Here is a 56,825-nt window from a genome sequence, read left to right as displayed (position 1 = left end):
TCTACCGCTTTGCGCCGCATCGGCGCGCGGCGCGCTGGCAGTGGCTGAGTGTGGGCACGCTGGTGGCCACGTCGCTCTGGCTGCTCGGCTCCGGTGGGCTTTCGCTCTACGTGCGCTACTTCTCCAACTTCAGCGAGCTTTACGGCTCGCTTGGCGCCGTGGTGGTGCTGATGCTGTGGTTCTGGCTCTCTGCCTTCGTCGTGCTGCTCGGCGCCGAGATCAATAGTGAAATGGAGCGCCAGACCCGGCGCGATTCCACCGTTGGGCGTGAGCGCCCGCTGGGCGAGCGCGACGCTTTCTCCGCCGATACCGTTGGCGACACTCACCCGCGCGGCAGCCCAACCGACTAGCTGCGAGCTTACCGACTAGCTGCGAGCTTCTTAAACGAGCTGCGCCCCAAAAGGGGCGCAGAGATGGTTGAGTGAAACCAATCGGTGTCGGGTACGCGGTCACAAAAGCTCTTCTTTACAAAAGCTCTTCGGCAGCCAGGGCCAAGCGCGAGCGTTCGACGCTTTTCAGCGTGATATGGCCCGCGTGGGGCCAGTCGCGAAACCGCTCGACCACTGCCGCCATGCCGCAGGTGTTGGCGGTGAGGTAGGGTGTATCGATCTGGCCGACGTTGCCCAGGCAGACGATCTTGGTGTTGCGCCCGGCGCGGGTCACTAGGGATTTCAGCTGTTTAGGAGTGAAGTTCTGGGCCTCGTCGATGATCAGAAAGGTATCGTTCAAGGTGCGCCCGCGCATGAAGCCCGGCGCGCGGATCTGCACCCGAGAGCCGATCAGCTGGCGCGTGGCGCCGTTGTCCCAACTCGATTCGCCATCTTCGTTGCGTAATAGGTTATCCATGTTGTCGTGGAAGGCGCCCATCCAAGGTGACATCTTCTCCTCTTCGGTGCCCGGCAGAAAGCCGATGTCTTCGCCCATGGGGATCGGCGCACGGGTGAAGACGATGCGCTCGAAGCGTTTGCTATCCAGGGTTTGCTGGAAGGCGGCAGCAAGGGTCATGTAGGTCTTGCCGGTACCGGCGTTGCCCGCGATGGTCACCAGATCGATCTCCGGGTCCATCAACAGGTTCAGGGTGAAGTTTTGACGGCTGTCGTGGGCGTGCACGCCCCAAACGCCTGCGTGGTGGCGGTAGTTGGTGAGCAGCTCCAAACGCGCCGAGGTAGCGCTCAGCTCGCGTACGATAGCTTCGAACTCGGCGCCGTTCTCACTATCTGAAACCAGCATGCCCAGGTGCCAGTGGCGCGGCATCTCACCGCTTAGCTGGTAGAAGGTGTGATGGCCTTGGCGTTCGACGTCTACCTCGACGTTGAGCGCCTCCCATAGCGAGGCACCGTCCTGCCCGGCACTGCGATACACGGTGGCGCCTTCGATCATGGCATCGCTGTCGTCGAAGGCCTGATCGCTTAAGTAGTCCTCCACCGGTACCTTGAGTGCGGCGGCCTTGACCCGCAGGTTGATGTCTTTGGTGACCAGGATGACCGAGGCATCCGGGCGGTCGTCGATCAAGCGGCAGGTCTCGGCGAGGATACGATTATCAGGGCTATCGCCCGGCGTTGATTCGAGCGGCTTGAGATCGCGGTAGCAGAGAAAGTGCAAGCGCCCCGAAGGGCCACTGACGCGGGGAATGGGAATGCCGCGTTGGATTTCGCTAAAGGTGACCTGGCTGGTCAAGTCGGAGAGGGTGCGGCTGATTTGACGCGCGGTACGGGCGATTTCGCGGATACCGTTTTTATGCTTGTCGAGCTCCTCGAGAACGGTCATGGGGATGACCACGTCGTGCTCATCGAAATGATAGAGCGCAGTAGGGTCGTGAATCAGGACGTTGGTGTCCAGAACATACAGCCTTATTGCTTTCTTATCGAGTCGAACCATCGCAGCGTCACTCCTGAATTGTCAGCAACATCGACACTGGCAGCGCTCTTTTACCGCAAGATGACAGCTGCCGTGGTGACCTATTGGCGTGTCCTTACCTGTGCGTGGTAGCGGGCCGGGCGACTCCTTTTGGTGAGATGACGACGGGTGGGGCGCAGCGCATGTCGGTTGGATGACCACTGCACTGTTAGCGTGGCCTGGGTTTTACAACTTTGCCAGTGCGCAGTGTTTAAACGCTCTCAACGACGCTCTCAACGAATAGCGCCTAGATAGCGCGTCACCTTGTTGATCAGCGCCGTGGCGACCACGCCGCGCGCGTTGCCTTCCAGGTAGCGGTAGTAGTGGCTCTCCAGCACCAAATCGTGATTGAGCGCGCTCAAACGCTTCTCGGCGATGGCATCTTCCACCAGCGGAGCAGGCAAGAGCGCCCAGCCGGTGCCACCAATGACCGCATCACGAATCACCTCGAACATGGTGAAGCCGAGATAGTTGGCCGAGAACAGGGCGTCGCTGACCAGCCGGTCGTCGCTGACGTGGGTCAAGCAGACCTGGGTGTACTGGGCGAGGTCGTCGCGGTTGACGTCGGGCAGGCGGCTTAGCGGATGGCTCGGCGCGGCGACCAGGCGCATGCCAATGGGGGAGAGGTGTTGGCCCTGGCCGCTCAGCGCTTCGGCGGTGTAGAGGCCAAAGGCAATGTCCACGGTTTGGCGCTGAACGAAATCACGATGCTCCTGAGGCGGAATCAAATAGACCGAGAGCGCCGTGGTGGGGTAGAGCTGTTTCAGCTCGTGCATCAAACGCTGCCAGAGCACTTCCGGCAGGGCGTCATCGCGGGCGATGCCCAACTGGCTTTCGACCCCTTGCAGGTGCTGGTGGCAGTGTTTTTCGATGCGACCGGCGCTAGTGAGCAAGCGATAGCAATCAGGTAGCACGCTCTCGCCAACGGCGGTGAGACGCACGCGGTTGCCGCTGCGCTCGAAAAGCACGACGCCCAGGCTCTCCTCCAGCGCGCTGACGGCGGCACTCAGGGTGCTGCGCTTGGTGAGCGTTTGGCGCGCCGCAGCGGCGAAGGAGCCGTGTTCGGTAACGTCGATAAAGGCCTGAATCTGCTCGGTACGCATGACGCATCCTTGGTTGAACGTATTTTTAGATTAGCGGATGCCCTAATGTCGAGCGACGAAAAAAGTGGCGCTGAGCGATTCGCCCACTCAAGGCACTTTGGGTAGGCTATGCGCTGCTTAATACACCTCATAACCTTTCATGTTGGAGCAGTTCCCGATGTCCCCCCTGATTGCTGAGCGGCGTGCGCTGAAATTTTCGGCCGTCTCCGCCAGCCTGTTCGCCCTGACCGGGCTCGCGCTGGGCCTTGCCAGCGGCTCGATCACCATCCTTTTCGATAGTGCCTATTCACTCTTGAGCCTTGTGTTGGCGTCGCTGTCTTTGCTTGCCCTCCAGCAGGCGCGTAAACCCGCCGACGAACACTTTCCCTTTGGGCGGCTCACCGTCGAGCCGCTGGCGGTGCTGCTCAAGGGCGTGGTGATTGCGCTGGTGTGCCTGTTCTCGCTGGTATCGGCGCTGTGGAGCCTGGTGCAGGGCGGGCGCGAGGTAACGCTTGGGTTGGCTCTCGGTTTCGGTATCGTCAACGTGCTCGGGTGTTTGCTCACCTGGGGCGTGCTCAAGCGCTATGCCCGTACCGCCAACTCCTCGCTTCTGCGCGCGGAGCTGCGCCAGTGGCAGATGGATACGTGGCTCAGCACCGCTGTCGTCGTGGGTTTCATGCTCACGGTAGGCCTGACACTGAGCCCCTGGGCCGCCTACGCCCGCTTTGCCGACCCGGTGATGGTGCTGCTGATTGCGGGCTATTTTCTGCCCATACCGGTGCGCATGGTGCGCGAGGCCCTGCGCGAGCTAATGTTCGGCGTGCCCACAGGGCCGATCCAGCGCGACGTGGTTCGCGAGATCGAAGCCTTCGACGTCGAACCCGAAGACGTGCGCATCGCCCAGGTGGGCAGCTTCTTGATGGTGGATATCCAGCTCGACAAGCAGCAGATCGAGACCGCCGAAGAGATCGTCGATAGCGTCGAGGCGCGCTGCGAACGTCTCAATCTGCGCCCGGTGACCAGTATTACCCTGGTCACCTGAAACCTGGTGAGCTGAGAGAAAACGGGGGCGCAGAGGAAAAAGATTGACCCGGTCATGAAGCGAATGATATTTAGCGCTACCGACAACGGGTGTCGGTCTTGCATCGTTTCTTGAGGGTTCGACAACATGCCTTTGCGCCGCTGTTTGTCCGTACTGATGGTGACCGCTGTGGTCGCCGGTTGTGCCAGTAACACCATTGCACCGCGTTATACCTCCGAACACCCCGATATCCTGCGTATCGGCGGCGAGCGCCCGGCCAACAAAGAGACCGTCGTCGAAAACGCCGGCTCCTTCTGCCTCGAAACCTCCGAGCGCTGGAACGAACACGGCCGCACCCCCGACGGCCAAACACTCTGGGCCAAGGACACCCTGCGGCGTGTGGTGCCGTGTAACTAAACCTCGTTTGTCTAAGCTCCGTGTGGTTAATGAGCTAAGGGCGGTATCAAGTCCTTAATAATCGCGCGGAGCTTAATTTTATATGCTATTCAATGGCTTAGATTTTTAATCGTCTTTCAGATAAGTTCAGCGTTATGGGCTGGGTGCCCCGTAAGCTATGGCGTGCTGTGGTGATAAAATATAACTGGAACCCCTTTCTGATTTTTCTCAAATAATATTGAGGTTCAAGTAACGATAATCGCACTTGCTTATACTTTAGGCTATTAGTCGAAAGATATTTTTATTAAAAATATTAAATATCAATAACTTGAATTTTTCTATCACCCATCCAAGCAATTGGATATTGCCCGTTTCTTTTTGCCCATGCTATTAATATTTCGTGATATATCACAGGCCGATGAGTGATTAGGACGGTATTTGTCGCTCTCTTGGCCACGTATCAACTCTGGTTAATTAGATAACCCAGTGATCGAAATCACTAGCGAATTCGTATGAATTCAGCATGACCTTGTGTGTTGGTAAAACTCATCAAGCGAATAACGATTCCAACGCCCGAATGCGCAGCAGGAGTGTATGAAAAAATGAAAATCACCTCGATAAAAACCTTCCGCCTCAAAGAGTTCGCCAACGTTCTCTGGGTACATGTCGAAACGGATAGCGGTATCGTAGGTCTTGGCGAAACATTTTATGGGGCAGGGGCCGTCGAGGCGCATATTCATGACACTCTTGCGGGGCGTCTGCTGGGTAAGAATCCGCTGCATATCGAGGCGCTACACAAGGAGATGGTATCGCTTCCCATGGCCCAGTCTTCAACGGGCGCAGAGTATCGTGCCGCGTCCGCTATCGACATCGCGCTATGGGACATCTTCGGCAAGGTATGTGACTTGCCCGTGCACCAGATGTTGGGCGGTCAGTGTTGGGACAAAATTCGTGTTTATAACACTTGCGCCGGATACAAATACGTCAGAACCAACGAGATCAAACCAGTTTCAAACTGGAATTTAGACACCCCCGAAGGGCCTTACGAGGATCTCGAAGGCTTCATGAAGCGCCCCGCCCAGCTGGCCGAAAACCTGCTCGAATCGGGGATCACTGCCATGAAAATTTGGCCATTCGATCCTATCGCGGTCGAAACTCGGGGCCAGTACATCACTGCAGCTCAGATGAAGCAGGCTGTTAAACCTTTCGAAGAAATCCGCAAGGCTGTCGGCGACCAAATGGAGATCATGGTCGAATTCCATTCGCAGTGGAACCTGCCGACCGCCAAGAATATTGCTCGTGAACTCGAGCAGTTTACGCCCACCTGGTACGAAGATCCCATTCGAATGAACTCACCGCAAGCGCTAGCCGAGTTTGCGGCGTCGACGAGTGTCTGGACATGTGCCAGTGAAACGCTCGGATCGCGCTGGCCTTATAAGGATATGCTGGATCGAGATGCTGCTCACGTAGTTATGGTTGATCTCTGCTGGACGGGGGGCTTAACGGAAGGACGTAAGATCGCTGCCTTGGCAGAAACCTGGCATCGTCCGTTCGCTCCCCACGACTGCATTGGCCCGGTCGGCTTTGCAGCGGCAATTCACATGTCGTTCAGTCAGCCCAATACGCTCATCCAGGAGAGTGTCCGAGCCTTTTATAAAGGCTGGTATAACGAGCTCGTTACTCAAGTACCTAAGATCGAAAACGGCTATGTCTATCCGATGGAAGGTCCTGGGCTTGGCGTTGAGCTTCTACCCAGTGTTTTCGAGAGATCGGATCTATCCGTTCGTACATCAACTGTTTGAACCAGTTAAAGCGAGGAGAGTGCTATGTCCATTAATCTATTCGATTTAACGGGAAAAACGGCGCTGATCACGGGCTCTTCACGGGGTCTGGGGCTGGCCATTGCCGAGGGGATGGCGGCTGCAGGGGCCAGTGTCGTGCTCAACGGTATGAACGGCGAACGCTTGGAAGCTAGTGCCTCGAAGCTTCGCGATGAAGGCTTCGACGTCAATGTGGCAGCCTTCGACGTCACCGATGAGGCGGCTGTATGCCAAGCGCTGGAACGTATGGATCATGAGGGTATCGAGATTGACATACTGGTCAACAATGCGGGCATTCAGTTCAGAAAACCGATGCTTGAACTTGAAACAAACGACTGGCAACGGGTCATCGATACCAACCTTACCTCGGCTTTCATCGTGAGCCGTGAAGTCGCCAAACGTATGGTGAAAAAGGGGGCGGGAAAGATCGTCAATATTGGCTCATTGACCAGCGACCTCGCTCGAGCCACCGTCGCGCCTTATACGGTAGCCAAGGGCGGTATCAAGATGCTGACCAAGTCGATGGCGGCGGAATGGGGGCAGTATGGCATTCAGGCCAACGCCATCGGTCCGGGTTACATGCTGACCGACATGAACGAAGCGCTGACCAGTAACCCGGAGTTCGATGGCTGGGTGAAAGGACGCACGCCGGCAGGCCGCTGGGGGCGTCCGGACGAATTGGCAGGCACAGCGATCTATCTTTCGTCCGCAGCCTCCGACTACGTCAATGGTCATATCGTGTATGTCGATGGCGGCATGATTTCGGTGCTTTGATACTGATCCAGAGGTGTAAGTAATGCTGACGATCAAGATACATGATGCTCACGATCTCAGAATCGAAGAGGAATGTGACTCCCTGCCTCCCGGATCGGGCGAAGCGAAGGTCAAGGTCAGCAAGGGTGGAATTTGTGGTTCCGACTTGCACTATTACCACCAGGGCGGTTTTGGCAAGGTCAGGCTGCGTGAACCTATGACGCTGGGACATGAAGCTTCCGGCGTTGTGGCCGAGGTTGGTAGCGGCGTCGAACATTTGCGCGTTGGCGACAAGGTCGCCATCAATCCCTCGATGCCCTGTGGTGAATGCATTTACTGCGAGGAAGGGCTCTTCAACCAATGCGAGAATATGCGTTTTTATGGCAGCGCCATGCGCTTTCCCCATCAGCAGGGACTGTTCCGTCAGGAAATTACCTTGGCAGCCAGACAGCTCGTAACGTTACCGGACGACATCGATTTAGCCCATGCCGCGTGTGCCGAACCCTTGGCGGTTTGTCTTCACGCTGTCAATCAGGCGGGAGCGCTCGAAGGCAAGCGAGTATTGATCTCGGGATGTGGTCCGATTGGCTGTCTGACGGCCATGCTGGCTGCCCAAGCGGGAGCTAAAGAAGTAATCGTGACCGATATGCACGAGTCTCCTTTGGCAATCGCTCGGCGGATGGGAGCGACGAGCACCATTAATATCAGTGAGTCGGCTGACGAACTCCATCCCCTTGCAATGGGCAAGGGGACAGTGGATGTCGTCTTCGAATGCTCGGGTAGCCCGCAAGCACTGAGCTCTGCACTCGATGTAGTGCGTCCTCGAGGTATTATTGTAACCGTAGGGCTAGGTGGCGCCGTTAATTTGGAACTGAACCAGGTAGTTGCTAAAGAAATAAGCCTCAGGGGGACTTTTCGTTTTGATAAGGAGTTCGAGCAAGCGGTTGAGCTCATTGGTAGTAAACGCGTCGATATTACCCCTTTGATCACTTCAGTGCTTCCTGCTGCGGATGCCGAGCATGCTTTTAATCTGGCCTCACGTCGCGATAGATCCATGAAGGTTCAAATCGATTTTGAAAGTGCATGAACCCGTCTTCAGCCGCTCCAATTGAAGTAAAACGCCTATTGAAGACGACTCAAGTGTGCCTGGCAGAAGCCATCACCAACAAGGAAAATAACCATGTCCAAGTACGCCAAACTCAAGAATACGCTTGCCGCCGCCATTCTAATAGCCACACCGGCCTTGGCTCAGGCCGATACCCTGCGCTTGGCCAATGTCGTGGCCGAATCTGCCAAGGAAGCCGGTATTGAGTTCAAGCGATTGGTCGAAGAGAAAACCAATAGCGAGCTGGAAATCAGCCTCTTTCCTGACAACCAGTTAGGGGATGACCGGGTCGTTTTGGAAAGCACGATCTTCGGCGATATCGATATCGGTATTGCCTCGACCAGCCCGCTCGCCAATCTCGTACCTGACTTTTACTTGTTCGATGCGCCCTTCCTGTTTCTCTCATCCGAGCAAGCCTATGCGACGTTGGATGGCGAGGTCGGTCAGCAGATACTCGACTCATTGGAAAGTAAGGGGTTGAAGGGGTTGGCGTTCTGGGAAAACGGTTTTCGTAACTATACCGGTAACGGTCATGAAGTAGCTGAGCCCTCAGATCTTGCGGGTATGAAAGTGCGCACCATGGAGAACCAGGTGCATTTGGCTGCTTGGCGTGCGTTGGGCGCGAACCCTACTCCTATGGCGTTCTCGGAACTCTTCACCGCTCTGCAGCAGGGCACGGTAGATTCTCAGGAGAACCCGCTCTCGGTCATCGATAGCAACCGTTTTCTTGAAGTTCAGGACTATGTCTCGTTAACTCAGCACGTCTATACCCCGTTCGTCGTGTTTATGAACCTGGAGCGCTACAACGCTTTGGATGAGTCTCAGCAACAGGCCATTCATGAAGCTGTCGAGGCTGCCACCGCCTTTCAACGTGAGCGTTCTCAAGCGTTGGAAGCCGAGGTCGTCGAGCGTTTTTCCGAGCAGTCTGGGGTAACCGTAACCGAGCTTACCCCAGAGCAGAAAGCGCTATGGCAACAGGCCATGCTGGATGCCGACATCTACTCGATGGTGGGTTCCATGATGGATCATCCTGAATATCTTGAGCAGCTGCTTAACAATTGAGTAAGAGGGCGCCATTGCGAAAGCAATGGCGCCCTGAGTTTCGGTGCGCTTCAGCGGTCGTGCGGGCCGTCTGAAGTCCATCACTTTTACATACTTTCGGTCTGTTTTAAGCCGGAGAGCACCCATGAAAGTCATGAAATGGTTTGATGAGTACGCAGAGATATCTGTCTGTGTCGTGTTGATGTCGGCCATGACCGTCCTGCTCGCGGTGCAGGTATTCATGCGCTATGTCGTCGGCGCATCATTATCCTGGTCCGAAGAAATCGCCCGTTACCTGTTCATCTGGCTTATCTATCTGGGCATCAGCTATGGTGCGCGCGAGATGCGTCATATCAAAATCGATGCCGCGCTGGATCTATTTCCTCGTCTGCTGCGTCCGGCGATCGTGATAGTAGGCGATCTTCTTTTTCTGGCCTTCGCGCTCTACGTGGTGTGGACCAGCTGGTCAGTGATTGAGCGTCAGATGCTGCTGGGCCAAACCTCTCCTGCAATTAATCTACCCATGTGGATCGTCTACGCCGCTCCCTTCGTGGGGTTCACTATTACGGCAATACGCCAGATCCAAACCATACTCTGGCGACTCAGGAATCCCGGTGTAGCGCAAAAAGGGGGAGATCTGATATGACCGCCGGCGTTCTCTTCTCGAGTCTTGTAGTATTCTTGATTCTCAATGTGCCGGTCGGAATCGCAATCGGCTTGGCCTGCGTGGTCACGATTCTATCCTTTGGCATGCTGTCGGACCTCTACGTTGCGCAGACGCTCGTGACTGCCACGGATAGCTTCCCCATCATGGCGATTCCGCTGTTCATTCTGGCGGGCGACCTCATGGGGGCCGGAGGGGTATCTCGAAGAATTTTAGCCGTTGCCAATGCGTTTTTCGGTCGTGTTACCGGTGGCTTGGCTATCGTCACTGTAGTGGTCTGCATGTTCTTTGCAGCTGTGTCGGGTTCCGGGCCGGCTACGGTAGCGGCGGTTGGATCAATGGTTATTCCCACCATGCTCCAGGCAGGTTACTCTAAATCGTTCATTCTGGGACTGGTGGCAGCGGCGGGCAGTATTGGGGTCATCATCCCACCGTCGATTCCGATGGTGCTTTATGGAGTCACCACCGGAACCTCAATAACCAATATGTTCCTGGGTGGGATTTTACCAGGGCTATTGATAGGCTTTTTGCTGATTATTTATGCTTATTTCTACTCGCGGAAAATGGGTTGGAAAGGCAGTGATGGCCGATTCAATGGCCCCCATACACTGGCCCTTATATGGGAGGCCAAGTGGGCGCTTCTCAATCCGGTCATTATCCTGGGAGGAATCTATGCCGGTGTTTTCACCCCGACTGAGGCGGCGGCCGTGGCAGCAGTCTATGCCTTTATCTGCGGTGTCGTTATTCATCGAGAGTTGAAACCGCGGGACATCTTCAAAACGATTGCGCGCTCCTGTGCGACGACAGGCACCGTGATGGTGATTCTTGGATGCGCGTCTACCTTCGCCCGTATCCTCACCATTGAACGTATTCCTTCGACGATCGCTGACCTGATGCTTCAACTGTCGCTGGAACCCTTTGCACTGCTTCTACTCATCCTCGTGCTGCTGTTGCTGATTGGCTGTGTCATGGATACGACCCCAGCCATTCTGGTATTGGCGCCAATTCTCTATCCTGTAGTGACGGCGGTTGGTATCGATCCGGTTCATTTCGGCGTTATCATGGTCGTCAGTCTCGCCATCGGTTTCATTACGCCACCGCTTGGTATCAACCTGTTTGTCGCCGCCCGGATCGGTAATACGTCGCTGGGAACCGTAATTCATGGAGTCGTGCCATTTGTTATCGTCATGATTTTGGCGCTGCTAATCATCACGTTCGTACCCTCTCTTTCGCTACTACCTATATCCTTTTTTAACTAGCATCACGCTTCGCCTCGCAAGAGGCGAGCGATTCGCATGCGGTCGAGAGGTGGTAGTCTGGTTGACATGACAAAGCGTATCGTGGCGGGAAATTTTATTAGCGTCGCACAGGAGAGATTAATCAATAAAGAGGATTGTCATGTCGAACGAAAAGAGTCCGATGCCTTCATCGCATGGTCGCAGCGGAAAGAACTTGCTCGAACTTGCATATCAAAGTATTGAAGAGTTGATAGTCACCTGTAAACTGAAGCCCGGCACTTTCTTGCGCATCCAGGACTTGCAGGAGCTGACAGGGTTCAACCGTATGCCCGTCTATCAGGCGGTAACGCGGCTTTCGACGGACACCCTTTTGATCATTCAGCCAAGACAGGGCATTCAGGTCTCACCTATAGATTTGCATCGTGCGCAGACGCTTCTCAAATTGCGTCGTGATATTGAGCGTTTCGTGGTGGCCTTGGCAAGTAGGCGCTCGAGCAATAATGATCGCCAGCACATGACGTACCTTATCAATGTATTGATGAGCAGGCGCTTGGCCGTATCGATTTCGGAATTCAATCTCATTGATCGTGAGATCGACGCCGCCATTTTACAGGCGTGTGGAGAACCCTTTCTTGAGGCAACGTTGCGACCGCTACACACCATCTTTCGGCGCATCGGATGGCTATATCATTCACTTATTCCCGAGGGTGCGCATCTCGATAGCACGATCAATGGCCATCTGGACGTATTGAGAGCTATTGTTGACGCTGATACTACCGCTGCAGAAAAAGCGTCCGATCACCTCATGGATTTTGTAGAAAAGATGTTCCCGATCCTCGAAACCTCACTGTCACCCGACTTATTCGATATTCAGAAAAAGGCATTGATGCCTTCGGATGTCCGAGCGGCGCGCAGCACATAACGACATATTGAAAGTTGCAGCCAATACCTCACTAGTTTTTGGCTGCTCGAGGCCGTGGCGACATTGGCTTTCGAGGTCGGCAGCAGCTGGCCCAGGGTCGAGTAGAGCGCGTGTTCGCTGGCGCTGATATCTGAGGTGCGCTCGGCGCCTGGCGGCGCCAGAGAGGGCGGCAGCGCTAATACATTCGATGAGTCGAGCGTACCCTTGCGCGCCTGCTCCTGATTGTCGGGTTGCTCACTGTCGCTTACGGGCTCCTCATCGGTCGCCGCTTCGGCGATGTTTGCGTCGCGTTGCGCGCTCGCATCGAGAGGCGCCGATATGCCGTGGTGTTGATCGCTTTGAGCCGCGTTGACCGTAGGCGTAACGGTAGGGCTGACGCTTGCGCCACCGCCTGCACCGCTGAGCTGGCGGGCCGCTGCACCCAGCTCCCGAGCGATGGAAGTGAATCCTGACTTAAGGCGCCTTCTTCAATCACCTTTCTTCTCAGGCTTACCCTTGCGTTTGGTGCTGGCGAAATCTTCGAGCTCTTGTTCGTTCATCGAGTCGTACATCTCTTTCGATGCGCCGACCAGTTCGCTGGGTTTGGTGTCGCCGCGTTTAGCGGAAAGGGCCGCGCCTGCGGCTTTTTGCTGGGCTTTTGATTTTGCTGGCATGGTGGATCCTCCGTTATCCTATTGCCTCTAAGTTAAATGCAATGCCTACCCTAAGAAGTCTAGCACTCGCTCGAGCGCCGACCAGCCGTTGAGGATCACCATGACGCCCGCTATCAATACCGCCAAAAAGGCGGGGATTACGTTCAAGATTCATGAGTACGTTCATGAGAGCGGCGCTCCCTCCTATGGCCTGGAGGCCGCCGAGAAGCTGGCGGTCGCGCCTGAGCGGGTGTTCAAGACGCTGGTGGTTGCGCTCGAGGGCAAGGCGCTGGCCGTGGCGATCGTGCCTGTGATCCATCAGTTGGGGTTGAAGCAGGTAGCCAAAGCGGCTGGGGCCAAGAAGGCAGCCATGGCCAGCGCCGATGTGGTTGAGCGCACGACCGGCTACGTGCTGGGCGGCGTGAGCCCGTTGGGGCAGAAAAAGCGCTTGCCGCTGTTCATCGATGAAAGCGCCGAAGCGCTGCCGACGATTTATGTCAGCGCTGGCCGCCGGGGGCTCGAGATCGAACTCGCGCCGGGTGATCTTGCGGCGTTGACCCAAGGGCGCTTCGTGGCACTTGCGGTATGACGCGCGGCGCCTTCTTCGGCCGTCACTTTCTGGTAAGGTGGCGGCTATTGTTTTCCCTTACTACTGCTACGAGACGCTGCCGTTGACCGCCACCGCCTTTGACTCGCTTCGCCTGCCAGTGGAGCTGCTCGATAACCTCCACACCCTGGGCTACCACCAGATGACGCCGGTGCAGGCCGAAAGCCTGCCGCCCATGCTCGAAGGGCGCGACGTGCTGGCCCTGGCCAAGACCGGCTCGGGCAAGACGGCGGCGTTTGGCCTGGCGCTGCTGGCCGGGCTCGATGCGAGCGCCTTTCGCGTCGAACGCCTGGTGCTGTGCCCTACGCGGGAGCTTGCCGAGCAGGTGGCCGATGAGCTGCGCCGCCTGGCGCGGGGGCTTGCCAACGTCAAAGTGCTCACCCTGTGCGGCGGCCAGCCCATGGGGCCGCAGCTGGCATCGCTTGCCCACGGCGCCAATATCGTGGTGGGAACGCCGGGGCGCATCGACGAGCACCTGCGTAAAGGCTCGCTTACTATCGATACGCTGCGCATGCTGGTGCTCGACGAAGCCGACCGCATGCTCGATATGGGCTTTCAAGCCGAGATCGACGCCATTGTCGCGGCCACGCCCGCCTCGCGCCAAACGCTGTTGTTCAGCGCTACCTTTGCCGGGCTTGACGAGGGAGACGATGCGCAACTTTCTCAGGGGCTCGATGTGGTGCGCAACCCGGTCGTCGTTCGCGTTGCCGAGCGCCACGCCGCCGATACCATCGACCAGCGCTTCTACGCCGTGGGCGATGACCGTGCGCGTTACGCAGCACTACGCCAACTGCTGCTTCATCACCGCCCGGAGCGTAGCCTGATTTTCTGTAACACCAAGCGCGAAACCCAGTCGCTGGCCGACGGGCTGGCCGCCAACGGCTTCGGTGCCCTGGCGATCCACGGTGATCTGGAGCAACCCGACCGCGAGCGGCGGCTGATACTCTTTTCCCAGCGCAGCGCCTCGATTCTGGTCGCAACCGACGTGGCCGCTCGCGGGCTCGATATCGCCGAGCTCGACTGCGTCTTCAACTATCGCCTAGCGAGTGACCCTGATGTGCACGTTCACCGCGTCGGGCGCACCGGCCGCGGCGGGGCCAGCGGCGTCGCCCATACGCTGGTGGGCGATGGCGAGCGCCACCGGCTGGAGCGCTTCGTCGCCGACGGCGAGCCGCTGCCCAGCATGAGCGCGCTGCCGAATGCCGGGGAGGCCACGCCCTTCGCTCCGCCCATGGCGACGCTGCAGATAGGCGGCGGCAAGAAGGACAAGCTGCGCCCGGGGGATATTCTGGGTGCGCTGACCAGCCCCGGGGGGCTTGCCGGCGATGAAGTAGGAGCGATCAAGATCCTGGCGCGTTCGAGCTACGTGGCCGTCAACCGCGAGGCGGTGCGCTGCGCCATCGGCAAGCTCGAACAGGACAAGCTCAAGGGGCGCCACTTCCGCGTGCGCCACGTACGTCACTGAGTCACGCTCATCACAGGAGCCAATCAAGCGGCATGAAGATACCCAAGCGACTGCAACCTCTGATCGACGACGGTTTGATCGACGAGGTGGTGATGCAACTGATGAGCGGCAAGGAGGCGCAGGTCTTCGTCGTACGCTGCGGTGAAGAGCTGCGCTGCGCCAAGGTGTTCAAGGAGGCCAAACAGCGCAGCTTCAAGCAGGCGGCGCAGTACCAGGAGGGGCGCAAGGAGCGCAACAGCCGCCGGGCCCGGGCGATGTCGAAGAAGACCAAGTACGGCCAGCGCGAGCAGGAGCAGGCGTGGTTGAGCGCCGAGGTGGACGCGCTCTACCGCTGCGACGGCGCTGGCGTGCGCGTGCCCAAGCCCTACGGCTTCGTCGATGGCGTGCTGCTGATGGAGATGATCTGCGACGAGGAGGGCGACGTTGCCCCACGCCTCGATGACGTCGAGCTAACCCCTGAGGTGGCGCTGCGCTACCACGCCAAGGTGATTCAGGACGTGGTGCGCATGCTCTGTGCTGGGCTCATCCATGGCGATCTTTCCGAGTTCAACGTGCTCGCCGCAAGCGACGGCCCGGTCATCATCGATCTGCCCCAGGCGGTGGATGCGGCGGGCAACAACAGCGCCCAGGCCATGCTCGCGCGCGACGTCAACAACATGCGCGCCTACTTCGGCCGCTTCGCGCCGGAGCTTCTTGTCACGCGCTACGCCGCCGAGATGTGGGCGCTCTACCAAGCCGGTCAGCTTCACCCGGATAGCCGCTTGAGCGGCGAGTGGGCCGAAGATACGCACCAGGCCGACGTCGATGACCTGATGGCTGTGATCGACGACGTCAAGGCGGAGGAGGCCGAGCGCCAGGCCCGGCTGCACGATGACGGCGAAGACGAGCGCTAGACCGAGACGCTAGCATTAGCCCTTAGCGCTCACTTATCCCATCTATTCAGGCCACGGCCTGCTTTCGCCAAGCCGGTTGGCTCGCTGTGGTATGCTAGCGGCCATCAACGGTGGGCAGGGAGCAGGTGTGAAAGGCGTCAACGTCAAACTATCGTTGTTCCAGGTCGGGCGTCTCAAACGCGTGGCCTTGACGCTTGGGCTGGGGGCGCTGGGGGGCGGGGTGTTTACGCTGCTCCACCTTCCCCTAGCGTGGATGCTGGGGCCGCTGGTGGCGAACTTGATCGCTTCCTCTCGTGGTGCACGCGTGGGCATCCCCGAGCCGCTACGCAACGTCTTTCTCGCCGTCATGGGCCTCGTGCTGGGTAGCCAGGTGACGCCGCAGTTGGCCGAGCGAGTGTTCGACTGGCCTGTCTCGGCGGCGCTGTTGCTGCTTGGCGTGGCGGCCTCCACCGCCGTGGCCTCGTACTGGTATCGGCGCTGCGGTTTCGATCCGGTTAGCGCTTGGTTCAGCGCAGCCCCCGGGGCGATGACCGCGATGATCCTGCTGGGCGAAAAGTGCGGGGGCGACCCCAGGCGCATCGCCGTTTCTCAGTCGCTGCGCGTGATTCTGGTCATTCTTCTGCTGCCGCCGCTGTTCTGGATTTATCGCGGCAGCGACGCCGATGCGGCGGGGGCGGTGCGCGAGGTCAGCCATCTGTGGATGCTGCTCACCGTAGTCTTCCTTCTGCCTTTGGGGCGCTGGCTGCGCTTACCCAGCGCGCCGCTGCTGGCGCCGCTGCTGTTCGCTGCGGTGCTCTCCGGATTCGATATCGCCAGCCTGCACCTGCCCGACTGGGGTATGAACGTGATGCTCTGGGTGCTGGGTAGCGCCATCGGCGCGCGCTTTCAGGGCATGACGCGGCGGCTGTTCGGGCGCTACCTCTGGCAGGCGGGCATCGCCACGCTGTTGGCTCTGGCAACACTTGCGCTCTTCGCCGAGCTGATTCATCAGGCGCTGGGGGTGGGGCGCGATGTGGCGCTTTTGGCGCTGGCGCCGGGCGGGGTGGGGGAAATGGCCATCGTCGCCATTGCCCTGGACATCGACCCCGTTTTCGTCGCCTTTCACCACCTGCTGCGCATGATCACCTTGATGATCGTGGCGCCTTTCTGGGCGCGCTGGCTGCTCAGGCGCTCATCCGTCTGACCTTATACCGACTACGCGTACCTCTCGTACACCCAAGGAGCTTTTATGCTGTCGCGCTGGCTTCGGCCGCTATTTCGCTACTTCGAATCGCGAGTCGATCCCTACCCTGAAGGCCAGGTGGCCACGCCCCCGCAGGGGCTCTTTGCCTTCATCTGGTACTTTTCGCGACCGCTGTGGCCGCTTTTACTGGTCATGTCGCTGTTTACGGCGCTGGTTTCCGCCGCCGAGGTGGTGTTTTTCAGCTACATGGGCGAGTTGGTCGACTGGCTGGCCGAGGTCGAGCGCGCCACCTTCTGGGCCGATCATGGCCTGATGCTGGTGGGCATTGGGCTGGCGGTCATCGTCGGCATGCCGCTACTGGTGCTGATGCACGCGCTGATCACCAATCAGAGCATCTTCGGTAACTATCCGATGATCGGCCGCTGGCTGTCGCACCGGCACATGCTCAGCCAGAGTCTCGCGTTCTATCAGGACGAGTTTGCCGGGCGGGTCTCGCAAAAGGTGATGCAGACGGCGCTGGCGATCCGCGAGACCGTTACCAAGGTAATGGATCTGATGGTCTACGCCCTGGTCTACTTCACCGGCGCGGCCTTTCTGCTGGCCCGCGCCGATGCGTGGCTGGTGGTGCCGCTGCTGCTGTGGCTTTTGGGCTATCTCGCCATCATGCGCTTTTTCGTACCGCGCCTGCGCGATGTGTCGATGCGCCAGGCCGACGCCCGCGCGCGCATGACCGGTCGTGTCGTGGATAGTTACAGCAACATCCAGACCATCAAGCTGTTTGCCGATACCCAGCGCGAGCAGGCCTACGCGCGCGATGCCATGGAAGGCTTCATGGTCACCGTGCACGATCAAATGCGCCTGGTAACGCGGCTCAACGTGGTGATGACGATCCTCAACACGCTCTTGCTGGTGGGTACGGCGGCCATGGCCATTGCCACCTGGTACGTCGAGGCGATCTCGCTCGGGGTGCTCGCCATCGCCATTGCCTTGGTGATGCGGGTGCGCTTCATGTCCGACTGGATCATGTGGGAAGTGGCGGGGCTGTTCGAGAACATCGGCACCGTGCAGGACGGCATGAACACCATCGCCCGCGAACCGGCGGTGCGCGACGTACCCGATGCGCCTGCGCTCAGCGTGCCTGCTGGTGCCATCCGCTTCGATGCGCTGCGCTTTGGCTATGCCCAGGCGCTGGGCGAGCAAAAGCGCGTTTTCGATGGTTTGACGCTGGATATCGCTCCCGGCGAGAAGGTGGGGCTGATCGGCCGCTCGGGCGCAGGCAAGTCGACCCTGGCCAATCTGCTGCTGCGCTTTTACGACCTCGGCGGTGGGCGCATTCTGATCGACGATCAGGATATCGCCACGGTGAGCCAAACCTCACTGCGCCAGCAGATCGGCATGGTCACCCAGGATACCTCGTTACTGCACCGCTCGCTGCGCGACAACATCCGCTACGGCAGCCCCCACGCCACGGACGAGCAGGTGATGCTGGCAGTCAAGCGCGCCCACGCTGACAGTTTCATCAATGAGCTGGTCGACCCTCAGGGGCGGCACGGGCTCGATGCCCACGTCGGTGAGCGCGGCGTCAAGCTCTCCGGCGGTCAGCGTCAGCGTATCGCCATCGCCCGGGTGCTTTTGAAAAACGCGCCGATCCTGGTGCTTGATGAGGCGACCTCGGCGCTGGACTCCGAAGTAGAGGCGGCGATTCAAGAGCAGCTCGAAAGCCTGATGCAGGGCAAGACGGTGATCGCCATCGCCCACCGGCTCTCGACCATTGCCATGCTCGACCGGCTGATCGTGGTCGACCAGGGGCGAATCGTCGAAAGCGGCACGCACCAGGAGCTGCTCGACCACGGCGGTATCTACGCCAATCTCTGGCGCCGCCAGTCCGGTGGATTCATTGGGCTCGATATGGTCGCCGACGTGGCAGGCGACGAGGGCTCTGCTATCGTGAGGGAGTGATTCACTCAAGGAGATGACCATGCAAGGTGTTCGCTTAGCCGCCCCCGGTGGGCTGGAAAAACTCAGCGCGACAGAGCTGCCCGAGGCCGCCCCCCCCGGCGCGGGTGAGATCAGCGTGCGCCTGCACGCAAGCTCGCTCAACTTCCACGACTACGCGGTGGTGGCGGGGATGATCCCGACCGAGGATGGGCGCATTCCCATGTCGGATGGCGCAGGCGTGGTCGAAGCCGTGGGGGAGGGGGTAGGCGAGTTCGCCGTGGGCGATGCGGTGGTCTCGACGTTCTTCCCTTACTGGCTCGAAGGCCCCGCCCGGGTGGGCGATTTTCGCACCACGCCGGGTGACGGCGTAGACGGCTACGCCCGCGAGCGAGTGACCCGACCGGCGCACTGGTTCACGCGCCAGCCCAAGGGCTACAGCCACGCCGAAGCGGCCACACTCACCACAGCTGGATTGACCGCCTGGCGTGCCCTGGTGGTCGATGGTGGCCTCAAGGCCGGTGACACCGTGCTGGTACTGGGTACCGGCGGGGTCTCGATCTTCGCGCTGCAGTTCGCCCGGATGATGGGGGCGCGCGTGATCGCCACGTCTTCTTCCAACGAAAAGCTCGAGCGTCTCAAGGAGCTTGGCGCCGAACACGTCATCAACTACCGGGAAACGCCGGAGTGGGGCAAGAAGGTCAAGGAGCTTACCGGCGGTGAGGGGGTGGATCACATCGTCGAAGTCGGCGGGCCAATGACGCTGCCGCAATCCATCGACGCGGTGAAGATTGGAGGGCACCTGGCGCTGATCGGCATTCTGACCGGCCGCGAAGGCGATATCCCGACCGCCAAGCTGATGGCTAAGCAGGCCACGCTCAAGGGATTGATCGTCGGCAGCCGACGCGACCAGGTCGAGATGATCCGCGCTATCGAGGCGTCGAATCTGCGCCCGATCATCGACCGCGAGTTCGGCCTAACCGAGATCGCCGATGCCTTCCGCCATCAGGCCTCTGGGCATCACTTTGGCAAGATATGTCTTACGTGGTAACGAGGTAGTGAGTTAAAGCGCTAGACATCGTAAAAAAGGCGCTGCCTGCTGGCAGCGCCTTTTCAATTGAAGCCAGTCCAATTGGGCTAGCTTCAAGGGGCTGGCTTCAATCAGGCAGGCGGCTATAGACCACGCCCTTCACTTCGACTTCGAGCACGTCGGTGAAATCGACCACCAGTCCGTCACCGTCGTGGGCCGGCCCGATGCCCTGAGCCTGCGTTTCGGGAATCACTGTGATGGCTTCATTGCCTACCTGTTGTAGGCGGGCGCTAAAGCGCTGGCCGTTACGTTCGAGCAGCACGCGCTCCCCGGCGATACATTTATTGAGCTTGTCGCGCAGCTCCTGTTCACTCACCTTCACCATGCTCATGAGCGTCTCCTGTCGGACTTTCCTGACTGACATCGCTTAGCGTTGAAACGAGGATAGCGCTTTCTTGCCTGACTCGCGGCAGCTTTCTATATCGACCCGCCGCAGTGTTACAAGTTCGTCCGCAGGCTCAAGGCGGCGGGTGAGCGCTTAGGCTTCTTCGGGCAGTTCGGCGTTGTGAAAAACGTTCTGCACGTCGTCGAGGTCGTTGAGCATGCCCACGAGCTTTTCGAAGGTCGCGACATCGTCGCCTTCCAGCGGCGTCAGCGTTTGCGGCAGAAACTGGATTTCGTCGGTTTCGAAATCGATGTCGCCCAGGGCGTCCATCAGCGCCTGCTTGGCCTTGGCGTACTCGGTGTGCGGGGCGAAGACGGTGATGCGGCCCGCTTCGTGCTCGATATCGGTAACGTCGACGTCGGCTTCCATCAGCGTTTCAAGCACCGCTTCTTCGTCGTCACCGGCGAAGGCGAAGATGGCGCAGTGATCGAACATGTGGCTGACGGTGCCGGGGGTGCCGATCTTGCTCTTGGTCTTGGTGAAACAGCCGCGCACGTCGCCGAAGGTGCGGTTGGGGTTGTCGGTCAGGCAGTCGACGATGACCATGGCGTTGCCTGGGCCGAAGCCTTCGTAGCGCGCCGTCGAGAAGTCTTCACCGCCTGCGCCGCTGGCTTTATCCAGTGCCTTGTCGATGACGTGCGAGGGCACCTGATCCTTCTTGGCGCGCTCGATCAGCCCGCGCAGCGTAAGGTTGCCGTTGGGGTCGGTGCCGCCCGATTTGGCGCAGACGTAGATTTCGCGCCCGTACTTGCTGTAGACCTTGGTCTTGGCGGCGGCCGTCTTGGCCATGGATTCCTTGCGGTTCTGAAAAGCCCTACCCATGTCGTCGTCCTGTAATCACCGAAAAAGCAAATTTTACCCAACAGCTTACCATGCCGACAGCGATATTTTAGCCCTGCTCGTCACCCTGTTCGCAGCCTTTCTCGCTACCCCAGCGGGGCCTGTGTAGAATCCGTCGCTTAGCTCAAGGAGTGTCGCTGTCATGCCGCTGTCGTTATGGTTCTCTCTCGCTGCCATTTGCACGCTGGGTGCCATGTCGCCCGGCCCGAGCTTGGCGCTGGTGTTGCGCCACACGCTAGGCGGTGGGCGCGTGCCAGGAGTGACGGCAGCGCTGTTTCACGCCCTAGGCGTAGGGTTTTATGCCCTGCTCACGGTGTTGGGGCTCGGCGCGCTCATGGCGCGCTTTCCCGGCGTGTTCGAGCTTATCACCTGGCTCGGTGCGGGCTACCTTGCCTGGCTTGGGTTCAAGGCGCTACGCGCTGGGCGAAGCGTGCACTTCACGGCTAATACGGTGTCTGCGACGACGCGCCAGCAAGCCGCGCGCGAAGCGGTGCTGGTGGCGCTGGCCAACCCCAAGCTAATCCTCTTTTTCGTCGCGCTGCTGAGCCAGTTCGTCACCCCCGACATGAGCGCGGCGGGGCGCGCCATCATCGTGCTCACGGCCATGATCATCGACGGCGGCTGGTACGTCCTGGTGGCCTGGGCGCTATCGCACTCGACGGTGTTAATACGGCTGAGGCGCAACGCCCACTGGGTCAATCGCGTCTCTGGCGTGCTGCTGATCGCGCTGGCGCTACGTGTCGTGATCGGCCCTTTGGCGTAGTCGACGGAGCAGGAAGCGAAACGCTCGTCATCGCTCAAGCCCCTTTGGCTAGTGGATCGTCTAGACTCGTGGCAAGGTAGTGCCCTAGACCACTGTTTTAGCGAGTTCGACGATGTCACTCTACGATACCGATTGCCGTACCCACCTGGGGGAACCCTTCAACCTGCAGGCATTGAACGGGCAGGTGCTGCTGATCGTCAACGTCGCCAGCAAGTGCGGCTTCACGCCGCAGCTCGAAGAGCTCGAACGCCTCTATCAGCGCTACCGCGATCAGGGGCTTACGGTGCTCGGTTTTCCCTGCAACCAGTTCGGTAAGCAGTCGCCAGAGAGCGCGGCGGTGTTTTGCGAATTCGGCGAAAAACGCCACGGCGTCACCTTCCCGCTGATGGAGAAGGTCGATGTCAACGGCAAGCATGCCCATCCGCTGTTCGTGAGGCTCAAGCGCGAAGCGCCTGGCCTTCTGGGCACGCGCTTCATCAAGTGGAATTTCACCAAATTCATCGTCGGCCGTGACGGTCGCGTCGTGGCCCGCTTCGGCCCCCGCGAGCACGGTCGGCCCCTGCGCGAGGCGCTCGAACGCGCCCTGGAGAGCGTTTAACCCATGCCTTCTGCGCTGCACCCCTGGAATCTATCACCCACCGATGCCGTCGCCCTGCAGTACGAGTTGGCCAAGCAGATACGCCTTGAGTGCACGCCCGCCATGGCCAGGGCTGGTATAGGTAGGATTGCCGGGGTGGATATCGGCTTCGAGGATGGTGGCGAAACCACCCGCGCCGCCGTGGTCGTGCTGGCTTGGCAGCCGGGCACCACCGAGCATCTGCAGGTCATCGAGCAGGTGGTGCACCGCGAGCCTACGCGCATGCCCTATATTCCGGGGCTGCTCTCCTATCGCGAGGTGCCCGCAGCGCTAGGCGCCTTTGCCAAGCTTAGCCGCTATCCCGATCTGGTCATGGTGGATGGCCAGGGCATCGCCCATCCAAGGCGCATCGGCGTGGCCTCGCACCTGGGGCTGTGGCTTGAGCTACCCACCATCGGCATCGCTAAATCGCGGCTATGCGGGCGCTTCGAGCCGGTCGGCGAGGCGCGCCTCTCTACCAGTGAACTGACCCATCGCGGGGAGACGATTGGCGTGGTGCTGCGCTCGCGCGAGAAGGTCAAGCCGGTGTTCGTCTCCCCAGGGCACTTGATCGATCAGGCCAGCGCGCTCGACTGGGTGATCCGCTGCCTGCACAAAACCAAGCTCCCTGAGCCCACGCGCATGGCTGACCGCTTGGCCTCTCGGCGCGACCGACCCAAGACCGCTGGCTGAGTGTCACCAGTTGAAACTTGCTACAGCAGCGTAACGAAACGCGCCAATAGTCCGGTGGCTTCGGGGGTAGCGCGTACGCCGTCGATCAGCGCCTGTACGTCTTCGCCCTGTTCGGCCAGGGCGTCGCGCTGATGCGCTAGGTAGCAGCCCATCACGCCTGCCCCAAACTCCGGATGAAACTGCACGCTCCACTGGCGCGGCCCGTAGCGTAACGCCTGATGCGGGTCGTGGGCGTTGTAGGCCAGCACCTCGGCGCCGGTAGGCGCTTGGAGCACCGCCTGGGCATGGGTGAGGTTGGCGGCAAAGGTAGTGGGAAGGGCGCCAAAAAGGGCGTCTTCCTGGCCCTCGCGGGTCAAGTTCAGCTCGAAAGTGCCCGACTCGCGGCCTGCCGGGTGGTAGTCGCTCACACCGCCGAAAGCGGCGGCCATTAGCTGGTGGCCGTAGCACACGCCGAGCAGGGCGATGTCGCGCCGTTTGGCCTCGCGCAGCCACGGCTTGAGGGCTTCGCTCCAGGGTTCGGCGTCGCTGACCATGCTATGCGAGCCGGTGATGACGATGGCATCGATGCCATCGAGCGTGGGCGCTGCCTGGTGGCGTGCATCCCACACGCTGACGGTTGCCTTGGGCGCTGCCGCCTCGAGCGGGGCGCGAAAGAGGGCATCGAAATCGCCATATTGGCTGACGACGTCGGCAAAGGCGTCGCCGGTTTTAACGATCAGAACGAAAGGCATGGCATACTCGTGTGGCATTGAACTCGTATCGAGAGAGCGGGGAAAACCCCGAGCACATATAGCATTTAAGGAGATTTCATGCAGCAGATTACCCGCGGTGGCGAACCCATGGACGTGGCCGGTCAACTTCCCGCTGCTGGCGACAAGGCCCCGGCGCTGACCCTGACGAATCAGCTTCTCGAAGACGTGACGCTTGCCGACTACGCTGGCAAACGCAAAGTCCTCAACATCATCCCTAGCGTCGATACCCCGACCTGCGCCACTTCGACGCGGCGCTTCAACGAGATCGCCTCAACGCTGGCGGATACCGTGGTGCTGGTGGTCTCGGCCGACCTGCCGTTTGCCGCCAAGCGCTTCTGCGGCGCCGAGGGGCTGGATAACGTGGATACGCTATCTACCTTCCGCCACCCCGAATTTCTCGACGCCTGGGGCGTGGCGCTAACCAACAGCAACATGCAGGGGCTTTGCGCCCGCGCCGTCGTAGTGCTCGACGCCGACGACCGCGTGCTGCATAGCGAGCTGGTCGCCGAACTCAAAGACGAACCCAACTACGCCGCCGCGCTAAAAGCCCTGGGCGCCTAAGGCGTCTTCATACGTTTCTTCGATGCCGCGACCAGCGCGCGAAACAGGCGCTGCTGAGGACGATTGAAAATCAGCCATTCGGGGTGCCACTGCACCCCGATAACGAAATCGTGCTCCTTCGATTCGATTCCCTGCACCAGCCCGTCGCGGTCGCGCGCGACGATCTCGATGCCGCGTCCGGCGCGGTTCACCGCCTGATGGTGGAGGCTGTTGACCCGACACCAGGAACCCCCCAGCAGGCGATTGAGTTTGCTCGCCCCGACGATATCCACGGTCTTGCGCGGCAGCACCGTGCGCCGCCGCTTGAGGCCTTGGTGAGTGGTGTAGATATCGGGGTCGAGGGTGCCGCCAAGGTGGACGTTGATAAGCTGGGCGCCACGGCAGATACCGAGCACGGGCGTGCCGAGGGGCAAAAAGCGTCCGAGCAGGGCAAGTTCCAGCTCGTCGCGCTCGGGGTCCAGGCGCACATCGAGCTGCACTTCGCCGCCGTAGAGGTGTGCCTGAATATCGTCACCGCCGCCGATGATCAAACCATCGAGACGCTCGGGCAGCGCCCGCGAAGGGGAGAGGCGCAGCGGGCGACCGCCGTGCCGCCAGACTGCGAACCAGTCGAAGCACCAGGCGATCTGGCTTTTGTAATCCGACGTGGTGATGCCTATGAGGGGGCGTGACATGGGCAAGCCTGTGTTTTAAATCCGGTTTTGCATGAGTCAGTCGATGGCACGTCTTGGATCAAACGCGCGCGCGTCGGCTTAGCCGCGCCTTCAAACGCTGCCACCAGGGCTTGGTATGCTCGGCAACGAAATCGGCGCAGCGTGCTTTAAGAGCGTCGTCGTCAAAAGCGAGCTTTTCCACTTCTACCCAGCGGTTCCACTCCATTAGTGCGCCCCAATTGGGGTGCGAGAGCTGGGCGTTGGGCAGACGGTAATGAAAGGTAGGGCGCGGCTTGGTCAAGCCATCGTGCAGCAATGCATTGGGGTGCGAAGGGCTCAAATAGCGAAACAGTGGCAACAAATCGAGCTCGCGGTTGCGCGTGGGGTTGAAGCGCAGGTAGTCATCGATCAGTGTGTCGAGGTCTGGCGCGTAGCGGGCGTCGAGTACCTTGAGCGCGTACTCCTTGGCAAAGGGGTTGGCGTGGGGCAACACCTCGCGGGTGATGTCGACGTTGATCTCCTTGCGAAGCCAAGGGGCCAGCAGCAGATAGGCGCGTAGCATCGCCAAGAGGTAGGTAACGCTCTGATCGGCGATTTCGACGTTGAGGTGCAGGCCAAAACCGTAGAGCAGGCTGGCATCGGTGCCTTTGGCGCCGTGAGTGTGAAGGGCCTCGAATAGCGCGTCCAGACGTTCGAGCTCGTCCCAGGGTACCGGCGGGCAGATGATTTCGGTTGGCACGAGCCCGGTCACCATATCGCCGATCAGCTCACGGGTCTTGGCGTGAAGCTCCAGGCGGCGCTTGGGTGGCGTGCCACTTGCCTCGACGTTGTCGAGCAGGCCGGGGTCGGGGTGGGCGTACTGGGTATCGAGCTCGATGCCGAACGTGCCCCAGCGGGTGTCGGTCACCAGCAAGCGGTGCGGGCTGACGGTCGTGATCTCGCCATCGAACAGCCGGGCGACGAGTGCGGCGGTGTCACGCGCCGCGAGCCCGGCAAACTCGACCTCGACGCCGACGCAGCGAGGCTTACCATTCAGGTTGTTGCGTAGCGGGGGAGCTTGCAGCGTCATCTCAAATCCTTGTGAGGTGAACGTTTGGACTCACCCGCCTATCATAGACAGGCAACCATACTGAGGATAGACCCTGTAGCGCGGCCCGCGCTGCGCACATTCATCATTGGCAGGAGTAAGGCGTGCAACAGCAGTGGAGGGGCAGAACAGGCGAGCGTAGCGTCTGGAGCGCATGGAGGAGAGGTTCGGTCATACTCGTAGGGCTGGTCATAACGGCGTTGGCGAGCCTTGTGTTTTCGCTGACGGCGCAGGCGCAGTCGATCCCGCTGCCGAGCCTGACGGGCAGCGATAGTAGCGACGAGAGCGCCGAGGTCAGCGGTGACGACTTTCAGCGCTCGCTTGCCGACGTCATCGCCATGCTCGAAAACGAAGAGCGTCGCACCGAACTCGTCGACGCATTGAAAGAGCTGCAGGTGAGCGCCGATGCCACCCAGGACGAGACGATCGGCCGCCAGGGCCTGCTGGGTGCGCTGGCGGATACTTTCACCGATCTTGGCGAGCAGGCTCAGGGCGGTGGCTCACCGCTGGACGAGTGGTCTCGCCAGCTCCATCAGGCTGGCGACGAACTGCGTGCGCTGAGCGACGATGCCGCCCAAGGCGCGGTGCTGCATGCCATCGCCGATGCTGCCGTGCTCGGCGCTATCTGGATTGGGCTTTTGGTGATCATGGTCGCCGCCGGCCGTCTTCTTGCCAAGCGGCGTGGCTGGCCGCTGGACTTGCCCCGTGACCCCAAGGCGTGGCTGCTGGCCGCGCACTTTTTGCGCCGTATGCTGCCCTGGACGCTGGCCTTTGCGCTGACGCTGGGCATTGCTCAATTGCTTACCTCCAACCCCGGGCGGGCGCTGGTCTTGGTCATAGCCTACGTGTGCCTGTGCGGCCGGGCGCTGTCGGTGGTCTTCGAGACCGTCACCGCCTTCTTTAGCCGGGGGCACCGCTTCACCGCCGTGCAGCTGTTGCACCAGCAGGCGCTGCGTACGCTGTTCGTCATCGGCGCCTTGATCGCCTTGGGCGATGCGGTCAACTCCACCCGGCTGATCGAGCTCTTAGGCGTAGAGACGGCGGGGCTCGTGTCGGTGGTCGCCAACATGTTGGCGGCGCTGCTGTCGATTCGCTTCATCGTGCGCTTCAAGCGCCCGGTGCGTCATCTGATCACCAACCGGCCCTATCCTCAGCGGCGCGATGCCAACACCGCCACCGAAATGGCGCGCACCCTGGGGGGCATGTGGCACGTTCCGGCATTGTTGATCGTTGGCGGCTCGCTCCTGGCGATCTTCATTACCGTGGGCGACGTGGGCACTGCGCTTGCGCGCTCGATCGTCTCCGCCAGCCTGCTGATCTTGACCCTGGTGCTGACTGGGCTCCTGCGCCGTCAGGCCGAGCGGTTGACCAAGCGGCGCCACCGCCACCGCTTCAGCCAGTACCGTAAGCGTCTGGAGCGCTTTGGTTTCGTCCTTACCTATATGTTCACCTGGCTGTTGTTTGCCGAGCTCTCGATGCAGGTGTGGGGCGGGTCGCTGTTCGGCATCGGTCATGAAGGAGTTGCTAGCGCGCGCATCGGGCAGGCGCTGGTCAGCCTGGGCGGCACCGTGCTGTTTGCTTGGCTGGTGTGGATCTTTGCCGATACGGCGCTGCAGCGCGCGCTTACCTCATCGACGCGCTCACGCGGGCGGCGGGTCAACCAGGCGCGCGCCCAGACCATCACGCCGATGATTCGTAACGTCATCTTCGTCGCCATTTTGATCATTGCCGGTATCGCGGGGCTTGCCAACTTGGGCGTCAACGTCACGCCGCTGCTGGCCGGTGCCGGGGTGATCGGTCTGGCCATCGGTTTCGGTGCCCAGACGCTGGTGCAGGATTTGATCACCGGCATCTTCATCCTCATCGAGGACTCCTTGGCGGTGGACGACTTCGTGCAGATCAATAACCACATGGGCACGGTCGAGGGACTGACGCTGCGCACCGTGCGCCTGCGCGATCTCGATGGCGTGCTGCACATCATCACCTTCAGCCGCATCGATTCGATCCACAACATGTCGCGCCAGTTCGGTATCGCCCTGATGCGTATTCGTATCCCTTACAGCATGAAGATTGACGATGCCATCACGCTGATGCAGGAGACCGCCCAGGAGCTGCGCAAGGACCCGATGATGCGCCACTACATCTGGTCGCCGCTCGAGATGCAGGGCATTCAGTCCTTCGAGGATGGCTGCCCGATTTTGCGGATGCGCTTTCGCACAGCGCCAGAGATGCAGTGGGACGTCTCGCGGGCGTTCAACCTGCTGCTCAAACAGCGCATGGAAGCTCAAGAGATCGACCTTGGCGTGCCGCGTTTGAGCGTCAGTATGGAAGCAAGCTCCGAAACCCGGCGCGGCGAAAACAGCGGCAGCGACTTCGATCTGGCGCCCAATAACGCGGGTAGCGACGCCCAGAGCGCGCCCGGTGAGCACTCGCCCGAGCCGCCGCGCCCGGCACCAAGGCCTACACCCGCCGAGCGAATGATGGATAAACGCCATACCCAGGCGGCGTCAGGGCGCAGGCAGCCGCAAGCCCAGGGCGAGCCCCAGCACGAGGCCTACGCCAGCCGCCAAAACGGCGATGGCGATGAGTAGCCAAGGGCCGCGCAAGCGCTGCCAGCGGTTGTAGAGCGTCACCGCCTCGTCGAGCCGCGCGAAGAGCGCATCGTGGCGCGAGCGCACGCTATCGGGAGGCGGTGAAAAATCATTGGCCACGTCGCCCTGCCAATGGGCGCCGTGGACGAGCCCAAGGCGCGCGCGCAGTTGCCCGACATCGCTTACCGTGGCGTGCAGGACATCGAAGCGCTCGCGGTGCGCGGGAATGGAAAGCGTTGCCTCGGCGTCGCGGCGAAGCGCGCTATTGGGACAGCGCGCCAGTGCCTCGCGCAGGGCTGCGTCGTCGGCGTTGGGGCTGAGGGCAAGGCGGCGGTAGAGATCGCGCATGGCAGCTTCCTGAGAGTAGGGCGGTCAAAGTGTCTGCATAAGATAGTCGTAGGCGCTCTTGATGCGCTGAAAGCGCGCCGACGCAAGCGCTACCTGATGCTCGCTTGCCGCGTAAAAGCGGTCAGGATGGTTCGACTGCGCCAGGCGGCGGTAGGCCTGGCGCACCTCCTGCTTGCTCACGCCTGGCGTGAGCCCGAGCACGGCCAGCGCCCGAGTGGTACGGTCGGGCGCTGGCCGTGATTGCTCCTGGCGGCGGTGATCGCGGCTTTGATGAGAAGAGCGCCGACGCGCCTGCTCTTCGTCTCGCCGCTGCTGCTCTTCACGGCGGCGCTGCTCTTCGCGCTCTTGGGCCTTAGCCTGCTCCTGCTGGCGCTTCTCTCGGGCCTTCGCGGCGTCGCTCTCGGCTCGCTCGCGCTGGGCGCGCGCCTCTTCTTCGGCCTTGTGGGCATAGTACTTGGCATAGTACTTGGCAGGGTCTAGGCGGCGCCAGTAGCGCTCCTGGCTCGGGTCGTCCGGCGCCTTCAATGCCTGGCCGGTCAGCTGCAGAAAGAGGGCAGTAAAGGTCATCGGCGCTACGCTGAGAAGATCGGCGAGAAAGCGCAGGATATAGTGGTTGGCAAGCGATAGCTCACCGTCGTCGGTCGCCACGGCGATGGCCTGATGCAAAATCCCCAAGCAGCGCTTGGCAGAGCACTTGGCGCGAACGATTTCAGCGGCGAGCTGGATGGCGTCTAGATTTGCCTCGCGGGCGATCTGCATGACCGGGCTCAGCGTATGGCCGTGGCGAAAATCGGCGCTGACCTGCGCCAGGCGCCGACGCCTTTGGCCTTCGGAGACGTGCTGACGATGTGCCAGCACCCAGGCCAGCAACAGCAGCACAGCCGAGTCCACGGGGCTACGGCTTTGCAGCAGTATGCGTTCGAAGGCGGAAAATGGGGCAGCGGGCATTCCCTGGCTCCCAGCATGGAGAAGACGATGAGCGTAAACAGAGACGGGCAATGGTCGCCCGTGCCCCCAAGGATGGCAAGGAGGAAGACGAGGCCTTGATCAACGTCGAGCGCAAGAACAGTGTCCAACTGCGGTTGACCCGGCGGTTGAAGGAGGAGACGTCGCATACGATGGATGTCTATCTCTTCGTGCCCGGAGAGCTTGGGCTGAGTACCCATCTCATCTCGGAAGAGGCGTTTTTTCACAGTGCGCTGCACGTCACCCGCACCTACTACAGCGACCAGTACCATCTGCCGCTGGTGCATAGCCGTCTGGCCAGCCGTAACCGCCTGGGCAGCGACTCCTACCGCCTGAGCCTGAGCCTCTACGCCTACCAGTACGTGATCGGTTTGGAGCATACGACCCAAGCAATTCTTGCTGATGCGCGCTTGCTGCGCTCCGAGCGCAGCGAGGAGTTCAGCGATGAGGAGAACGAAAAAATCGCCGCGCTGCACACCCAGCTAGAGGAGATGAGCGAGCTCAGCGAAGGGATCCTCAAGCGCCTTAGGCGCAACGAGCCCAGCGACGAGTCGCTGTATAAATACTTCGCCAATATCGACAACTACCTCTCCTGGTTCACCGAGCAGCAGCTACTTGCGCTGGTGGCGCATCTGCCTCGTGGCGACACCTTCAACGCCGAGCGTAAGCGCTTCATCGAGGTCTGCGAGCGCGAAACCGAGTACCGCCGCGAGCGCCAGTACAACGCTGCCCGGGTCATGGCCGACCCCACACGCATGTCCAACAAGATGCGTCTTTTGCGGCGGCTGATCGAATACCCCATCACCTTGAAGCAGGAGTCGCTAGAGCTTGGCAACATGGAGCAAAAAGCGGTCAAGGCCCTGGCTACCGCCGTGGTGATGACCTTCGTTACCTTGGGCGTTTTGCGCTTGCGCCAGGTGGTGGGCGACGTCACCGCCATCTTCGTGCTGGCCATGGCGCTGCTCTACGCCATGCGCGAGGTGTTCAAGGATGATCTGCGCAACACCCTATGGCGCTGGCTGCGCAAAGGGCGGCCCAAATGGCGGCGCCAGTACGAAGACCCTACCCGCAAGGTGATGGTCGGCCGTCAGCTCGAATGGTTCGAGTACAAGCGCTACGCCGCGCTGCCCGCAGACATTCAAAAGCTTCGCCACCGCACCGTGGCCCAGCGCGAAGAGGTGGTGCTGCACTACCGTTCGAGTTCGCGAATGTCGCCCACGCGCTTTCTCAGCGGCTACGAACATACCCGTGAGACGCTAACGCTCGATCTCTCCCTGCTTACGCGGCTGATGAGCAAAGGCAAGCACCACATCTACCGCCTCAAGGAGGGCCAGGCCGTGCGCGAAGGCGTCGAGCGTCGCCACCTGTTCAACCTCGTGATTCGCGAAACTGGCAGCGAAGATACCCCGCATCTTGCGCGCTGGAAAGTGGTCGTCAGCCGCTCGGGCATCGTCGACGTCGAGAAGATTGAAACGAAGACGCCCTAACGCGGCGGAACAAAAACGCCCGCGGGGAAATCCCTGCGGGCGAGTTCGATGCTACCAGATGCTTTACGCTATTTAGCTTGAGAGCGCGGCGAGGGCGGTTTCCAGCTTCTCGACGCTGCGCTGGGTGTGGTGCAGTTTGTCGAGGCCGAACAGGCCAATGCGGAAGGTTTGGAAATCGTCACCTTCGTCGCACATTAGTGGCACGCCGCCTGCGACCTGAACGCCCGCCTGGGCGAGCTTGCCGACCATGGCCGCATCGGCGGTGTAGCTGACCACCACGCCCGGCGCCTCGAAGCCTTCGGCGGCAACGCTCTTGAAGCCGTGGCGCGCGAGCATGGCGCGCACTGCGGTGCCGAGCTCGATCTGCTCCTGTTTGACCTTGGCAAAGCCGTAGTCGCGCGTCTCCTGCATGATGTTGCGCAGGTGACGCAGGGCGTCGGTGGGCATGGTGGCGTGGTAGGCGTGGCCGCCGTTTTCATAAGCCTGCATGATGCCGTGCCACTTGGCCAAATCGCAGGCGAAGCTGTTGCTCTGCGTCGCGTTCAGGCGCTCGACGGCGCGCTCGGAGAGCATCACCATGGCGCAGCAGGGCTGGCCACTCCAACCTTTTTGCGGTGCGCTCACCACCACATCGACGTTGAGGTCCTGCATGTCGACCCAGAGCGTGCCTGCGGCGATGGCATCGAGAACGAAAAGCCCGCCCACCTCGCGGGTGGCGCTGGCCACTTCGCGGATGTAGTCATCGGGTAGCAGCACGCCCGCCGAGGTTTCCACCTGTGGGGCGAACACCACGGCGGGCTTTTCGGCGCGAATGCGGGCGGCCACTTCGCTGGCAGGTACCGGCGCGAAGGGCGCGGTGGCGTCAGCGGGCTCTTCACGACGCGCCTTGAGCGCGGTGTGGTCCGGCGTCAGGCGGCCCATCTCGATGATCTGGGTCCAGCGGTAGCTGAACCAGCCGTTACGAATCACCATCACCTTCTGATCGAGAGCGAACTGACGCGCCACCGATTCCATGCCGAAGGTGCCGCTGCCGGGCACGATCGCCGTGGCGTGGGCGTTGTACACCTCTTTCAGCGTGGTGGAGATGTCGCGCATCACCTGCTGGAAGCGCTGGGACATGTGATTCAGCGAACGGTCGGTATAGACCACCGAGTATTCGAGCAGACCGTTAGGGTCGACGTCGGGCAGTAGCGCCGCCATGGCGTTCTCCTTGTGTTCTTTGAAGCCGAAGCGGCTAGAGGACGATTAGCGCTTGGGCAGATTCTCCGGCCCGAAGGCATCAGGCAGAAGGGAGGCCATAGTGTACTCCTTGAGCACCTCGCCTTGGTGCGAGAGAACGAAAATTCGTGTCTCGGGCGTGGCGAACTCGCGAATGCGCTGGCGGCAGTCGCCGCAGGGCGTGCACAGGTGCTCGCCGGGTCCCATGACGTAGACCTTGCTCAACTCGCGTTGGCCAGCGGTCACCATGGCGGCAATTGCCGAGGCTTCGGCGCAGAGCCCTTTGTAGTGGGCCACCTCGACGTTGCAGCCAACGAACTGGCTGCCGTCCGGGGTCTCCATGATGGAGGCGACCGGATGATCGGAGTAGGGCACGTAGGCCTTGCCCAAGGTGGTCAACAGGGTGTCGACCAGTACCTGATCCGCTTGGCTCATGGCGTTGTCCTCTTAGTTAGCTCGCGCTCAAGCGTTGGCCGCATCGTCGCGCAGCACGGTGTCTAGCGCGATGGTCATCATGTCGTTGAAGGTGGTTTGGCGGTCGGCGCTTGAGAGCGAGTCGCCTTTGAGGATGTGGTCAGACACGGTGCAGATGGTCAGCGCACGCGCGCCGAACTCGGCAGCCACACCGTACAAACCGGCGGCTTCCATCTCGACGCCGACGATACCGTAGCGCTTCATCAGCTCGGTCATCTCGGTTTGCGGGTTGTAAAACAGATCCGCTGAGAAGATGTTGCCTACTTTGACCGGCACCTTCTGCGCCTTGGCCGCTGCCACGGCGTGGAAGGCGAGGTCGAAGTCGGCGATGGCGGCAAAGTCGTGGTCGTTGAAGCGCATGCGGTTGACCTTCGAGTCGGTGCTGGCGCCCATACCGATGACCACATCACGCACGTTGACGTCATCGCGCACCGCCCCGCAGGAGCCCACGCGGATCAGCGTCTTGACGTCGTAGTCGGTGATCAACTCCTTGGCGTAGATGGAGACCGACGGAATGCCCATGCCATGGCCCATCACCGATATTTCGCGGCCCTTGTAGTGGCCGGTGTAGCCGAACATATTGCGCACGTCGTTGACCTGACGCACGTCCTCAAGATAGGTGTCGGCGATGTACTTGGCGCGCAGCGGGTCGCCCGGCATCAGAACGGTATCGGCGAAATCGCCCTTGGCGGCGTTGATATGCGGTGTGGCCATCTCTGGCTCTCCTCGTATTTGGGCCGCCCTAATGGGGCGGCGGGTGGAGCGGCGATAGTCAGGTTAGCGGTTAGGCAGCGCTGGGCAAGAAGCTTTTGCCGTCGTCCATGGCGTTCAGGTCAAAGTAGCTCGCCAGCGTCTGGCCGATATCGGCGAAGGTCTCGCGATGGCCAAGCGGGCCAGGAGCGAAACCGGCGCCGCGCACCATGATGGGCACGTACTCGCGGGTGTGTTCGGTGCCGTGCCAGCTGGGGTCGCAGCCGTGATCTGCGGTGAGCAGCAGCAAGTCGTCATCGTCAAGCGCGGTGAGAAGCTCGGGCAGACGCGCATCGAAGTGTTCGAGCGCGGCGGCGTAACCGGCGACGTCGCGGCGGTGACCGTAGACCGAATCGAAGTCGACGAAGTTGGTCATGATCAGCGTCGGGCGTTCGCTGTTGTCGCTGGCGGTGCGCGCGACTTCCGCCAAGGTGGCGTCCATCAGCGCATCGTGGCCGCTTGCCTTGACCTTGTGGGTGATACCGCAGTGGGCATAGATGTCGGCGATCTTACCGATCGAGACCACCTCGCCACCGGCGTCGTGCAGCTTTTGCAGCACCGTCGGGGTCGGCGGTTCGATGCTGTAGTCGCGGCGGTTGCCGGTACGCGCGAAGCTCGTGGCATCGTCACCGACGAAGGGGCGGGCGATGACGCGGCCGATGTTATAGGGCTCGAGCAGCTCGCGCACCGTTTCGCACAGCGCGTAAAGGCGCTCGAGACCGAAGTGCTCTTCATGAGCGGCGATCTGAAACACCGAATCCGCCGAGGTGTAGACGATCGGTTTACCGCTTTTGACGTGCTCATCCCCCAGACGGGCGATGATCTCGGTGCCGGAGGCGTGGCAGTTGCCCAGCACGCCCGGCAGCGCGGCCTTCTCGACGATGGCGTCAAGCAGCTCAGGCGGAAAGCTTGCCGTTTTATCGCTGAAATAGCCCCAGTCGAAGCGTACCGGAACACCGGCGATCTCCCAGTGGCCCGAGGGGGTATCCTTGCCGCTGGAGACTTCCTGGGCGTGAGCGTAGGCGCCGGTAAGCGTGGCAGGCAGGTCCACGCCCTCGGCGACGCTGCCGGTGGCATCGCGATGGGCGTGGAACAGGCCCAGGCTCGCCATGTTGGGAAGCCTGAGGGGGCCTTGGCGGTTGGCGTTATCGGCGTCGCCGCGCGCGCAGGCGGCGGCGATGTGGCCGAGCGTATCGGCGCCGCTATCGCCAAAGGCCTCGGCGTCGGCGGCAGCGCCGATACCAAAGGAGTCGAGTACCAGCACGATGGCTCGTTTCATAGCGTTATCCTCCCGGTGGGCGCTGCTCAGAGCGCCTCGCCACGATAGGTGTGTTGCAGCAGGACATCGAGGGTGGCCTCGCCGTCACCAATGGTCATGGCGCTGCGCAGCTGCTCGGCGGCACGCTCGGCCTCGGCCTCGGTGCGGGCGTGGACGAAGGCCAGCGGCTGTTCGCCATCGACTTTGGTGCCGAGTTCGACGATGTCGCTAAAGCCGACGCTATGGTCGATGTTGGCGTCATTGCGCAGACGGCCGCCGCCAAGCTCGACGACGCTCATACCCACGGCGCGGGTATCGATACGCTGCACGGTGCCGCTCGCTGTTGGATACACCGGCTTGATTACGGCGGCTTTAGCGAGGTAGTCGTTCGAGCGCTCCATGAAGTCGCTCGGGCCGCCCAGCTCGCGCACCATGCGGGCGAAGATTTCGGCAGCCGCGCCCGAAGTGAGCGCCTTGTCGAGACGGCTCAGGGACTCGTCGCGGTTGGCAACGAGCTTGCCTGCAATGAGCATTTCGACGGCGAGTTCGCGAGTGACCTGCATCACGCGGCTGTCGGCGCGCTCGCCGCGCAGAAGCGCTAGCGTTTCGACGATCTCCACGGCGTTACCGGCGCAGTTGGCCAGCGGCTGGCTCATGTCGGTCAGAAGCGCGGTGGTCGGCGTGCCCGCTTGGGTCGCGACCGAAGCGATGCTCTTGGCAAGCTCGTGAGATTTTTCTTCGCTGGGCATGAAGGCGCCACTGCCGACCTTGACGTCCATCACCAGCGCATCCAGGCCCGAAGCGAGCTTCTTGCCCAGGATCGAGGCGGTGATCAGCGGGATCGATTCGACCGTCGCGGTCACGTCGCGCACGCCGTAGATACGCTTGTCTGCCGGGGCGAGGTTACCGGTCTGGCCGATGATCGCTACCCCGGTGGATTTGACCACCTGGCCAAAGCGCTCGGGCGCAGGGTAGGGGTCGTAGCCGGGAATCGATTCGAGCTTATCCAGAGTGCCGCCGGTGTGGCCAAGGCCGCGCCCGGAGATCATCGGCACGAAGGCGCCGCAGGCGGCAACCCAGGGGCCGAGCACGAGCGACACGAGATCGCCCACGCCGCCGGTGGAGTGCTTGTCGACGATGGGGCCGGGCAGATTCAGCGCGTCCCACTGCATGACGTGACCGGAATCTCTTGTTGCGGTGGTCAGCGCCACGACTTCCTCGCGGCTCATGCCGTTGAGGAATACGGCCATGGTGAAGGCGCCGATTTGGGCATCGCTGATGCGATCATCGGCGATACCCTGAATGAACGCCTTGATTTCACTGGCGGGGAGCGGCTGGCCTTCGCGCTTGAGGCGGATCAGTTCCTGGGGAAGCATCTCAATAATCTCCTTGGCTGACGCCGCCGTCGGCGCCAAGTGTTTCGAGCAGGTTGCCGAGCAGGCTAGAAGCGCCAAAGCGGAAGCGCTCGGCGGTGGCCCAGCCAGGGCCCATGACGTCGTCGGCAAGCGTCAAGTAAGCATCGGCTTCGGCGGCGTTGCGTACGCCTCCGGCGGCCTTGAAGCCTACCGGCTTACCGCTGGCCTTGATGGCGTTGAGCATGATCTCGGCGGCGTCGAGGGTTGCGTTGACCGCCACTTTTCCGGTCGAGGTCTTGATGAAGTCGGCGCCGCCCTCGATGGCAAGCTCGCTGGCACGTTGGATGAGCGCAGGCGTTGCGAGTTCACCGGACTCGATGATCACCTTGAGCAGGGCCTGACCGCCGCAGGCGGCCTTACACAGCTCGACGAGTTCGAGGCCGAGCGCTTCATCGCCCGCCATTAGCGCGCGGTAGGGGAAGACCACATCGACTTCATCGGCGCCAGAGGCCACCGCTTCGCGGGTTTCGCGCGCGGCGGCCATGGGGTCGTCGCCGCCTCCCGGGAAGTTGGTCACGGTGGCGATCTTGACCGTGCCGTTGAGGTTGTGCGCGGTCAAGGCGCGGCGCGCGGTGACCACGAACTGCGGGTAGACGCATACCGCTGCGGGGGTGCCAAAGGGTGTTTTGGCGCGCTGGCAGAGCGCTTCGATGGCGGCATCGGTATCGTCATCGTTCAGGCTGGTGAGATCCATCAGCGTCAGCGCGCGCTGTGCGGCTTGGGTGAGAGTCGTCTGGCGGGATGTGCTCATTGGCGTCTCGTCCTGGTTCTCTGGTAACGGTTCTGATTGCTTTCAATCTTGCTAATGCGAGCGGGTATCGCTCAGGCGATACCCGCTGGGTCGTTCTATTCGTCGATTATCGCTCAGCCTGCGGCGGCGCCCAGGGCAATGAAGAAGCCCGCGATAGAGGCCGACATCAAATTGGAGAGCGTACCCGCCAACACGGCCTTGAGGCCGAAACGGGCGATCTCGGCGCGGCGGGTAGGAGCGATGCTGCCAAGGCCACCAAGCAGAATGGCGATGGAGGAGAGGTTGGCGAAACCACACAGGGCGAAGGAGAGAATCGCCATGGTGTGCGGCGTCATCAACTGACCGGTCGCGGCCACCACCTGCTCGCCATCGATGTAGGGGGCGAGGTTGATGAAGGCAACGAACTCGTTGACCACGATTTTCTGGCCGATGAACGAGCCCGCAAGGGTTGCTTCCGACCAGGGCACGCCGAGCAAAAACGCCAGCGGTGCGAAGAGCCAGCCAAGGATCATTTCCAGGCTCAGCGACTCATAGCCCAGCCAGCCGCCAACGCCGCCCAAGATGCCGTTGATCAACGCGATCAAAGCAATGAAGGCCAACAGCATGGCGCCGACGTTGGCAGCGAGCATCAGGCCGGAGGTTGCGCCTGAGGCCGCGGCATCGAGCACGTTGGTCGGCTTGTCGTCCTGCTCTTTGAGCTCCTCGTCGACCTTGCTGATGCTATCTTCGGGGTCTTGGGTTTCGGGCATGATCAGCTTGGCGAACAAGAGCCCGCCAGGAGCTGCCATGAAGGACGCCGCCACCAAATACTCCATGGGAATGCCGAGAGCGGCGTAGCCAGCCAGCACCGAGCCTGCCACTGAGGCAAGTCCGCCGCACATGACGGCGAAGAGCTGCGAAGGGGTCATGCGTGCGATGAAGGGGCGCACCACCAAGGGCGCTTCGGTCTGGCCGACGAAGATGTTGGCCGTGGCCGAAAGCGACTCGGTACGCGACGTGCCCAGCGCTTTTTGCAGCGCGCCGCCGAGAATACGGATCACCCACTGCATGATGCCGAGGTAGTAGAGTACGGCGATCAATGACGAGAAGAAGATGATCACCGGCAACACCTTGATGGCGAAGACAAAGCCGATGTTATCGGCGTCGGCCAAGCCGCCAAAGAGGAAGTCGATACCGTCGTTGGCATAGACCAGAATCTGGCTTACGCCGCCGGAGATGGCCTGGAGAATGGCCTGACCCACGGGCACGTAGAGAACGAAGGCACCAATACCCGCCTGAATGGCGAAGGCACCCAGCACGGTGCGAAGGCGAATGGCCTTACGGTCGTAGGAGAAGAGGAGGGCGATGGCGACCAGAGTGACCATGCCGACCAGGCTCATAAGGAGTGTCATATGGGGATCCTTTGAGTCGTCTGCAAACGTGCGGTTACAGGAAGTTGAGCTTGACCGAGTAGATCACGGCGTTCTGGTAGACGTTGGGCGCCCCCAGCTTGTTGTTCGAGTAGCGGTACTGAACCCCGGTGGTGATCAAATCGACCGGGTGCCACCAAAGCCCGAGTGCGCCGTTGGTACCCAGGCTGCCTGCGCTTTCGCCAACGTAGTTCTGTGCTAGGTAGTCGTCGTCGCGACTGAAGGTTTGCTCGTGCCAGTTGGTGACGCTGAAGTTTTGGTCGAAGGCGGTGAAGTCGTAACCTGCTACCCAGCCCGCCATGTAGCCGTTCATGCCAGTATAGCCGTCGCTCTGTACCCGTGCTGCGCCGAGGAAGGGCTTGAACCATAGACCGTTGGCGAAGGTTGTGCGATAACCAAGGCCCAGTACCTGGTCCTGTTCGCGGCTATCGAAGCCGTAATCGCGAAAATCGTAAAGGTGGGCGTAGACCGAGAAGGGGGTATCGCCGAGGTAGATGTGCGAGGTCACTTTACCGGCGGTACGGAAATTGTCCTGGCCGCCGCTGCCTTCATCGAACTGATCGTGCGTAGGGTTCTCGAAGTCGAAGAAGCCGTAGAACTCGCCCCAACTGAACCCGGCGCCGCCTTCGATCTCGACGTAGGTAAAATCGCTCTTCGCTGCATTGTTAGCGGTGCGGGCTTCGGTGCCGCTGGACCAGTCGAGGTAGTTGACCGAGACATTACCAAAAGACCAAAGCGGTCCGTCGGCGTGGGCAGCATCGGCCAGCAGCAAACAGGCGCCCAGTGCGGCAAGCGCCGGGGTATAGGAAAGCGTACGAGTGTTCATAGAGCCTCGGTGGGGGGTAAGAGTGCGCGGAGGTATCGTCATGCGGGCTGGCCGTGCGATGTTAGAATTATAACATCGAGTGTTATTTTTTTAACGCCGATTTGCAAGCGTTGGCGCAAGAGTTCAATCAAGCGTTTGAGCTGGGCTGCTGATCAGGCATGCCGACATGTCTCGTCGTTTGGCGATTAATCGTTAGCTAACAAGGAGAAAGCCAACATGCAGGGCCGAAGTTCGCTGCGCTTGGCAACGATCGAAGATGCGCTGATAAGGCAGGGAACGCTGCGCCTACGTGACGCCGCCGCTCTATGCGGCGTATCTGAGATGACCATTCGCCGCGATGTGACGACGCACGCTGGCCCCATCCGACTGCTCGGAGGCTGCCTGATTTTGAACCAACCCGCCATGCCCTCGCCTTATGACCTGAACGAGCAGCAGAGTACCCATCACCAAGCCAAGCGCAAGCTTTGCGCACGCGTGGCAAGCGTCATCGAGGAGGGCGATACCCTATTCATCGACTGCGGCACGACACTCATGCCGCTAATAAGCGAGCTGGATGTCTTTGCCGAGCTGACGGTAGTGACCTATGCGCTCAACGTCGCCAATGCGATTGCACGCCTGCCAAGGGTTCGGCTGGTGCTTCTGGGCGGACTTTACTACGCCTCGTCGCAGTCTTTTGGCAGCGACACCATGAGCGATGCGATCCAGCGACTGGGTATCAACAAAGCGCTGATCTCGGCGGCGGGCGTCGATATGCAGCGCGGCGTCAGTTGCTTTCATTTCCACGAAGTAGGCCCCAAGCAGGCGGCCATGAAGGCAGCGCAAAGGCGGTTGCTCGTCGTCGATGCCAGTAAGTTCAACGTCGTGCGGCCAGCGTACTTCGCCACCCTGGATGATTTCGACGTCGTGGTTACCGACGAGCCGCGCCTTGGTGATTGGTTGCCCTGCGGCCAGGGACCGGCTCCTGAGCTTGTCTTGCTCTAGATCATGTTGATGTAAATCGTTGGCAAAGCGTTGGATTGGTGTAAGCGCTAGTATACGGGGCGTAAATGCGAAAGTTCATGCGGGTGCGCACGGGTGTGGCAAATCGTCGCATTTGATTCGTGCGTGGGTTAAGAGCAAAATACCGCCGTTGCTAGGCCACCCTGCCACTTTGGGGTAGCGCAACACGCTACTCGACCCTTCCGGTAGCGCATATTTTTCCCCGAGCAAGGGCCCTGGTTCGTCCCCTATGGGAGGCCTTGGCCGCGCAGACTGCTTAGGGAAAGGTATGGGGTGATAGTTAGCCTGCCAGGCATATCGTACGGCTTGCTGTCGGCGGCTAGGTTTTAACGCAACTCTGATGAGACCGCACTATGCAACACTCCTCCAAATGGCGTAGGCGAGGCACGTTAGTGCTCCTTGCGCTGCTGTGCTTGCTGCTTGCAGGCTGTAGCTCGGCCCTCATGGACCCGAAGGGTGACATCGGAGAAGCCCAGCGCTCGCTGATTCTCAGCGCCTTTGGCTTGATGCTCATCGTGGTCATCCCTGTCATCGTGCTCACCATCGTATTCGGCTGGTACTACCGCCGTAACAACACGGTGGCGCAGTATCTGCCGGACTGGGCACACTCCAACGTGATCGAAGCCGTTGTCTGGCTGGTTCCCGTGGTCATCATCGCTATTCTGGCGACGATTACCTGGAAATCATCGCACAGCCTCGATCCCCATCGTCCGCTGGAAAGCGATACGCCGACGCTCGAAATTCAGGCTATCGCCCTGGATTGGAAGTGGTTGTTCGTCTATCCGGAGCAGGGCATCGCGACGGTCAACGAAGTGGCTTTCCCGGTCGATACACCCGTTCGCTTCCGAGTGAGCTCGGGGTCGGTGATGAACGCTTTCTTCATTCCTCAGTTGGGTAGCCAGATCTACGCCATGGCGGGTATGGATAATGACGTTTACCTGCGCGCGAACGAGATTGGTACTTACGGCGGTCGCTCCACCAACTACAGTGGTGCAGGTTTTGCCGGCATGGTGTTCGACGCCCACGTGACCTCCGACGAAGACTTCGACGCTTGGGTCGAGGAAGTGCGCCAGTCGCCCCAGACGTTGACCTATCCGGAAGGGTACGATCAATTGGCCGAGCGCTCCTCCTTCGATCCGGTACAGCACTTCGCCAGCGTCACGCCCGAGCTGTACGAACGCCTAGTAGCAAGCTTCCACACTGGAACGGCTCCCGAAGGCGACGCCCAGGATGCGCCCCGCGCACCTGCAGTGGATAGCAATGAAGCCTATCAAACGACCGAAAACCAAGCGAATGGCGAAGGCGAAAGCGTTCCCATGAGCAACCAGGCGGGAGGGTAAAACCGTGCTCGGTAAATTATCTTGGGAGGCCATTCCACTTCACGACCCCATTATCGTCGTCGTGGGTATCGGAATGGTACTGGGTGCCTTGGCCCTGTTGGCCGCCCTGACCTATTTCCGTAAGTGGGGATGGCTGTGGAACGAGTGGTTCACCTCCGTGGACCACAAGAAACTCGGTATCATGTACTTCATCGTGGCGCTGGTAATGCTGCTGCGCGGCTTTGCCGATGCCATCATGATGCGAACCCAGCAGATGTTCGCCGCTGGCGGTTCTGCGGGCTTCCTGCCGCCGGATCACTACGATCAGATCTTCACCGCTCACGGTGTGATCATGATCTTCTTCGTCGCCATGCCCATGGTCATCGGTCTGATGAACTTGGTGGTGCCGCTGCAGATCGGCGCGCGCGACGTTGCCTTCCCGTTCCTCAACAACCTGAGCTTCTGGTTGTTCGCGGTGTCGGCGATTCTGATCAATATCTCACTGGTCGTGGGCGAGTTCGCCACTACCGGTTGGCTGGCCTACGCGCCGCTATCGGGGATAGAGTACAGTCCCGGGGTGGGGGTCGATTATTGGATATGGGCGTTGCAGATATCCGGGGTGGGTACGACGCTCACGGGTATCAACTTCTTCGTCACCATCCTGAAGATGCGCACCAAGGGCATGACTCTGTTCCGCATGCCGATCTTCACCTGGACGGCGCTTTGCTCCAACGTGCTGATCATTGCTTCGTTCCCGATCCTGACCGCCACCGTTGCGATGCTGACGCTGGATCGTTACCTGGGCATGAACTTCTTCACGAACGACATGGGCGGCAACGTCATGATGTACGTGAACCTCATCTGGGCATGGGGTCACCCTGAAGTTTACATCCTGATTCTGCCTGCTTTCGGTGTGTTCTCCGAAGTCATCGCAACCTTTGCGCGCAAGCGTCTGTTCGGTTACCACACCATGGTATGGGCAACGGTCGCGATTACGCTTTTGTCGTTCATCGTATGGCTGCACCACTTCTTCACCATGGGCGCCGGTGCCAACGTCAACGCCTTCTTCGGCATCATGACGATGATCATCGCCATCCCGACCGGGGTGAAGGTATTCAACTGGATCTTCACCATCTTCCGCGGTCGTCTGGAAATGACGTCTCCGGTGCTTTGGACGCTGGGCTTCATCATCACCTTCACTCTGGGTGGTATGACCGGCGTGATGCTGGCGCTGCCGGCGGCCAACTTCGTGCTGCACAATAGCCTGTTCGTCATCGCGCACTTCCACAACGTCATTATCGGCGGCGTGGTATTCGGTATGTTCGCGGGCCTGACCTACTGGTTCCCCAAAGCGTTCGGTTTCACCCTCTGCGAGAAGTGGGGCAAGCGCGCCTTCTGGCTCTGGTTGGTCGGTTTCTACACTGCCTTCATGCCGCTCTACGTACTCAGCTTCTACGGTGCTGCGCGCCGTATGCAGTCGTACCCGAACGCCGAATGGCAGCCCTGGATGATCGTTGCCTGGGTGGGTGCGGTTCTGATCGCCTGTGGTATTGCCTGCACACTGATCCAGTTCTACGTCAGTATTCGCGATCGCAAGCAGCGTCAGGACGTTACCGGCGATCCGTGGGATGCCCGTACACTGGAGTGGTCGACCTCTTCTCCGGCGCCGTTCTACAACTTTGCGCACCTGCCCGTCGTTGGCGACATCGACAGCTTCTGGACGCAAAAGCAGCGTAGCCTCGAGCAGAAAGAAGAAGTGCGTTACAGCGATATCCACATGCCCAAGAACACGGCAGCAGGCCCGATCATAAGCGTCTTCGCAATGATCTTTGGCTTTGCTATGGTCTGGCATATCTGGTGGCTCGCCGGTCTCGGCGCCATCGGTGTATTCGTGGCCTTCATGGGACGCGTCTTCAACGATGACATCGATTACTACGTCCCCGCTGCCGAAGTCGAGCGCATCGAGCGGGCTCACCAACAGCGTGTGGAGGCACAAGCGTAATGGCCACGGATTCACTGCACCATGACGCGCATGCCGATGAGCATGAGCATCATCACGATGCTGCCGGTACCAAGGTATTTGGTTTCTGGGTCTACCTAATGAGCGATCTGGTGATCTTCGGGTCACTGTTCGCAACCTACGCCGTGCTCCTTCGGGGCACGGCCGGTGGCCCCACCGGCGCCGATATCTTCGAACTGCCGCTGATCCTCTTTGGCACCTTTGCCCTGTTGATCAGTAGCTTCACCTTCGGCATGGGCGTGCTGGCGATGAACGCCAACCGTGTCGGCCAGTTGAAGATGTGGCTCGGTGTCACCTTCGTACTTGGCCTTATGTTCTTGGGGATGGAGGTCTACGAATTCCATCACCTGATCCATGAAGGCTATGGTCCTGATCGCAGTGGTTTCCTCTCTGCGTTCTTCACCCTGGTGGGCACCCACGGTCTGCACGTTACCTTCGGGATGATCTGGATTCTGGTCATGCTGATCCAGCTCTCCACCAAGGGCATCAACGAGCAGACGCGTCCGCGTATCCTGTGCTTGAGCCTGTTCTGGCACTTCCTGGATATCGTCTGGATCTGCGTGTTCTCCTTCGTTTACCTGATGGGAGTGCTGTGAGATGAGTTCTGCTTCTATTGAACCGGCAAACGCCCACGGTTCCACCAAGTCCTACGTTATTGGTCTGATCCTGTCGCTGGTGCTCACCGTGATTCCCTTCGCGGCAGTCATGATGGGTGCTTTCAGCACACCGGTAACGATTTGGGTGATCGTCATCACCGCCGTACTCCAGGTGCTGGTACAGCTGGTTCTGTTCATGCACTTGAACACCAAGGCGGACGAAGGGTGGAACATGATGTCCTTCGTGTTCACCGTGACCATTCTCGTCCTCGTGGTAGGAGGCTCTCTGTGGATCATGCATCACCTTCATCTCAACATGATGATCGGCTAGCGACGATGCCAAGCCGGTGGCACGATCTCCTTGAGTTGACCAAGCCTGGAATCATTGGCGGCAATCTAATTGCCGCCATCGGCGGCTACTTCCTGGCCGCGCAGGGGCAGTTCGATGGCATGACCTTTGCCGCCGTTCTGCTGGGTATCGCGCTGATCATTGGCTCGGCCTGCGCTTGCAACAACGTGATCGACCGTGACATCGATGCGCTGATGGCGCGCACGCGCCATCGCCCGCTGGTTCGGGGCAGCATCTCGATCACTCAGGCGCTGGGGCTCTCGGCGCTGCTAGGTGTCTGCGGGGTTGTGTGCCTGGCACTGGGTACCAACGGGTTGACCGTGGCGCTTGCCGTGATCGGCTGGGGCGTTTATGTCGGCATTTACAGCCTCTACATGAAACGCCACTCCGAGTACGGCACCCTGGTGGGCAGCCTTTCTGGCGCCATGCCGCCGGTGGTAGGTTACTGCGCGGTGACTGGTAGTTTCGATAGCGGCGCTATCGTACTGCTGGTGATTTTCTGCCTATGGCAGATGCCGCACTCCTATGCCATTGCGATCTTCCGCTACGCGGACTATCAGCGGGCATCGATTCCGGTCCTGCCGGTCGTGCGCGGTATCAAGACGGCGAAGCACCATATCCTTGGCTACATCGTCGCCTTCATCCCCGCCTCCCTGGCGCTGGGATTGGCGAGCCAAGCGGGTATCGGTTACCTGTGCGTAGCGCTGGTGATGGGCTGCTACTGGCTCTATCTGGCCCTGCGTGGCTACCGTCTCGATGACGACGTTCGCTGGGCCAAACAGGTCTTCGGCGTCTCGATCCTGACGATCACCGCGATGAGCCTGGTAATGGTACTCGAAGCGGTCGTACCGCTCGCCTGACCTTCTCGTCCTACCGGGAAGGCACGCTAAAACGCCCCGAGATCTTTGATCTTGGGGCGTTTTTTTATGGCGCGATGGCAAGCATTGACTCACTCCTCGCGCTGACTTGCCTGTATTGCGGTGAGGGCAATGGTATAGACGATGTCATCGACCAGCGCGCCGCGCGATAGATCGTTGACCGGCTTGTTGAGGCCCTGGAGCATGGGACCGACACTTACCACGCGGGCGCTGCGCTGCACCGCTTTATAGGTGGTGTTGCCGGTGTTGAGATCGGGGAAGACGAAGACCGTCGCCTTGCCTGCAACCGGTGAGTCCGGCGCTTTCTGCTGCCCGACACTTTCGATGGCGGCGGCGTCGTACTGCAGCGGGCCGTCGATGATCAAATGCGGGGCGCGCCCCTTTGCAATGCGGGTTGCTTCGCGCACCTTGTCGACATCGGCGCCGCTGCCAGAGTCGCCCGTGGAGTAGCTGATCATCGCCACGCGGGGTTCGATGCCGAAGGCCTCGGCCGAGCGCGCGCTCTGAATGGCGATCTCGGCCAGCGCTTCGGCGTCGGGGTCAGGGTTGACCGCACAGTCGCCGTAAACCACTACCTGTTCCGGCAGCAGCATGAAGAAGATCGAGGAAACCAGGTTGTACTCCGGCGCGGTCTTGATCAGTTGAAACGCCGGGCGCACGGTGTTGGCAGTGGTGTGCACCGCGCCCGATACCAGGCCGTCGACTTCGTCCAACTGCAACATCATGGTGCCGAGCACCACGTTGTCCTGAAGCTGGGACTCGGCGGTGAGTTCGTTGAGCTTGCCGCGACGACGCTCGACCATAGGGCCAATGTAGCTTGCGCGGGTGCTTTCGGGATCGATGATGGTGAGCTCGTCGGGTAGTGTTAGGCCACGGTGGCGCGCCACGTCTTCGATCTCGTCGCGCTGGCCGAGCAGGACGCAGTCGGCGATGCCGCGCCGCTGGCAGATGATCGCCGCCTCGATGGTGCGCGGCTCGTTGCCTTCGGGTAGGACGATGCGCTTTTTCGCCTGCTGCGCGAGCTTGACCAACTGGTGACGAAACGCCGAGGGCGACAGGCGCCGGGTGTAGCCGCCGCTTATGTTCCCCTTGAGCCATTCGAGGTCCATATGGGCAGCCACGAAGCGGGCGACCTGCTCGGCGCGCTCGAAGTCGTCCAGGGGAATCTCACTGCTGAGCTGGCTTAGATGCGTGGCGGTCGTGAGGCTATCAGTTTCCACCGAGAGCACCGGAAGCCCGGTACGCAGCGCCGGGCGACACATCTCGATCATGTTGTCGTTGGGCAGAAAGCCGTTGGTGAGTAGCACTCCCGCCAGCTGGGTGCCGTTCATGGTCGCCAGCGCCGAGGCGAGAATGGCATCGTCGCGGTCGCCCGAGGCCACCACGAGACTTCCCGGCGTGAAGATGTGAAGCGCGTTGGCTGCGCTGCGTGCGCAGAGACTGGTCGACAGTACGCGCCGGGTGGCGGCTTCGCCTTCGTTGAGTAGGGTGGCGTTGAGCGCCCGCGCCACGTCCAGGGTACGCGGTGCGCTTAGCGTTTTGCTGTAGGGCACCACGCCAATCAAGTGAAAACGTTCGGTAGCCAGCGCCGGGGAGTAGCGGCGCAGCTCGTCGAGCACCGACTCTTCGAGCTGCGGCTTGATGGTACCGGGTGCAGCAGAGAGATCGTCCTCCTGAGCGTAGGGTAGGTTCTTCATGCGCATCAAGATACCGCCCAGGGTGCGCGCCGAACTGACCCCGCCAAAGCTGCGGGCGTGCATGTCGAGCTCTTCGGCAAGCCGCTGGGGCTCGTCGAGATCCCCGGTGCCGACCAGAATGATCCGCGCGTTGAGCGCGTGAGCGAGCTGGGCATTGGTTTGGGTGGCGTAGGTCGTGTGCTGGGTGGGTACTACGCCTTCGACCACGACCAGATCCAAGGGGTTACCGTCGCTGTGCGACTGCTGTACGACCTGATCGAAGAGCTCGACGGCGTTCTCCATCAACTCGTCGAGCTGGTCGTCGCGTAGCAGGCGCTCGAGGCGCGCCTGGGAGATCGGCGCCGGTGGGCGCAGGTTCATGGTCCGCGACACCAGCGCCGTAGACCGATCGAGCCCTGGGCCGTTGAGTTCGTTTTGCATGAACGGCTTGAGAAACCCCGCCTTGAGACCGATGGTCTCGAGCGCCTGGATAAGCCCCAAACACGCCGACGTAAGGCCTGCGCCTACGCTCGTGGGTACCAGGAGAATGGCTTGGGGTTGGTCGGGGTAGGTGCTCATTGGTGCGGCTCCAGGCAGTGGCGGGTTTCGTCGGCGATGCGGCCCTCTTCATCGGTGGGGATGACCCACACCTCGGGGCCGGCATGATCGGGGGCGTCGAGCTTGCCTTCGCGGCCGCGAATGGTTGCCTCGTTGGCGGCGGGATCGAGGGCGAAGCCGAAATGCGGCAGAAGGGCGATGACCCGACGGCGAACGATGGGCGAGTTCTCGCCAATGCCGCCAGTGAAGATCACCCCATCGAGCTGCGGCAGCGCGCAGGAGAGGGCAGCCAGCGATTTGGCGATACGGTAGCAGAACACGTCCAGCGCGAGCTGGGCGCCTTCGTGTCCGGCTTCGGCTTGCTCTTCGACTTCGCGCATGTCGTTGGTGAGGCCGGAAAGCCCGAGCAGGCCGCTCTCCTTGTTGAGCACGGCGTCGATCTTATCCAGCGACCAGCCCAGTTGGCGGTTTAAGTGAGCGTGCAGGCCGGGGTCGACGTCGCCGCTGCGCGTCCCCATTACCAGGCCTTCAAGCGGCGTAAGGCCCATGCTGGTGTCCTGGCTTTGATCGTTCCACACCGCGCAGGTCGAGCAGCCATTGCCCAGATGCGCGGTCAGCCAGCCTCCGGCGCCGCGTGCGCTGAGGTGGGCTGTGCGCTGGCTGACATAGGCGTGGCTGGTGCCGTGAAAGCCGTAGCGGCGAATGCCGTGCTGCGCGTAGAGTGCTTGCGGCAGGGCGTAGCGGTAGGCGTGGGGCGGTAGCGTCTGATGGAAAGCGGTATCGAAGACGGCGACCTGCGGCAGCTGGGGGAAGAGCTTACGCGTGGCGGCAATGCCCGCCAAGTTGGCAGGGTTGTGTAGCGGGGCGAGGGCGGCGGTGCGCTCGATCGCCTCCAGGACACTCTCATCGATCAGCGCGGCTTCGGTGAAACGCTCACCACCGTGCACGATGCGATGACCAATGGCGCAGGGCAGGCGCCCCTCCAGCGAGTCGAGGATGGCCTTGAGCGCCTGGGTGTGTTCGGCGTCGGGCAGCGCCAGCGTGAAGCTTTCACCGGCGCTGTTCTTGCCCTTGAGCTGCGCCTCCGGCGTGCCGATACGCTCTGCCAAGCCCGACAGGCGGGGCGCCTCGGGGTCGGCGTCGATCAAGGCGTACTTGATGGAAGAAGATCCGCAGTTGATAACCAGCACCGGTGCCGTCATTGTTGGCTTCCTAACGCGAAAGTGAGTGGAGTGGCGTAAAACGTCTTGGAAGTGGCTTCTAGTCGACTTTAGCCTAGCATGCGCTGCTGGCAACCAAGGTCGAGAATAGGCGGTAAATCAACCTATTTGGCTTCTCCCATATAATTTATCTTTCAGCTTACCATCTTGGCATACGAGCCCATTCATGTCCGATACCTCGCGCTCTAACTTCCTACCGCGCCATCTTGCCATCCTATTGATGATGAGCGTGGCTACCATGTTTGCAGCCAATCACGTGGCGGCCAGGGTGGCGTTCGATCACGGGGTGGGACTACTGCTCGCCGTGCTGGTTCGCTCCTGCGTAGCCTGTTTAATTCTGCTGTCGCTGTTTCTATGGCAGCGTAAGTCGTGGCGCCTGCCGCAAGGTAGCTGGCCGTGGCAGCTCGCCGTTGGGCTCTTGATCACGCTGCAGAGTCTGTGTCTCTATTCGGCGGTCGCACGTTTGCCGGTGGTCATTGCACTGCTTTTGGTCAACACCTTTCCCATTCAACTTGCGCTCTTGAGCTGGGCACTGGGCGGGTCTCGGCCAACGCTTCGAAGCTGCCTCATCATGGGCACCATTCTCGTGGGGCTACTCATCGTGCTGGATATTCCTGCCTGGCTTGCCGATGCCGATGCGCTGGGCCCCGAGTGGAGCACGGGCATTCTGTTTGGCTTGGCGGCGGCCTTTGCCTTCGCCTCGGCGCTTTGGGTTACCGAACATCGGCTGGCGGCCGTGGGCAGCACGCTGCGAAGTCTACTCACCATGCAAACGGTGCTTTTGGCCATGCTGGTAGCGGGCGCTTCGGGCTGGGTGCCGGGTGGCATGAGTCTGCCAAGCGCCACCGCTGGTTGGGTAGGGCTTGCGCTCTTGGCGCTCTTGTATGGAACGGGATTCTCTACGCTGTTCATCTTCGTGCCGCGGCTTAACATGGCGCGCAACGCCCCGGTCATGAACATCGAGCCCGTGGCCTCGCTGGTCATCGGCTATATCGTGCTGGATCAGATGCTCTCGCCGGGGCAACTTGTTGGCGGGGCGGTAGTGGTGGCCGGGATCGTGGCGCTTAGCCTCTCACGCCAGCGTTGAGTAGGCTGCTTGGTGGCGGCGTATTTGCATTGCGCGCCAGGCATAGCGCTTAGCAACTTGTCAGGTATTGTTCCTGAGGGTGGTACTGGATAGATATCGCGCTTGAAAATCGGCAGGTGGGACTGATCTCGACACTCGATACGGATGGCTTGATCGTTCTTCGTGAACTGCCATGGTACGTAACCGCATGCCCGGTGATGTGAGAGGAAGGGGGAGGTGGCTCCTCCCTCCTATTCGTTCAGGCACACCCATCATGTGACAGCAGAGATCTCAGTCATCGCGATCAATGGCAAAGGCCGACCATGCCTGACGCGTCGGCATCACTTCCAACCGGTTGAAGTTGATGTGCGCTGGCAGCGTGGCGATATAGAACATCTGTTCCGCGATATCCTCGGCGGTCAACGCTGTGGTGCTCCGGTAGAGATTGTCGGAAGCCGTTTGATCGCCACCGGTCCGCACTAAGGTGAACTCGGTTTCTGCAATGCCTGGTGCCAGATCGGTGACACGCACGCCGGTACCCAGCAGGTCACAGCGCAGGTTGTAACTGAACTGCTTGACGAAGGACTTAGAAGCACCATAGACGTGACTACCCGGATACGGCCACTGACCAGCGATGGAGCCTACGTTGATGATTGTGGCCCCCTGACCGATGTCGATAAGCGTCGGCAACAATGCATGCGTTACGTTGACCAAGCCGGTGACATTGGTATCGATCATGGTGTGCCAGTCTTTCAGCTCTACCTTCTGTGCCGGCTGCGGCGCCAGCGCCAAACCGGCGTTGTTGACCAGCGTACGAACACGCTTGAATGCGTCGGGCAGTTCAGCCACCGCTTTTGCCACGGCTTGGTCATCACGGACGTCGAGCACTACGGTGTGTACGGCCACTTTTTCGGATAGCTTGGCCTTCAGCGCCGCGAGCCGATCGCCGCGACGACCGGACAGCACCAGCGACCAGCCGGCCTCCGCAAAACGGTGGGCGGCCGCACGGCCAAACCCGGAAGTCGCACCAGTAATAAAAGCAACGTCGTTCACAAAACTCTCCTCGTTGGATTTCGATTCGTCGAACGTGAAAAACGCCCGACGGCACTGCGTGTTTCATCGTTGTTGACCGCTAAAGCCACTCTCGAACCAGCACCCAAGCCGATAGCAACATCAACAGCGGCGCCACCGTGTATTTCAGCGACCTCGGCGGCGAGCGTTCGAACGCCCACTGCCCAATCGCGTTGCCGACCAGTGCCGGTACCAGCAGCCAAGCTGCATGTAAAAGGGTGTCGCGCCCCAGTTCACCGGCCAGACCCAACCCGATCAGCGAGGCGCTGCTGCTAGCAGCGAAGAACAGGATCGCGGTCGCTCGCAGGGCGATGGGTGGCAGGCGTTGATGTAGCAGATACAGCATCAGTGGCGGTCCGCCTGAGGACGCCAGCGTCATACACAAGCCGGACACGCCACCCGCCGCCACGCTGCTCGGCCCTGGCATGCGTGGTGGCGAGTCGACGATCGCTGACTCGCGTCGCAACAACAACGCTAGTGCTCCGCCCAGCGCCAGTAGGGCGATAGCGACCCGCAGTTGTGAGGCCGGCAGTATGGCAATCAGCCAGACGCCAACGACCGTCGCCACCAGCATGCCTACCAGCAGCCGCATCAGGCGCGGCCAGTCGGCGCTACGGACAGCGTGGTGCCACAGCCCAATGCTGGTCACCAAGTCCAGCAGCAGCGCCAGCGGCACGGCCTCGATCGGCGGGAGAAACAGCATCAGCCCCAAGGCCAGCAGCATGGCAAAGCCGAACCCGCAGTACCCTCTTACGGCACCGGCAAAACAGGCAAGGCCCACGGCCGGCCAGAGATGGGGCAGGGATGACATCATCAAGCGTGATTCCACCTTCGGTGATAGGGTTTTCCTCTCGCACCTTAATCAGCGTCGGCGGTACCGGGTAGAGCCAGATCGATCAGCGCGCCGAGACATCGCCCTCTCACCACGAGACCGGCGCTCGAGCAGGCGGGCACGAGCAAGATCGCAACCTGATTGGTGCCATGCTGCCACCTAGTTAGCGCTACGCGGCCCCCTGTGAAGAGGCTGCGCCACCTGCGTGCCGGCACTGTCACGAGAGGCAATCGATTTTGGCTCTACGTGAACGGCAGCCGCCCCCCTAATCTGATTTCATCTGCGATTGGCCGGTCGATACCGGGAGATCGCACCCGACCTGAGGTAAGCCTCTCTCATCCGGCAACCCCGGCGCCACCACAACAGGACCCCTGCTATGAACGACAGCATAACCAACGACTTCGTCCGCCAGCTCGACCGCCAGCATGTCTTCCATTCCTGGTCGGCACAGGGCAACCTCAGCCCGTTAGTCATCGCCGGCGGTCGTGGTTGCAAGATGTGGGACTACGACGGCAAGGAGTATCTCGACTTCAGTAGCCAGTTGGTGAATACCAACATTGGCCATCAACATCCAAAAGTCGTCGCCGCGATCCAGGCCCAGGCCGAGCAGTTGGCCACCGTGGCACCGGCGCATGCCAACCTGGCCCGTAGCGAAGCGGCCAAGCGTATCCTGGCGCGCGCGCCCTCCGGTTTCAGTAAGGTGTTCTTCACCAACGCTGGCGCCGACGCCAACGAGAACGCGATCCGCATGGCACGCAGCATGACCGGACGCGACAAAATTCTCTCCGCCTACCGTTCTTATCATGGCAGTACCGGTTCCGCGATCGCCGCCACCGGAGACCCGCGTCGCATCCCCAACGAATTTGCCCGCGGTCATACACACTTCTTCAACCCGTACCTCTACCGCACCGAGTTCTGGGCGAGCAATGAAGCCGAAGAGTGCGAGCGCGCGTTGCAGCACCTAAAGCGGGTCATCGAGTGCGAGGGGCCACAGTCGATCGCCGCGATCCTACTCGAGTCGATCCCCGGCACCGCCGGCATGCTGATTCCGCCCAAGGGCTATATGGAAGGCGTGCGTAAGCTGGCCGATCAGTACGGCATTCTGTTGATTCTCGATGAAGTCATGGCCGGTTTCGGCCGCACTGGCCGCTGGTTCGCTTTCGAACACTTCAACATCAAGCCGGATCTGATCGTCTTCGCCAAGGGCGTTAATTCAGGCTACGTGCCGACCGGAGGTGTAGTGGTCTCCGACCCCATTTGCCGCCACTTCGATGATCACATGTTCTTTGGCGGTCTTACCTATTCCGGCCACCCGCTAGCCATGGCATCGATCGTTGCCACACTGGATGCCATGCAGGAAGAGGGTGTGGTCGAGAATGCAGACCACGTGGGTAACGGCGTGCTCGCCAGCGGCCTCAGAAAGCTCGCGGACAAGCATGCCGTGGTTGGCGAAACCCGTGGTGTCGGTGTGTTTCATGCCCTCGAGCTGGTCAGCGATCGCGAGAGTCGTGCCCCACTGCCGCCTGCGGAAATGGCCAAGATCAAGGCCGCATTGATCGATAAGGGATTGTTGCCGTTCGTGGTCGAGAACCGTATCCATGTGGTGCCACCCTGCATCGTCAGCGAAGCGGAAGTCGAGCAGGGCCTGTCGATTCTCGACGAGGTGCTCGGCGTCTACCGCTGATCGGATGCTTCCGCCGCGCACTTGGTTACGACGAGCGGCGGTAAAGCATTGTGGATAGTCAGACCGCCGTGCCTACGGGTACGGCGGTCTGCACTGTGGAGAGCCGATCGGCCTCGCTCAGCCGAAAGCGCGTGCTAGACGCTCGATGCCCGTGCCAATCCGCTCCACGTCAATCGCCCCGAAGCCAAGCCGCATGAAGTTGCGTGGCGGCACGTGATCGAAGAAGTGCTGAAAGCCGGGCTCGATCAGCACCCCGTGCTGTGCTGCCTGCCACGCCAAACGCTGGGTATCGACCGTTTCCGGCGCTTCGAGCCAGAAGACACTGGCATGATCGCCACCGACTCGCCGACACGTCGGCAGTTCGCGACGCAGGCGGGCGTCCATCGTCTCCCAGCGCCGATACATTTCCTCGGCGAACAGCCGCAGATAGCGGTCGTAATGTCCCTGAGATAGAAACTGCGCTACCTGTTGCTGCAGACTGGACGGCGGGTGACGGTACATCAATCGCCGCAGCGCCCGCAGTTCGTCGATCAGCTCAGCATCGGCCACCAGATAGCCGAGCCTTAGTCCCGGTGAAAGCGGCTTGGAGAGGCTACTCATGTAGATCACACGCGAGCCGGCGCGGCTCGACTTGAGCGCAGGCAATGCGTGGCGATCAAAGTTGAACTCGGCGTCGTAGTCGTCCTCCAGCACGATCTGGTCTCGCTGCTGGATCTGCTCGATCAGCGCATCTCGCCGGGCGCGGCTCATGGTCACACCGGTCGGCCCCTGATGGCTGGGCGTTACGTAGAGATAGTCGCTATCTGCTGCGTTGGCATCCAGGCAAATGCCCTCAGCGTCGATCGCCTGGTAGCTTAGCTGCGCGCCTTGACGTAGAAAGACATTGACCGCCTCGCGATAACCGGGGTTCTCTACCGCGACGCGGGTCCGTGCGTCGAACAGCAACTGTGCGATCAGGAACAACGCATTCTGCGAACCCAGCGTGATCAGGATCTCGTCGCTGCGAGCATGGATTCCCCGCTTGGGCAGCACGCGCGTGCGCAGCTGCTCGATCAGCATCGGGTCGTCCTGGTCGTAGCGGTCGCCCAGCCAGTGGCGATCGCGTCTTCCGCCCAACAACTGGCGCGAGGACTCGCGCCACTGCTCCAGCGGAAACAACCGCGTGTTCAACTGCCCGTAAACGAACGGAAATTCGTAGTGCATCCAGTTGCTGGGGCGCAGAACTCCCTGCAGATGGCTGGGACGATGCGTGAAGCGATTGTCCCATTGTGGTGCATCAATATCCTCGTTGAGCATCGCTGCAGGAGTTTCCAGTGCAGCAGCACCATGGTAAGCATCATGCAAATAATAGCCGCTGCGGGGACGGCTAATCAGATAGCCATCCTCGACCAACCCTTCGTAGACCAGCGCCACCGTGTTGCGTGAGACCCCGAGCTGAAGCGACAGTTTGCGGCAGGAAGGTAAAGCTTCGTTCCGCGGGATCGTACCGGTATGAATCGAGGCCAGCAGCGCTTCGCGCAGCTGCTCCTGCAGACCGCGCGGTGCTTCAAAATCGAGATGAAAATGATGGTCAAGCATGTGTCACTCCCATAGCAATGCTCCGCATTCGCTATCGAAGCAAGATTTACGCCACTTTCTTATGGCGTTTACTGACGCCTTGCCTTTTGACCCGTGGGTCAACCACGCAAAGTACGCCACCGCACTGTTTACGCGGCTTACAACTGTCTCGGGCGTGCACCTGAACTGTCCTTTAGAGGTCCGCATTTTTGACTTTAGTATGATCGGCATCGTGGCTTTGAATCGGGCTGTGGGCGTGGCCTTCAGGGGAACGGGTCAAGCCCGATAAGTGGCGCCCTCGGAGCGACGCTTGGGGCAACACTGGCAACGAGACCGGCATAAATGCCGAAATCGGTGGACCTTCTAGTCCCGATATCGATACCGAGCGTCTATCCAAGACCACAATATCAATGTTGGACATGACGTCGCCGACAACAACGTCAACTACGAGGACTACTCATCATGGGCAGCACCTTTCACGGCATTATCGCCTTTGCGCTGCTGGCCGGCCTGCTGGTTATCGGCAGCCTGCTGCGCAGCCGACTCGGTTTTCTGCGCGCCAGTCTGATTCCGGGCAGCATCGTGGCCGGCGTCATCGGCTTCGCGCTGCTCTCGCTAGGCTGGATCCCCGGCTACGGGCCGTCGGATTTCACCACCCTGGCCTTCCATTTCTTCACTCTGAGCTTTATGTCACTGTGCCTCACCGGCAGCCCCAAGCCTGCCGTTGGCGAAGCCAGGCAGGGCATTCTCGGCGGCGGGCTGTGGCTCACACTGATCTGGACCGCCAGCCTCGGCGCCCAAGCGGTGATCGGCTACGCCTTGATGGCGGGCTACGACTTGCTCAGCGGCAGTGACCTGAGCCCACTGCTCGGCGCCATCGTGACCCACGGCTTTACCCAAGGGCCCGGTCAGGCGCTAACCTACGGCACCATCTGGGAGAACGACTACGGTATCGCCAATGCGGCCCAGGTCGGCGTCATCTTTGCCTCGCTTGGCTTCGTCGCCGCCTTTGTCGTCGGTGTTCCCGCCGCGCGCTATTTCCTCAAGCGCGGCATGAACGCCAATCGCGAATCGACCCTGGATGACGACTTCATCGCCGGCTTCCACAAGCCGACGTCTCGCCCCTCGGCAGGCAAGCAGGTATCTCACTCAGGCACCGTCGACTCGCTGGCCTGGCACGTTGGTCTGCTCGGTCTGGCCTACGTCATCACCTATGTCTGGCTCACCGTGATGCAGCCGCTGGTCGGGGGCAATCAGGTGCTGTCGGTCTTCTTCAGCTACAACCTGTTCTTCATCCATGGTCTGACGGTCTGCGTGCTGATGCGCTTGGTGATCGATCGCTGCGGCTGGGCAGACAAGGTCGACGACGATACTCTGAAGCGTATTACCAGCGGCTCGGTCGACTTCATGGTCG

54 protein-coding genes (2 of these 54 cut by a window edge) are annotated in these 56,825 nt (G+C 60.8%); 31 read left to right on the top strand and 23 right to left on the bottom strand.

The genetic code is table 11. From position 1 onward, the window contains the following. On the top strand, window positions 1–350 hold the 3' portion of the coding sequence (locus tag LLY24_RS09895; protein ID WP_259036130.1) for a YihY/virulence factor BrkB family protein. 616 nt of this gene lie to the left of the window's left edge; 350 of the gene's 966 nt are visible here — the last part of the coding sequence; the start codon falls outside the window, past its left edge; its stop codon occupies window positions 348–350. Between the two features lie 115 nt (window positions 351–465). Here the strand turns inward: LLY24_RS09895 and LLY24_RS09890 are convergent, their stop codons facing one another. Further along, window positions 466–1,878 (bottom strand): PhoH family protein, encoded by a 1,413-nt coding sequence (locus tag LLY24_RS09890; protein WP_259036129.1) that lies wholly within the window; start codon window positions 1,876–1,878, stop codon window positions 466–468. A 251-nt stretch (window positions 1,879–2,129) separates the two neighbouring features. Then, window positions 2,130–2,999: a LysR family transcriptional regulator gene (locus LLY24_RS09885; RefSeq protein ID WP_259036128.1), complete on the bottom strand. Its 870-nt coding sequence runs from the start codon at window positions 2,997–2,999 to the stop codon at window positions 2,130–2,132. 157 nt (window positions 3,000–3,156) lie between these two features. On the opposite strand from LLY24_RS09885, the gene LLY24_RS09880 reads away from it, so the two are divergent. The 9 genes from LLY24_RS09880 (at window position 3,157) to LLY24_RS09840 (ending at window position 11,938) form a co-directional block, all read left to right on the top strand. Next, window positions 3,157–4,020: a cation diffusion facilitator family transporter gene (locus LLY24_RS09880; RefSeq protein ID WP_259036127.1), complete on the top strand. Its 864-nt coding sequence runs from the start codon at window positions 3,157–3,159 to the stop codon at window positions 4,018–4,020. 126 nt (window positions 4,021–4,146) lie between these two features. Beyond that, window positions 4,147–4,416 carry a hypothetical protein gene (locus tag LLY24_RS09875; protein ID WP_259036126.1) on the top strand — a complete coding sequence of 90 codons (270 nt, stop codon included), beginning with the start codon at window positions 4,147–4,149 and terminating at the stop codon, window positions 4,414–4,416. Between the two features lie 581 nt (window positions 4,417–4,997). Further along, window positions 4,998–6,197, top strand: a complete 1,200-nt coding sequence (locus LLY24_RS09870; RefSeq protein WP_259036125.1) for a mandelate racemase/muconate lactonizing enzyme family protein — start codon at window positions 4,998–5,000, stop codon at window positions 6,195–6,197. A gap of 24 nt (window positions 6,198–6,221) precedes the next feature. Further along, the gene (locus LLY24_RS09865) at window positions 6,222–6,989 is read left to right on the top strand and encodes an SDR family oxidoreductase (RefSeq protein WP_259036124.1); all 768 of its coding nucleotides are present in this window, start codon (window positions 6,222–6,224) and stop codon (window positions 6,987–6,989) included. 22 nt (window positions 6,990–7,011) lie between these two features. After that, entirely contained in the window at window positions 7,012–8,055 is a 1,044-nt protein-coding gene (locus LLY24_RS09860; protein WP_259036123.1) for an L-idonate 5-dehydrogenase, read from the top strand. Window positions 8,056–8,148: 93 nt separating this feature from the next. Beyond that, window positions 8,149–9,135 carry a DctP family TRAP transporter solute-binding subunit gene (locus LLY24_RS09855; protein ID WP_259036122.1) on the top strand — a complete coding sequence of 329 codons (987 nt, stop codon included), beginning with the start codon at window positions 8,149–8,151 and terminating at the stop codon, window positions 9,133–9,135. Window positions 9,136–9,259: 124 nt separating this feature from the next. Further along, entirely contained in the window at window positions 9,260–9,760 is a 501-nt protein-coding gene (locus LLY24_RS09850) for a TRAP transporter small permease (protein ID WP_259036121.1), read from the top strand. After that, the gene (locus tag LLY24_RS09845) at window positions 9,757–11,037 is read left to right on the top strand and encodes a TRAP transporter large permease (protein ID WP_259036120.1); all 1,281 of its coding nucleotides are present in this window, start codon (window positions 9,757–9,759) and stop codon (window positions 11,035–11,037) included. The genes LLY24_RS09850 and LLY24_RS09845 overlap by 4 nt, the downstream gene beginning before the upstream one ends. Window positions 11,038–11,176: 139 nt before the next feature. Further along, a complete protein-coding gene (locus LLY24_RS09840) occupies window positions 11,177–11,938 on the top strand; it encodes a GntR family transcriptional regulator (protein ID WP_259036119.1) in 762 nt (253 codons plus the stop codon). Window positions 11,939–12,405: 467 nt separating this feature from the next. On the opposite strand, the gene LLY24_RS09835 is transcribed toward LLY24_RS09840, so the two are convergent. Continuing rightward, window positions 12,406–12,591, bottom strand: a complete 186-nt coding sequence (locus LLY24_RS09835; protein ID WP_259036118.1) for a DUF3008 family protein — start codon at window positions 12,589–12,591, stop codon at window positions 12,406–12,408. A gap of 100 nt (window positions 12,592–12,691) precedes the next feature. Between LLY24_RS09835 and ybaK the strand changes: the two genes are divergently transcribed. From ybaK to LLY24_RS09805, 6 genes are all read left to right on the top strand, one after another. Next, window positions 12,692–13,159, top strand: coding sequence for a Cys-tRNA(Pro) deacylase (gene ybaK, locus LLY24_RS09830; RefSeq protein WP_259036117.1), 468 nt, complete (start codon window positions 12,692–12,694; stop codon window positions 13,157–13,159). An 82-nt stretch (window positions 13,160–13,241) separates the two neighbouring features. Next, window positions 13,242–14,642 (top strand): ATP-dependent RNA helicase DbpA, encoded by a 1,401-nt coding sequence (dbpA, locus tag LLY24_RS09825; RefSeq protein WP_259036365.1) that lies wholly within the window; start codon window positions 13,242–13,244, stop codon window positions 14,640–14,642. Between the two features lie 32 nt (window positions 14,643–14,674). Continuing rightward, entirely contained in the window at window positions 14,675–15,535 is an 861-nt protein-coding gene (locus LLY24_RS09820) for a PA4780 family RIO1-like protein kinase (protein WP_259036116.1), read from the top strand. Window positions 15,536–15,689: 154 nt separating this feature from the next. Further along, on the top strand, window positions 15,690–16,718 hold the full coding sequence (locus LLY24_RS09815) for an AbrB family transcriptional regulator (protein ID WP_259036364.1): 1,029 nt from the start codon (window positions 15,690–15,692) through the stop codon (window positions 16,716–16,718). Between the two features lie 45 nt (window positions 16,719–16,763). Beyond that, window positions 16,764–18,677, top strand: coding sequence for an ABC transporter ATP-binding protein (locus LLY24_RS09810; protein ID WP_259036115.1), 1,914 nt, complete (start codon window positions 16,764–16,766; stop codon window positions 18,675–18,677). Between the two features lie 19 nt (window positions 18,678–18,696). Beyond that, the gene (locus LLY24_RS09805) at window positions 18,697–19,704 is read left to right on the top strand and encodes a zinc-dependent alcohol dehydrogenase family protein (RefSeq protein ID WP_259036114.1); all 1,008 of its coding nucleotides are present in this window, start codon (window positions 18,697–18,699) and stop codon (window positions 19,702–19,704) included. Between the two features lie 106 nt (window positions 19,705–19,810). Here LLY24_RS09805 and LLY24_RS09800 read toward each other — a convergent pair whose 3' ends face one another. Next, entirely contained in the window at window positions 19,811–20,074 is a 264-nt protein-coding gene (locus LLY24_RS09800; RefSeq protein ID WP_259036113.1) for a hypothetical protein, read from the bottom strand. A 147-nt stretch (window positions 20,075–20,221) separates the two neighbouring features. Continuing rightward, a complete protein-coding gene (locus tag LLY24_RS09795; RefSeq protein ID WP_259036112.1) occupies window positions 20,222–20,950 on the bottom strand; it encodes a YebC/PmpR family DNA-binding transcriptional regulator in 729 nt (242 codons plus the stop codon). Between the two features lie 160 nt (window positions 20,951–21,110). Between LLY24_RS09795 and LLY24_RS09790 the strand changes: the two genes are divergently transcribed. From LLY24_RS09790 to nfi, 3 genes are all read left to right on the top strand, one after another. Continuing rightward, window positions 21,111–21,731, top strand: coding sequence for a LysE family translocator (locus LLY24_RS09790; RefSeq protein WP_259036111.1), 621 nt, complete (start codon window positions 21,111–21,113; stop codon window positions 21,729–21,731). A 112-nt stretch (window positions 21,732–21,843) separates the two neighbouring features. Then, window positions 21,844–22,329, top strand: coding sequence for a glutathione peroxidase (locus LLY24_RS09785; protein WP_259036110.1), 486 nt, complete (start codon window positions 21,844–21,846; stop codon window positions 22,327–22,329). 3 nt (window positions 22,330–22,332) lie between these two features. After that, complete coding sequence (gene nfi, locus LLY24_RS09780; protein WP_259036109.1) at window positions 22,333–23,040, top strand: deoxyribonuclease V; 708 nt, start codon at window positions 22,333–22,335, stop codon at window positions 23,038–23,040. A 20-nt stretch (window positions 23,041–23,060) separates the two neighbouring features. On the opposite strand, the gene LLY24_RS09775 is transcribed toward nfi, so the two are convergent. Next, window positions 23,061–23,771 carry a glutamine amidotransferase gene (locus tag LLY24_RS09775; protein ID WP_259036108.1) on the bottom strand — a complete coding sequence of 237 codons (711 nt, stop codon included), beginning with the start codon at window positions 23,769–23,771 and terminating at the stop codon, window positions 23,061–23,063. A gap of 78 nt (window positions 23,772–23,849) precedes the next feature. On the opposite strand from LLY24_RS09775, the gene tpx reads away from it, so the two are divergent. Next, the gene (tpx, locus tag LLY24_RS09770; protein WP_259036107.1) at window positions 23,850–24,353 is read left to right on the top strand and encodes a thiol peroxidase; all 504 of its coding nucleotides are present in this window, start codon (window positions 23,850–23,852) and stop codon (window positions 24,351–24,353) included. Here the strand turns inward: tpx and LLY24_RS09765 are convergent. Both LLY24_RS09765 and LLY24_RS09760 read right to left on the bottom strand, forming a co-directional pair. Beyond that, complete coding sequence (locus tag LLY24_RS09765; protein ID WP_259036106.1) at window positions 24,350–25,027, bottom strand: gamma-glutamyl-gamma-aminobutyrate hydrolase family protein; 678 nt, start codon at window positions 25,025–25,027, stop codon at window positions 24,350–24,352. The two genes, tpx and LLY24_RS09765, sit on opposite strands and share 4 nt — an antisense overlap. 58 nt (window positions 25,028–25,085) lie before the next feature. Further along, window positions 25,086–26,075, bottom strand: coding sequence for an amidoligase family protein (locus LLY24_RS09760; protein ID WP_259036105.1), 990 nt, complete (start codon window positions 26,073–26,075; stop codon window positions 25,086–25,088). A 230-nt stretch (window positions 26,076–26,305) separates the two neighbouring features. On the opposite strand from LLY24_RS09760, the gene LLY24_RS09755 reads away from it, so the two are divergent. Continuing rightward, window positions 26,306–28,684, top strand: a complete 2,379-nt coding sequence (locus LLY24_RS09755) for a mechanosensitive ion channel domain-containing protein (protein WP_259036104.1) — start codon at window positions 26,306–26,308, stop codon at window positions 28,682–28,684. Here LLY24_RS09755 and LLY24_RS09750 read toward each other — a convergent pair. Continuing rightward, complete coding sequence (locus LLY24_RS09750; RefSeq protein ID WP_259036103.1) at window positions 28,601–29,032, bottom strand: hypothetical protein; 432 nt, start codon at window positions 29,030–29,032, stop codon at window positions 28,601–28,603. The two genes, LLY24_RS09755 and LLY24_RS09750, sit on opposite strands and share 84 nt — an antisense overlap. Window positions 29,033–29,056: 24 nt before the next feature. After that, window positions 29,057–29,980: a J domain-containing protein gene (locus LLY24_RS09745; RefSeq protein WP_259036102.1), complete on the bottom strand. Its 924-nt coding sequence runs from the start codon at window positions 29,978–29,980 to the stop codon at window positions 29,057–29,059. Window positions 29,981–30,075: 95 nt separating this feature from the next. On the opposite strand from LLY24_RS09745, the gene LLY24_RS09740 reads away from it, so the two are divergent. Further along, on the top strand, window positions 30,076–31,485 hold the full coding sequence (locus LLY24_RS09740; protein WP_259036363.1) for a hypothetical protein: 1,410 nt from the start codon (window positions 30,076–30,078) through the stop codon (window positions 31,483–31,485). Window positions 31,486–31,557: 72 nt separating this feature from the next. Here LLY24_RS09740 and LLY24_RS09735 read toward each other — a convergent pair whose 3' ends face one another. The 8 genes from LLY24_RS09735 to LLY24_RS09700 all read right to left on the bottom strand — a co-directional run bounded on the left by LLY24_RS09735 (window position 31,558) and on the right by LLY24_RS09700 (window position 39,586). Further along, on the bottom strand, window positions 31,558–32,685 hold the full coding sequence (locus LLY24_RS09735; protein ID WP_259036101.1) for an aminotransferase class V-fold PLP-dependent enzyme: 1,128 nt from the start codon (window positions 32,683–32,685) through the stop codon (window positions 31,558–31,560). Between the two features lie 45 nt (window positions 32,686–32,730). Then, on the bottom strand, window positions 32,731–33,138 hold the full coding sequence (cdd, locus tag LLY24_RS09730; RefSeq protein WP_259036100.1) for a cytidine deaminase: 408 nt from the start codon (window positions 33,136–33,138) through the stop codon (window positions 32,731–32,733). Between the two features lie 27 nt (window positions 33,139–33,165). Beyond that, complete coding sequence (gene deoD, locus LLY24_RS09725) at window positions 33,166–33,891, bottom strand: purine-nucleoside phosphorylase (protein ID WP_259036099.1); 726 nt, start codon at window positions 33,889–33,891, stop codon at window positions 33,166–33,168. 70 nt (window positions 33,892–33,961) lie between these two features. Further along, window positions 33,962–35,206 carry a phosphopentomutase gene (locus tag LLY24_RS09720; RefSeq protein WP_259036098.1) on the bottom strand — a complete coding sequence of 415 codons (1,245 nt, stop codon included), beginning with the start codon at window positions 35,204–35,206 and terminating at the stop codon, window positions 33,962–33,964. A 26-nt stretch (window positions 35,207–35,232) separates the two neighbouring features. Then, window positions 35,233–36,561 carry a thymidine phosphorylase gene (gene deoA, locus LLY24_RS09715; RefSeq protein ID WP_259036097.1) on the bottom strand — a complete coding sequence of 443 codons (1,329 nt, stop codon included), beginning with the start codon at window positions 36,559–36,561 and terminating at the stop codon, window positions 35,233–35,235. 1 nt (window position 36,562) lies between these two features. Further along, a complete protein-coding gene (deoC, locus tag LLY24_RS09710; protein WP_259036096.1) occupies window positions 36,563–37,351 on the bottom strand; it encodes a deoxyribose-phosphate aldolase in 789 nt (262 codons plus the stop codon). A 113-nt stretch (window positions 37,352–37,464) separates the two neighbouring features. Further along, the gene (locus tag LLY24_RS09705; protein WP_259036095.1) at window positions 37,465–38,742 is read right to left on the bottom strand and encodes a NupC/NupG family nucleoside CNT transporter; all 1,278 of its coding nucleotides are present in this window, start codon (window positions 38,740–38,742) and stop codon (window positions 37,465–37,467) included. Between the two features lie 34 nt (window positions 38,743–38,776). Beyond that, entirely contained in the window at window positions 38,777–39,586 is an 810-nt protein-coding gene (locus LLY24_RS09700; protein ID WP_259036094.1) for an outer membrane protein OmpK, read from the bottom strand. 216 nt (window positions 39,587–39,802) lie between these two features. Here LLY24_RS09700 and LLY24_RS09695 point away from each other — a divergent pair, with 216 nt between their 5' ends. From LLY24_RS09695 to cyoE, 6 genes are all read left to right on the top strand, one after another. Continuing rightward, window positions 39,803–40,567 carry a DeoR/GlpR family DNA-binding transcription regulator gene (locus LLY24_RS09695; RefSeq protein ID WP_259036093.1) on the top strand — a complete coding sequence of 255 codons (765 nt, stop codon included), beginning with the start codon at window positions 39,803–39,805 and terminating at the stop codon, window positions 40,565–40,567. 371 nt (window positions 40,568–40,938) lie between these two features. Continuing rightward, the gene (gene cyoA, locus LLY24_RS09690; RefSeq protein WP_259036092.1) at window positions 40,939–41,925 is read left to right on the top strand and encodes a ubiquinol oxidase subunit II; all 987 of its coding nucleotides are present in this window, start codon (window positions 40,939–40,941) and stop codon (window positions 41,923–41,925) included. Between the two features lie 4 nt (window positions 41,926–41,929). Then, window positions 41,930–43,906, top strand: coding sequence for a cytochrome o ubiquinol oxidase subunit I (gene cyoB / locus LLY24_RS09685; RefSeq protein ID WP_259036091.1), 1,977 nt, complete (start codon window positions 41,930–41,932; stop codon window positions 43,904–43,906). Further along, a complete protein-coding gene (gene cyoC / locus LLY24_RS09680) occupies window positions 43,906–44,520 on the top strand; it encodes a cytochrome o ubiquinol oxidase subunit III (RefSeq protein ID WP_259036090.1) in 615 nt (204 codons plus the stop codon). The genes cyoB and cyoC overlap by 1 nt, the downstream gene beginning before the upstream one ends. A gap of 1 nt (window position 44,521) precedes the next feature. Further along, the gene (gene cyoD, locus LLY24_RS09675) at window positions 44,522–44,851 is read left to right on the top strand and encodes a cytochrome o ubiquinol oxidase subunit IV (RefSeq protein WP_259036089.1); all 330 of its coding nucleotides are present in this window, start codon (window positions 44,522–44,524) and stop codon (window positions 44,849–44,851) included. Beyond that, window positions 44,809–45,729 carry a heme o synthase gene (gene cyoE, locus LLY24_RS09670; RefSeq protein WP_259036088.1) on the top strand — a complete coding sequence of 307 codons (921 nt, stop codon included), beginning with the start codon at window positions 44,809–44,811 and terminating at the stop codon, window positions 45,727–45,729. The genes cyoD and cyoE overlap by 43 nt, the downstream gene beginning before the upstream one ends. Before the next feature lie 89 nt (window positions 45,730–45,818). Here the strand turns inward: cyoE and pta are convergent, their stop codons facing one another. After that, complete coding sequence (gene pta / locus LLY24_RS09665) at window positions 45,819–48,002, bottom strand: phosphate acetyltransferase (RefSeq protein WP_259036087.1); 2,184 nt, start codon at window positions 48,000–48,002, stop codon at window positions 45,819–45,821. Next, the gene (locus tag LLY24_RS09660; protein ID WP_259036086.1) at window positions 47,999–49,183 is read right to left on the bottom strand and encodes an acetate/propionate family kinase; all 1,185 of its coding nucleotides are present in this window, start codon (window positions 49,181–49,183) and stop codon (window positions 47,999–48,001) included. The genes pta and LLY24_RS09660 overlap by 4 nt, the downstream gene beginning before the upstream one ends. Before the next feature lie 184 nt (window positions 49,184–49,367). Here LLY24_RS09660 and LLY24_RS09655 point away from each other — a divergent pair, with 184 nt between their 5' ends. Then, the gene (locus LLY24_RS09655) at window positions 49,368–50,288 is read left to right on the top strand and encodes an EamA family transporter (protein ID WP_259036085.1); all 921 of its coding nucleotides are present in this window, start codon (window positions 49,368–49,370) and stop codon (window positions 50,286–50,288) included. A gap of 270 nt (window positions 50,289–50,558) precedes the next feature. Here LLY24_RS09655 and LLY24_RS09650 read toward each other — a convergent pair whose 3' ends face one another. Both LLY24_RS09650 and LLY24_RS09645 read right to left on the bottom strand, forming a co-directional pair. After that, on the bottom strand, window positions 50,559–51,320 hold the full coding sequence (locus tag LLY24_RS09650) for an SDR family NAD(P)-dependent oxidoreductase (protein WP_259036084.1): 762 nt from the start codon (window positions 51,318–51,320) through the stop codon (window positions 50,559–50,561). Window positions 51,321–51,399: 79 nt separating this feature from the next. Then, on the bottom strand, window positions 51,400–52,152 hold the full coding sequence (locus LLY24_RS09645) for a sulfite exporter TauE/SafE family protein (RefSeq protein WP_259036362.1): 753 nt from the start codon (window positions 52,150–52,152) through the stop codon (window positions 51,400–51,402). Between the two features lie 394 nt (window positions 52,153–52,546). Here LLY24_RS09645 and LLY24_RS09640 point away from each other — a divergent pair, with 394 nt between their 5' ends. Then, window positions 52,547–53,854, top strand: coding sequence for an aspartate aminotransferase family protein (locus LLY24_RS09640; protein ID WP_259036083.1), 1,308 nt, complete (start codon window positions 52,547–52,549; stop codon window positions 53,852–53,854). Between the two features lie 117 nt (window positions 53,855–53,971). On the opposite strand, the gene pdxR is transcribed toward LLY24_RS09640, so the two are convergent. After that, a complete protein-coding gene (gene pdxR, locus LLY24_RS09635) occupies window positions 53,972–55,432 on the bottom strand; it encodes a MocR-like pyridoxine biosynthesis transcription factor PdxR (protein WP_259036082.1) in 1,461 nt (486 codons plus the stop codon). 441 nt (window positions 55,433–55,873) lie between these two features. Here pdxR and LLY24_RS09630 point away from each other — a divergent pair, with 441 nt between their 5' ends. After that, window positions 55,874–56,825 carry the 5' portion of a sodium/glutamate symporter gene (locus LLY24_RS09630; protein ID WP_259036081.1) on the top strand. Its footprint extends 452 nt past the window's final position, so only the first 952 of its 1,404 coding nucleotides appear in the window; the start codon lies at window positions 55,874–55,876; its stop codon lies off the right edge, out of view.

It is taken from the genome of Halomonas dongshanensis, assembly GCF_024790395.1.
GTDB classification, from domain to species: Bacteria; Pseudomonadota; Gammaproteobacteria; order Pseudomonadales; family Halomonadaceae; genus Vreelandella; species Vreelandella dongshanensis.
This window is presented reverse-complemented; position numbering and strand designations above follow the sequence as displayed.

Coding starts and splice junctions, on each gene's coding strand:
- LLY24_RS09820 (WP_259036116.1), top strand. CDS start 14,675: ATGAAGATACCCAAGCGACTGCAACCTCTGATCGACGACGGTTTGATC.
- LLY24_RS09640 (WP_259036083.1), top strand. CDS start 52,547: ATGAACGACAGCATAACCAACGACTTCGTCCGCCAGCTCGACCGCCAG.
- pdxR (WP_259036082.1), bottom strand. CDS start 55,432: ATGCTTGACCATCATTTTCATCTCGATTTTGAAGCACCGCGCGGTCTG.
- cdd (WP_259036100.1), bottom strand. CDS start 33,138: ATGAGCCAAGCGGATCAGGTACTGGTCGACACCCTGTTGACCACCTTG.
- LLY24_RS09645 (WP_259036362.1), bottom strand. CDS start 52,152: ATGATGTCATCCCTGCCCCATCTCTGGCCGGCCGTGGGCCTTGCCTGT.
- LLY24_RS09860 (WP_259036123.1), top strand. CDS start 7,012: ATGCTGACGATCAAGATACATGATGCTCACGATCTCAGAATCGAAGAG.
- cyoD (WP_259036089.1), top strand. CDS start 44,522: ATGAGTTCTGCTTCTATTGAACCGGCAAACGCCCACGGTTCCACCAAG.
- LLY24_RS09875 (WP_259036126.1), top strand. CDS start 4,147: ATGCCTTTGCGCCGCTGTTTGTCCGTACTGATGGTGACCGCTGTGGTC.
- LLY24_RS09890 (WP_259036129.1), bottom strand. CDS start 1,878: ATGGTTCGACTCGATAAGAAAGCAATAAGGCTGTATGTTCTGGACACC.
- LLY24_RS09865 (WP_259036124.1), top strand. CDS start 6,222: ATGTCCATTAATCTATTCGATTTAACGGGAAAAACGGCGCTGATCACG.
- LLY24_RS09885 (WP_259036128.1), bottom strand. CDS start 2,999: ATGCGTACCGAGCAGATTCAGGCCTTTATCGACGTTACCGAACACGGC.
- LLY24_RS09840 (WP_259036119.1), top strand. CDS start 11,177: ATGTCGAACGAAAAGAGTCCGATGCCTTCATCGCATGGTCGCAGCGGA.
- LLY24_RS09700 (WP_259036094.1), bottom strand. CDS start 39,586: ATGAACACTCGTACGCTTTCCTATACCCCGGCGCTTGCCGCACTGGGC.
- LLY24_RS09760 (WP_259036105.1), bottom strand. CDS start 26,075: ATGACGCTGCAAGCTCCCCCGCTACGCAACAACCTGAATGGTAAGCCT.
- cyoA (WP_259036092.1), top strand. CDS start 40,939: ATGCAACACTCCTCCAAATGGCGTAGGCGAGGCACGTTAGTGCTCCTT.
- deoC (WP_259036096.1), bottom strand. CDS start 37,351: ATGAGCACATCCCGCCAGACGACTCTCACCCAAGCCGCACAGCGCGCG.
- LLY24_RS09795 (WP_259036112.1), bottom strand. CDS start 20,950: ATGGGTAGGGCTTTTCAGAACCGCAAGGAATCCATGGCCAAGACGGCC.
- LLY24_RS09705 (WP_259036095.1), bottom strand. CDS start 38,742: ATGACACTCCTTATGAGCCTGGTCGGCATGGTCACTCTGGTCGCCATC.
- LLY24_RS09790 (WP_259036111.1), top strand. CDS start 21,111: ATGCCGCTGTCGTTATGGTTCTCTCTCGCTGCCATTTGCACGCTGGGT.
- tpx (WP_259036107.1), top strand. CDS start 23,850: ATGCAGCAGATTACCCGCGGTGGCGAACCCATGGACGTGGCCGGTCAA.
- deoA (WP_259036097.1), bottom strand. CDS start 36,561: ATGCTTCCCCAGGAACTGATCCGCCTCAAGCGCGAAGGCCAGCCGCTC.
- LLY24_RS09695 (WP_259036093.1), top strand. CDS start 39,803: ATGCAGGGCCGAAGTTCGCTGCGCTTGGCAACGATCGAAGATGCGCTG.
- LLY24_RS09745 (WP_259036102.1), bottom strand. CDS start 29,980: ATGCCCGCTGCCCCATTTTCCGCCTTCGAACGCATACTGCTGCAAAGC.
- ybaK (WP_259036117.1), top strand. CDS start 12,692: ATGACGCCCGCTATCAATACCGCCAAAAAGGCGGGGATTACGTTCAAG.
- LLY24_RS09735 (WP_259036101.1), bottom strand. CDS start 32,685: ATGGCGGCGCTACTGCCCGACGTCGACCCTAACGGTCTGCTCGAATAC.
- nfi (WP_259036109.1), top strand. CDS start 22,333: ATGCCTTCTGCGCTGCACCCCTGGAATCTATCACCCACCGATGCCGTC.
- LLY24_RS09775 (WP_259036108.1), bottom strand. CDS start 23,771: ATGCCTTTCGTTCTGATCGTTAAAACCGGCGACGCCTTTGCCGACGTC.
- LLY24_RS09810 (WP_259036115.1), top strand. CDS start 16,764: ATGCTGTCGCGCTGGCTTCGGCCGCTATTTCGCTACTTCGAATCGCGA.
- LLY24_RS09785 (WP_259036110.1), top strand. CDS start 21,844: ATGTCACTCTACGATACCGATTGCCGTACCCACCTGGGGGAACCCTTC.
- LLY24_RS09750 (WP_259036103.1), bottom strand. CDS start 29,032: ATGCGCGATCTCTACCGCCGCCTTGCCCTCAGCCCCAACGCCGACGAC.
- cyoC (WP_259036090.1), top strand. CDS start 43,906: ATGGCCACGGATTCACTGCACCATGACGCGCATGCCGATGAGCATGAG.
- LLY24_RS09880 (WP_259036127.1), top strand. CDS start 3,157: ATGTCCCCCCTGATTGCTGAGCGGCGTGCGCTGAAATTTTCGGCCGTC.
- LLY24_RS09850 (WP_259036121.1), top strand. CDS start 9,260: ATGAAAGTCATGAAATGGTTTGATGAGTACGCAGAGATATCTGTCTGT.
- LLY24_RS09765 (WP_259036106.1), bottom strand. CDS start 25,027: ATGTCACGCCCCCTCATAGGCATCACCACGTCGGATTACAAAAGCCAG.
- LLY24_RS09870 (WP_259036125.1), top strand. CDS start 4,998: ATGAAAATCACCTCGATAAAAACCTTCCGCCTCAAAGAGTTCGCCAAC.
- LLY24_RS09660 (WP_259036086.1), bottom strand. CDS start 49,183: ATGACGGCACCGGTGCTGGTTATCAACTGCGGATCTTCTTCCATCAAG.
- LLY24_RS09845 (WP_259036120.1), top strand. CDS start 9,757: ATGACCGCCGGCGTTCTCTTCTCGAGTCTTGTAGTATTCTTGATTCTC.
- LLY24_RS09720 (WP_259036098.1), bottom strand. CDS start 35,206: ATGAAACGAGCCATCGTGCTGGTACTCGACTCCTTTGGTATCGGCGCT.
- deoD (WP_259036099.1), bottom strand. CDS start 33,891: ATGGCCACACCGCATATCAACGCCGCCAAGGGCGATTTCGCCGATACC.
- LLY24_RS09835 (WP_259036118.1), bottom strand. CDS start 12,591: ATGCCAGCAAAATCAAAAGCCCAGCAAAAAGCCGCAGGCGCGGCCCTT.
- LLY24_RS09855 (WP_259036122.1), top strand. CDS start 8,149: ATGTCCAAGTACGCCAAACTCAAGAATACGCTTGCCGCCGCCATTCTA.
- LLY24_RS09800 (WP_259036113.1), bottom strand. CDS start 20,074: ATGAGCATGGTGAAGGTGAGTGAACAGGAGCTGCGCGACAAGCTCAAT.
- LLY24_RS09805 (WP_259036114.1), top strand. CDS start 18,697: ATGCAAGGTGTTCGCTTAGCCGCCCCCGGTGGGCTGGAAAAACTCAGC.
- pta (WP_259036087.1), bottom strand. CDS start 48,002: ATGAGCACCTACCCCGACCAACCCCAAGCCATTCTCCTGGTACCCACG.
- LLY24_RS09655 (WP_259036085.1), top strand. CDS start 49,368: ATGTCCGATACCTCGCGCTCTAACTTCCTACCGCGCCATCTTGCCATC.